Annotated in this window: 47 protein-coding genes and 2 pseudogenes (2 of these 49 only partly in view); 21 read left to right on the plus strand and 28 right to left on the minus strand. The window is 70.1% G+C overall.

What is annotated here, in order from left to right:
* The 3 genes from OO52_RS52720 to OO52_RS17390 all read left to right on the plus strand — a co-directional run.
* Positions 1–319, plus strand: the end of a protein-coding gene (locus tag OO52_RS52720; RefSeq protein ID WP_234339842.1) for a hypothetical protein. It extends 1,025 nt beyond the left edge of the window; 319 of the gene's 1,344 nt are visible here — the last part of the coding sequence; its start codon lies off the left edge, out of view; the stop codon is at positions 317–319.
* Positions 320–791: 472 nt separating this feature from the next.
* A complete protein-coding gene (locus OO52_RS17385) occupies positions 792–1,598 on the plus strand; it encodes a DciA family protein (protein ID WP_030643920.1) in 807 nt (268 codons plus the stop codon).
* Between the two features lie 236 nt (positions 1,599–1,834).
* Positions 1,835–2,581 (plus strand): DUF5131 family protein, encoded by a 747-nt coding sequence (locus OO52_RS17390; protein WP_030643922.1) that lies wholly within the window; start codon positions 1,835–1,837, stop codon positions 2,579–2,581.
* 6 nt (positions 2,582–2,587) lie between these two features.
* On the opposite strand, the gene tcmP is transcribed toward OO52_RS17390, so the two are convergent.
* A complete protein-coding gene (gene tcmP, locus OO52_RS47335) occupies positions 2,588–3,811 on the minus strand; it encodes a three-Cys-motif partner protein TcmP (RefSeq protein ID WP_199819999.1) in 1,224 nt (407 codons plus the stop codon).
* Positions 3,812–4,137: 326 nt separating this feature from the next.
* On the opposite strand from tcmP, the gene OO52_RS17400 reads away from it, so the two are divergent.
* Entirely contained in the window at positions 4,138–4,374 is a 237-nt protein-coding gene (locus OO52_RS17400) for a hypothetical protein (RefSeq protein ID WP_030643926.1), read from the plus strand.
* A 214-nt stretch (positions 4,375–4,588) separates the two neighbouring features.
* Here OO52_RS17400 and OO52_RS51510 read toward each other — a convergent pair whose 3' ends face one another.
* Positions 4,589–5,023, minus strand: a complete 435-nt coding sequence (locus tag OO52_RS51510; protein ID WP_167347909.1) for a hypothetical protein — start codon at positions 5,021–5,023, stop codon at positions 4,589–4,591.
* Between OO52_RS51510 and tap the strand changes: the two genes are divergently transcribed.
* The 3 genes and pseudogenes from tap to tpg (OO52_RS17420) all read left to right on the plus strand — a co-directional run bounded on the left by tap (position 4,941) and on the right by tpg (OO52_RS17420) (position 7,799).
* Positions 4,941–6,893, plus strand: coding sequence for a telomere-associated protein Tap (gene tap, locus OO52_RS17410; RefSeq protein ID WP_420711445.1), 1,953 nt, complete (start codon positions 4,941–4,943; stop codon positions 6,891–6,893). The genes OO52_RS51510 and tap overlap by 83 nt on opposite strands.
* 29 nt (positions 6,894–6,922) lie before the next feature.
* Entirely contained in the window at positions 6,923–7,246 is a 324-nt protein-coding gene (locus OO52_RS17415) for a hypothetical protein (protein WP_234339843.1), read from the plus strand.
* Positions 7,243–7,799 (plus strand): annotated as a pseudogene (tpg, locus tag OO52_RS17420) (telomere-protecting terminal protein Tpg). The gene OO52_RS17415 and the pseudogene tpg (OO52_RS17420) overlap by 4 nt, the downstream one beginning before the upstream one ends.
* Positions 7,800–7,875: 76 nt before the next feature.
* Here the strand turns inward: tpg (OO52_RS17420) and OO52_RS47345 are convergent.
* Entirely contained in the window at positions 7,876–9,162 is a 1,287-nt protein-coding gene (locus tag OO52_RS47345) for an AlbA family DNA-binding domain-containing protein (RefSeq protein WP_158712509.1), read from the minus strand.
* Between the two features lie 571 nt (positions 9,163–9,733).
* Here OO52_RS47345 and OO52_RS54215 point away from each other — a divergent pair.
* Both OO52_RS54215 and OO52_RS17435 read left to right on the plus strand, forming a co-directional pair.
* Positions 9,734–10,876: pseudogene (locus OO52_RS54215) on the plus strand (hypothetical protein).
* Between the two features lie 422 nt (positions 10,877–11,298).
* Positions 11,299–12,252, plus strand: a complete 954-nt coding sequence (locus tag OO52_RS17435) for an IS481 family transposase (protein WP_030643932.1) — start codon at positions 11,299–11,301, stop codon at positions 12,250–12,252.
* On the opposite strand, the gene OO52_RS54220 is transcribed toward OO52_RS17435, so the two are convergent.
* Together OO52_RS54220 and OO52_RS54225 are read right to left on the minus strand one after the other, a co-directional pair.
* Complete coding sequence (locus OO52_RS54220) at positions 12,249–12,443, minus strand: DUF6233 domain-containing protein (protein ID WP_420711447.1); 195 nt, start codon at positions 12,441–12,443, stop codon at positions 12,249–12,251. The genes OO52_RS17435 and OO52_RS54220 overlap by 4 nt on opposite strands.
* Positions 12,444–12,725: a hypothetical protein gene (locus OO52_RS54225; RefSeq protein WP_324608313.1), complete on the minus strand. Its 282-nt coding sequence runs from the start codon at positions 12,723–12,725 to the stop codon at positions 12,444–12,446.
* An 87-nt stretch (positions 12,726–12,812) separates the two neighbouring features.
* Between OO52_RS54225 and tpg (OO52_RS17445) the strand changes: the two genes are divergently transcribed.
* Positions 12,813–13,400: a telomere-protecting terminal protein Tpg gene (tpg, locus tag OO52_RS17445; RefSeq protein WP_030643934.1), complete on the plus strand. Its 588-nt coding sequence runs from the start codon at positions 12,813–12,815 to the stop codon at positions 13,398–13,400.
* 109 nt (positions 13,401–13,509) lie between these two features.
* Here tpg (OO52_RS17445) and OO52_RS17450 read toward each other — a convergent pair whose 3' ends face one another.
* Entirely contained in the window at positions 13,510–13,929 is a 420-nt protein-coding gene (locus OO52_RS17450) for a hypothetical protein (protein ID WP_030643936.1), read from the minus strand.
* A gap of 69 nt (positions 13,930–13,998) precedes the next feature.
* Between OO52_RS17450 and OO52_RS52735 the strand changes: the two genes are divergently transcribed.
* The 3 genes from OO52_RS52735 (at position 13,999) to OO52_RS17465 (ending at position 15,405) form a co-directional block, all read left to right on the plus strand.
* Positions 13,999–14,652, plus strand: a complete 654-nt coding sequence (locus OO52_RS52735; protein WP_037628980.1) for a hypothetical protein — start codon at positions 13,999–14,001, stop codon at positions 14,650–14,652.
* A gap of 247 nt (positions 14,653–14,899) precedes the next feature.
* Complete coding sequence (locus OO52_RS17460) at positions 14,900–15,133, plus strand: hypothetical protein (protein WP_030643940.1); 234 nt, start codon at positions 14,900–14,902, stop codon at positions 15,131–15,133.
* Positions 15,133–15,405, plus strand: a complete 273-nt coding sequence (locus OO52_RS17465; RefSeq protein ID WP_030643942.1) for a hypothetical protein — start codon at positions 15,133–15,135, stop codon at positions 15,403–15,405. The genes OO52_RS17460 and OO52_RS17465 overlap by 1 nt, the downstream gene beginning before the upstream one ends.
* 409 nt (positions 15,406–15,814) lie before the next feature.
* Here the strand turns inward: OO52_RS17465 and OO52_RS50825 are convergent, their stop codons facing one another.
* A complete protein-coding gene (locus OO52_RS50825; protein ID WP_158712510.1) occupies positions 15,815–15,973 on the minus strand; it encodes a hypothetical protein in 159 nt (52 codons plus the stop codon).
* 22 nt (positions 15,974–15,995) lie between these two features.
* Between OO52_RS50825 and OO52_RS17470 the strand changes: the two genes are divergently transcribed.
* Positions 15,996–16,199: a hypothetical protein gene (locus tag OO52_RS17470; RefSeq protein ID WP_234339846.1), complete on the plus strand. Its 204-nt coding sequence runs from the start codon at positions 15,996–15,998 to the stop codon at positions 16,197–16,199.
* Positions 16,200–16,583: 384 nt separating this feature from the next.
* On the opposite strand, the gene OO52_RS17475 is transcribed toward OO52_RS17470, so the two are convergent.
* The 6 genes from OO52_RS17475 to OO52_RS17500 all read right to left on the minus strand — a co-directional run bounded on the left by OO52_RS17475 (position 16,584) and on the right by OO52_RS17500 (position 21,165).
* The gene (locus tag OO52_RS17475; protein WP_014677414.1) at positions 16,584–16,904 is read right to left on the minus strand and encodes a helix-turn-helix domain-containing protein; all 321 of its coding nucleotides are present in this window, start codon (positions 16,902–16,904) and stop codon (positions 16,584–16,586) included.
* Complete coding sequence (locus OO52_RS17480; protein WP_030643948.1) at positions 16,901–17,386, minus strand: MarR family transcriptional regulator; 486 nt, start codon at positions 17,384–17,386, stop codon at positions 16,901–16,903. Before OO52_RS17480 ends, OO52_RS17475 begins: the two co-directional genes overlap by 4 nt.
* 829 nt (positions 17,387–18,215) lie before the next feature.
* Positions 18,216–18,641 carry a hypothetical protein gene (locus OO52_RS17485; RefSeq protein WP_030643950.1) on the minus strand — a complete coding sequence of 142 codons (426 nt, stop codon included), beginning with the start codon at positions 18,639–18,641 and terminating at the stop codon, positions 18,216–18,218.
* A 124-nt stretch (positions 18,642–18,765) separates the two neighbouring features.
* Positions 18,766–19,233, minus strand: coding sequence for a transposase family protein (locus tag OO52_RS17490; RefSeq protein ID WP_234339847.1), 468 nt, complete (start codon positions 19,231–19,233; stop codon positions 18,766–18,768).
* Between the two features lie 544 nt (positions 19,234–19,777).
* A complete protein-coding gene (locus OO52_RS17495; RefSeq protein WP_030643953.1) occupies positions 19,778–20,746 on the minus strand; it encodes an alpha/beta hydrolase in 969 nt (322 codons plus the stop codon).
* A 101-nt stretch (positions 20,747–20,847) separates the two neighbouring features.
* Positions 20,848–21,165, minus strand: a complete 318-nt coding sequence (locus tag OO52_RS17500; protein WP_030643955.1) for a putative quinol monooxygenase — start codon at positions 21,163–21,165, stop codon at positions 20,848–20,850.
* 149 nt (positions 21,166–21,314) lie between these two features.
* Between OO52_RS17500 and OO52_RS17505 the strand changes: the two genes are divergently transcribed.
* The 3 genes from OO52_RS17505 to OO52_RS52740 all read left to right on the plus strand — a co-directional run bounded on the left by OO52_RS17505 (position 21,315) and on the right by OO52_RS52740 (position 23,700).
* Positions 21,315–22,220, plus strand: a complete 906-nt coding sequence (locus tag OO52_RS17505) for an AraC family transcriptional regulator (RefSeq protein ID WP_030643957.1) — start codon at positions 21,315–21,317, stop codon at positions 22,218–22,220.
* A 158-nt stretch (positions 22,221–22,378) separates the two neighbouring features.
* On the plus strand, positions 22,379–23,137 hold the full coding sequence (locus tag OO52_RS17510) for an SDR family oxidoreductase (protein ID WP_030643960.1): 759 nt from the start codon (positions 22,379–22,381) through the stop codon (positions 23,135–23,137).
* A 119-nt stretch (positions 23,138–23,256) separates the two neighbouring features.
* Complete coding sequence (locus tag OO52_RS52740; RefSeq protein WP_234339848.1) at positions 23,257–23,700, plus strand: hypothetical protein; 444 nt, start codon at positions 23,257–23,259, stop codon at positions 23,698–23,700.
* A 454-nt stretch (positions 23,701–24,154) separates the two neighbouring features.
* Here the strand turns inward: OO52_RS52740 and OO52_RS52065 are convergent, their stop codons facing one another.
* Together OO52_RS52065 and OO52_RS50830 are read right to left on the minus strand one after the other, a co-directional pair.
* On the minus strand, positions 24,155–24,631 hold the full coding sequence (locus tag OO52_RS52065; RefSeq protein ID WP_051818361.1) for a hypothetical protein: 477 nt from the start codon (positions 24,629–24,631) through the stop codon (positions 24,155–24,157).
* Positions 24,632–26,046: 1,415 nt separating this feature from the next.
* Entirely contained in the window at positions 26,047–26,388 is a 342-nt protein-coding gene (locus OO52_RS50830; protein WP_158712511.1) for a hypothetical protein, read from the minus strand.
* Positions 26,389–26,593: 205 nt separating this feature from the next.
* On the opposite strand from OO52_RS50830, the gene OO52_RS46060 reads away from it, so the two are divergent.
* Together OO52_RS46060 and OO52_RS17535 are read left to right on the plus strand one after the other, a co-directional pair.
* On the plus strand, positions 26,594–27,343 hold the full coding sequence (locus OO52_RS46060; protein ID WP_030643963.1) for a phytanoyl-CoA dioxygenase family protein: 750 nt from the start codon (positions 26,594–26,596) through the stop codon (positions 27,341–27,343).
* Positions 27,344–27,817: 474 nt separating this feature from the next.
* Positions 27,818–28,876, plus strand: a complete 1,059-nt coding sequence (locus OO52_RS17535) for a helix-turn-helix transcriptional regulator (RefSeq protein WP_078877215.1) — start codon at positions 27,818–27,820, stop codon at positions 28,874–28,876.
* 63 nt (positions 28,877–28,939) lie between these two features.
* Here OO52_RS17535 and aspS read toward each other — a convergent pair whose 3' ends face one another.
* The 13 genes from aspS to OO52_RS17600 form a co-directional block, all read right to left on the minus strand.
* Positions 28,940–30,220 carry an aspartate--tRNA(Asn) ligase gene (aspS, locus tag OO52_RS17540; RefSeq protein ID WP_030643967.1) on the minus strand — a complete coding sequence of 427 codons (1,281 nt, stop codon included), beginning with the start codon at positions 30,218–30,220 and terminating at the stop codon, positions 28,940–28,942.
* A 270-nt stretch (positions 30,221–30,490) separates the two neighbouring features.
* Entirely contained in the window at positions 30,491–31,441 is a 951-nt protein-coding gene (gene speB, locus OO52_RS17545; protein WP_037628981.1) for an agmatinase, read from the minus strand.
* Between the two features lies 1 nt (position 31,442).
* On the minus strand, positions 31,443–32,735 hold the full coding sequence (locus OO52_RS17550; protein WP_051818367.1) for an MFS transporter: 1,293 nt from the start codon (positions 32,733–32,735) through the stop codon (positions 31,443–31,445).
* Positions 32,732–33,964 carry an ATP-grasp domain-containing protein gene (locus OO52_RS17555; protein ID WP_030643973.1) on the minus strand — a complete coding sequence of 411 codons (1,233 nt, stop codon included), beginning with the start codon at positions 33,962–33,964 and terminating at the stop codon, positions 32,732–32,734. Before OO52_RS17555 ends, OO52_RS17550 begins: the two co-directional genes overlap by 4 nt.
* Entirely contained in the window at positions 33,961–34,173 is a 213-nt protein-coding gene (locus OO52_RS50835; RefSeq protein ID WP_030643975.1) for an MbtH family protein, read from the minus strand. The genes OO52_RS17555 and OO52_RS50835 overlap by 4 nt, the downstream gene beginning before the upstream one ends.
* 55 nt (positions 34,174–34,228) lie before the next feature.
* A complete protein-coding gene (locus OO52_RS17565) occupies positions 34,229–35,269 on the minus strand; it encodes an ornithine cyclodeaminase family protein (protein WP_030643978.1) in 1,041 nt (346 codons plus the stop codon).
* A complete protein-coding gene (locus OO52_RS17570) occupies positions 35,266–36,207 on the minus strand; it encodes a pyridoxal-phosphate dependent enzyme (protein ID WP_324608314.1) in 942 nt (313 codons plus the stop codon). Before OO52_RS17570 ends, OO52_RS17565 begins: the two co-directional genes overlap by 4 nt.
* Positions 36,208–36,312: 105 nt before the next feature.
* Positions 36,313–37,254 (minus strand): ornithine carbamoyltransferase, encoded by a 942-nt coding sequence (locus tag OO52_RS17575; RefSeq protein ID WP_030643982.1) that lies wholly within the window; start codon positions 37,252–37,254, stop codon positions 36,313–36,315.
* A complete protein-coding gene (locus tag OO52_RS46065) occupies positions 37,251–37,814 on the minus strand; it encodes a 2OG-Fe(II) oxygenase (protein WP_158712512.1) in 564 nt (187 codons plus the stop codon). Before OO52_RS46065 ends, OO52_RS17575 begins: the two co-directional genes overlap by 4 nt.
* Positions 37,815–37,847: 33 nt before the next feature.
* A complete protein-coding gene (locus tag OO52_RS46070; RefSeq protein WP_051818372.1) occupies positions 37,848–39,686 on the minus strand; it encodes an aspartyl/asparaginyl beta-hydroxylase domain-containing protein in 1,839 nt (612 codons plus the stop codon).
* Complete coding sequence (locus OO52_RS17590) at positions 39,673–43,746, minus strand: non-ribosomal peptide synthetase (protein WP_030643988.1); 4,074 nt, start codon at positions 43,744–43,746, stop codon at positions 39,673–39,675. The genes OO52_RS46070 and OO52_RS17590 overlap by 14 nt, the downstream gene beginning before the upstream one ends.
* The gene (locus OO52_RS17595) at positions 43,743–48,197 is read right to left on the minus strand and encodes a type I polyketide synthase (protein WP_051818374.1); all 4,455 of its coding nucleotides are present in this window, start codon (positions 48,195–48,197) and stop codon (positions 43,743–43,745) included. Before OO52_RS17595 ends, OO52_RS17590 begins: the two co-directional genes overlap by 4 nt.
* A complete protein-coding gene (locus OO52_RS17600; protein ID WP_078877218.1) occupies positions 48,197–53,311 on the minus strand; it encodes a non-ribosomal peptide synthetase in 5,115 nt (1,704 codons plus the stop codon). Before OO52_RS17600 ends, OO52_RS17595 begins: the two co-directional genes overlap by 1 nt.
* Before the next feature lie 376 nt (positions 53,312–53,687).
* Here OO52_RS17600 and OO52_RS17605 point away from each other — a divergent pair, with 376 nt between their 5' ends.
* Together OO52_RS17605 and OO52_RS17610 are read left to right on the plus strand one after the other, a co-directional pair.
* Positions 53,688–54,617, plus strand: a complete 930-nt coding sequence (locus OO52_RS17605) for a hypothetical protein (RefSeq protein ID WP_158712513.1) — start codon at positions 53,688–53,690, stop codon at positions 54,615–54,617.
* Positions 54,618–54,919: 302 nt separating this feature from the next.
* A protein-coding gene (locus OO52_RS17610) for a non-ribosomal peptide synthetase (protein WP_030643996.1) crosses the window boundary here: on the plus strand, positions 54,920–57,671 show its 5' portion. Its footprint extends 2,258 nt past the window's final position; the window shows 2,752 of its 5,010 coding nt (coding positions 1–2,752); its start codon is at positions 54,920–54,922; the stop codon falls past the right edge of the window.

Raw genomic sequence — 57,671 nt, forward strand, 5'->3', positions numbered from 1 at the left:
TTTGGCTCCTGAGACGGCAGCGGTCCCGTCCATGCCAGGTGATCAGCACGGCTCCCACTCAACGCTGCCTCCAAGCGGCCTCCCTCATGAGCTCGTGATGCTGCAGCAGGCAGCGGACGGTGCTCATCTCCAGCTGCAACAGCTCGATGACATTGATGAACGGGCTCGACAGCGCCGGGTGTGGCTGGACGCTGCTGTGGTGGTCCAGGCCGCCGTGACCCAGTACGCAACGTCGAAAGGTCTCAACCGGCACGAAGTGGAAAATCGGCTGCGACAGGTCGTCCGGCATCCAAAGACACAGCCGGGCACGCCGCAGTAACCGCCTTCGGCATTTCCGACCGCACGGTCGGCTGCAGCTGTGGCGCGGGCTGAGCTGCAGCCGAACGATGCGACAGAGCTGTAGACAGGCTGATCGCTGACAAGGGGCAGGGCCCACGCCGCGCTGTAGCTGCGCGGTGCCATGAGATTGCGTCACCGTTGGATACGGAGGTGATGACGGCGGGCGGTGACCAGGGCGCGCGAGTTGGCGGGTTGCTGGTTCGCCATCGATCCACTGGGCGTTGGGCGCGTGTGGAAGAGGCCGGCCTGTGCAAGCTCTGCCGCGAGGAAGCTGCCGCGCTGGCCGCTGCCTCGGCACCCGCGGCCGCGCCCCGCCAGGCGGGCCCCGCGACGGCTGAGCCGCAGACCTGCTCGGGCCGGGACGGAGACGTGCCGTGCGTCCGTATGCCTCTGCCCAACCGCAGTGTCTGCGGTGTCCACCGTGTCCAGGAGCTGGCCGGGGAGGTCGCGTGATGATCCAGAACCCGCAGCCCAGTGGCGTCTACCTGGCCCGCGTCGCACTGCGCGCCGCCAAGGCGGCAGCGCAGAAGAACGGCGGCGGCCGTACGGCACAGCCCAAGCCGCGTACGACCCGGGTGGTCCGGCGTGACGGGCGCGAGCCGATGGGGCTCGGTGCCGCGATCGGCGCGCTGGTGACCGAGCGGGCCTGGGAGCTCCCGGCCTCCGGCGCGACGCTGCAGGACCGCTGGGCGGCCATCGCCCCCGAGCTCGCCGGGCACGTTGCCGCCGTGCCGTACGACGCCGACTCAGGCCAGCTCACCGTGTGCCCGGAGTCGACGGCCTGGGCGACGAAGGCGCGCCTGGAGCAGATCCGCATCGTCAACGCCGCCAACAAGTCAGCGGGCCGAACGGTCGTCCGCACCTTGCGAATCCTGACGCCCGGCTCCGTCCACGCGCCTGAGCCGGCCGATACCGCCCCGGAGTCCCCAGCAGCGCCCACGGGCCCGGCGAGGACCAGCAAGACGGCGTGCGAGGGCTACCGCCGCGCGCTCGCCGCGCACCAGGAGGCCGTGCCGCCACGCCGGGTGGATCAGGGCATCGCGGAAGCGGTGGAGCGGCAGACCGCCGCGATGCGGGAGCTGAGCCGCCGCGCGTTTCCCGAATCGGACGTCGTCCGGGACGACGCGCCAGCCCCGCTCGAGGTCATCCGCGCCCAGCGCCGCCGCGAAGTCGCCGCTACCCACGCGGCCGCGCTTCGCCGTGCCCATTCCGAGTGCGCTCAGCAGGCCGAAGCGCAGCCGCTGGGGCGTACAGCGTGAGGCCGTCGAGGCTGCCAAGAAGAGCGCGGGTGCTCCCGATGGCCAGGGTGGGCCATGGGACACGCGGTGCGCGCGGCCCGCCGACGGTCTTCCTGGGTGATGTCCGCAGGTCGGAGATAGCCGATGGACAGACGGTGTCGGGGTGGTTGGATGGCCAGGTGTCAACGCCCGCTCTGGTTCGTTGAACATGCCGTCCCGCGTCTGGTGGGAGCGGTTGGACGGCGGGGAGGTAACTGATGAGCGATCGAAGCGCAATTGAATGGACTGAGGCAACGTGGAATCCGACAACGGGATGTGACCGGGTTTCCTCCGGGTGCGACAACTGCTACGCGCTGACGTTGGCCAAGCGGTTAAAGGCGATGGGGGCGGCGAAGTATCAGAATGACGGGGATCCGCGGACGTCGGGGCCGGGGTTCGATCTGACGGTGCATCCCGATGCGCTGGATGTTCCGTATGGGTGGAAGAACCCGCGGACGGTGTTCGTGAACTCCATGTCGGATCTGTTCCATGCCCGCGTGCCGCTGGACTTCGTACGGCAGGTCTTCGAGGTCATGGCGGACACGCCGCAGCATACATACCAGGTGCTGACCAAGCGGGCCAGGCGCCTGCGGCAGGTCGCAGACCAACTGGTGTGGCCGGGGAACCTCTGGATGGGTGTCTCGGTGGAAACAGCGAAGGAACTTCACCGGGTTGATGATCTGCGGCAGGTGCCCGCCGCGGTCCGGTTCCTGTCCTGTGAGCCGCTGCTCGGTCCGCTGGAGGGGCTGAACCTGGACGGCATCCACTGGGTGATCGCCGGCGGTGAGTCCGGCCCGCGGCATCGGCCGATGGAAGAAGCCTGGGTGACACAGATCCGTGATCTGTGCCTCGAGGAGCGTGTCGCGTTCTTCTTCAAGCAGTGGGGCGGCCACACGCCTAAGGCCGGCGGCCGCACCCTGCAAGGCCGTACCTGGGATCAGATGCCTGCGTTTACCGGCGCCTGATGGACTTCACCGAGGGGGCTGCACGATGAGTTCGTGGGTTTTCCCTCCGATGCCCGTGCTGGCCGTCCGGCCGCTGCTGTGCAGCAGCTTGACGGCTTTGCGCGCGGCGGGTTCGGTGACCTGCCCGTAGTAGTCGCCGAACACGTCCAACGTGTGGTTGAGCAGTTTGAAGGCCCGTTTCTGCTGGTGCAGGATCCGTTCCATGTTGTCGGCCATGGCGGGCACGGCCGCGTCGATAACCTCCTGCGGGTCCGGGCGGACCACCGAGGTAGCGGAGAAAAGAGTGTTCGGGTCTTCCCGTTCCTCCTTGATCTCAAGTCCCTCCCACCATGCATCGCGAGCCCGGGCGACGGCGTCGCCGAAGAACCACAGGCCGTGTTCGCTGCGGGTGCCGAAGACCAGGTGGTACACCGCCTTCTGCCCGTTCTTTCTGGCGACCGGCACCGACTGCACGAACATGCCGGTCTTCTCCCTCAGCCGCTGGGCGTACTGAGCGGCCACGATCTCGTCCACGTCCGCTTCGACCGGCTCGTCCGGCCGGAAGTACTCACGCCACCACCGGCCGCCGCACGCCTCATCGAAGCGCTCGGAGGAGCGTTCCAGACCGCGGGCGGACCTGGCATTGCCTCCCAGGCGGCGTACCGCGTCCATGCTGAAGTTCATCAAGAACTCGGTCGGCTGCCAGAGCCGCGGAGTACTGCGCCGCTGGTTCAGCGTCTGAACGATCCGGTCGAATGGCAGCCCCAGGCCGCACGGATCAAGGAAAAGGAACAGCGGGAGCCCTTCGGCAACCCGCAGAACCTCGCCCAGAACTCCGTCCACGTCGCCGTGATGCACCCTCGCGTCCACGCCCAAGGGGCGGTAGTGGGCAGCGACCTGGTCCAGACGGGCAACGGAATCGGGTTTCTGCTCCACGAAGAAGCAGTTCCATAACAACGCGTTCTTCTCCAGGTGATGAGCAGCCACCTGCATCGCGATCTCCGCAGAGCCGGGGTCGCCGCTCTCGTACCGTCCCTCGCCCGCATAGCCGTCGAGGTACACGACCTGGCGACGACCACGCGAGCCGGTCATGCCGCCGAAGCGGGGAATGTACTGGCCCAGCAGCTTGTGCTTGAGGACGCTCGGCAGCGCCTGTGAGGCCCAATAATCCTTGTCCGTGCCCGTCGACATGGCCTTCCCCCCACCCCAGAATCCACTGTGATAATCGATATTGAGGTAAGCATCACGCACCGTAAAGAGGGCGGCAGCGCCGGGAACACAGGCCGCTGAGGGCTACCGCATGGCGCGCAGAAGGTCGCGCCGGGCGGTAAAGATCTCGCGCCACCGAGCGCAGGTGGCCTCGCCGTCAAGCTATTGCGGCGCCGCGAGGTGTTGACGGACGACCTGGCGGCTGTCGCGGCCCGGCAGACGCTCACCGAGAGCCAGGACGAGCGACTCCTCCATGTCCGGCTCGCACGCCCGAGGGGAGTGGCGGCCGTAGCGCTGCGCGCGCCCAAGCCTCCGTCTCGCGGGTCGAGGCGAGGGCTTCGCTACGCCGACACGTAGGATCCCTGCACGTGGCACACACCTTCGAAGAACTTGTGGAGAAACAACGCGCCGCCGACCAGGCACACGCGACCGTCCAGGCCCTACGCGACCAAGACGACCCGCCCGCGTACGAGACTGCATGGCAGGCGTGGCGCGACCTCGCCCAAGACGTACAAGCCGCAATCACCGAGCACGCGAAAGAGCAGAGCACGATGCGGGCTGGCGTAGAGCTTGACGTGAAGAAGGCGGTCCGGCACACCGAGTAGCCAGTTCATGCGGCGTCCCGGGCAAAGGTGACGGCGTGGCCCACGCTGCTGCGATCGCCTGGCACGCGGTGAAGGCGGGAGAGCCACGCACGGTCCTGTCGCTGGAACCCGAACTGTACGCGGGTACCGGCATCACTCCGCTGAACCCCACCCGAACCGCGCCGCCTCGGACGATCGGGGGGCCATTTCCCGCCGGGAAATGGCCCCCCGTTCGTCAGCGCCTGGCGTGCAGGTGCGCCTGTCGGGCGATGACCAGGCCGCGCCAGCGGCTGCGGGTGTGCTGTTCGCCGTCGAGCCACCGGGCTCCGGAAGCCTGCTCGAGGGGCAGGTCGGCCATGAAGTGGGCGATGTCGACGAAGTAGACGTGATCTTCGTCGGAAGTCTGTTCTCGTAGCCGGGTGAGGGTGGCGTGCAGTGCGGTGTGGTCATTGAGGACGGCCTGGTGGAAGGTGTCGGCCAGCTCGATCGCGGGTGTCAGCGAGGCGAGGCCCGCGATATCGAGTTCGCGCGTGTCCGGGCGCACCTTCACGCCGGCGGTGCGGACGTCGTCGGTCAGGACGGACCCGGTGCCCTCCACGTTCACCGGCCAGCCCGCCCCGACGACAGCGCGGACTCCGTCCACAGGCCCGGCCTCCGAGGCTGCAGCCATGGACGCAACCGAGAACACCCAGGCCCCTGCCCCTGTCGCCGCTGCTCCGGCCGCCGTGACCCGCCCGGCGCGCACCACCAGGACGTCGTCGACGTCGCGCCGTCCGGGTGCGAAGAAGGCGGCCCCGGCCGACACTCCGGCGGGCGGCACCGACCCGCGGTTCGAGAACGGGCCGCTGGCGGTCGTCGACGTCGATGCAGACGGGCAGATGCTGGCGTACTGCACCGGCGGCCTGGTCCTGGACGTGCCCGCCAAGTCCCTTCCGTCCCTGGTGGACTGGACGCTCAAGGAGGCGAAGCTCGGGGCGCCGAAGCTCTCCGGCCCCGGCAAGGACGCCGACCCGCTGCTCGTGCTCACCGAGGCCGCGCTGGAGCGCTACGGCCTTCCGGCCACGCTCACGGAGGAGGAGCGGCTCGCCGGGCGCATCCCGGAGGGCCACAAGGTCATTAAGCAGCTGACCCGCGCGCAGTGGCAGCTGACCAAGCGCGGCTTCGGCCCGTGGGCGAGGATCTACCGGCCCGCGCAGGGCTCGGAGCGGGCCTGCGTGCAGCTGTGCATTCCGTCGTGGAACGCGCTGGACACCCGGCACTGGGGCGCGGCCGGGCAGCTGGCACCGGCCGAACTCGCCCGGCTCCTGGGCGTGTACGCCTCGAGGGTGATGACGCCGCGCGGATCGACCGCCGTGACCGGCCTGGAGCTGATGACCGCGCTGCACCCGCCGACGCGGGCCTCCGAGCCGGAGCGACGGGTAAGCGGCACTCCGAGCACAACCCCGGCTCCCTGGGCAAGGACCCGGTCGACCCTGCGCCGTGCGAGGTCCCTGACGGGCATCCACCTGCCTCGGTTCCACGTGCGGGGACCTGCGGAGAAGCTGTTCGAGGAGGCGTACGACTGGGCGCGGCCGATGACCGACGCGGAGTTCACCCTGCGCCACTTGGTCGGCATCGACGTCAACATGGCTTTCGCCGCCGGAGCGAACGGCCTGAACGTCGGCCTCGGAGCCCCGACGCAGGTCACGAACCCGGTGTTCGACCCGAAGCTGCCCGGCAGCTGGCTGGTGGACCTGAGCCACGTGGACCTGTCGAAGGTGAAGGTCGGCAAGGAGTGGGTGGAGCTGGACGGCTCGCTGCTGCCCTCCCCGTTCACGCCGAAGGGCGAGCGCCCCGAGGGGCCGGCCTGGTACGCGACGCCCACCGTGGCGTACGCGGTGGAGCTCGGCTACGAGCTGCGCCCGCTGGAGGCGTGGGTGCGGCGGGAGAACGGCCGCTACCTGGACGGCTGGTACAACCGGCTCCGCGACGCCTACCTCGCCACGATGGCCGACCTCGGTGTGCACGCGGACATGGAGCCGGCCGACTTCCTCGCGGCGATGGACGGCTACAAGGACCGCGACCCGGACCTCGCGATCGTCGTCTCAGCGATCAAAGCGACCGTAAAGGGCGGTATCGGCAAGCTCCGCGAGCGGCCCCGGGGTGAAGGCTGGCGGCCCGGGCAGCCGTGGCGGGCGCTGACCCGTCCGACGTGGCGCCCGGACATCCGCGCGGCCGTCATCTCCCGCACCCGGATCAACCTCCACCGCAAGATCGTCAAGCACGCCGCATTCACCGGGCAGTACCCCATCGCGATCCTGTCCGACTGCGTCGTCTACGCGGCCAACGGCACCACCCCGCTGGACTTCCTGCCCTACCGGGACGGCAAGCCGCTGCCCGGCGGCTTCAAACTCGGCATCAACCCCGGCCTGGTCAAGCACGAAGGCACCCAGACGGTTCTGTGGGGGGAAGAGGTCCGCGAGCGGTTCAACGCCCCGGAACTCAACCTCGCCCGCTACATCAAGGACGGCACCGTCACCGACATCGACAACGGAGAGTAGGAGACGAGATGCGAGGCAGGGACGCAACCATGCAGGCCGACACACGCTCCTGGGCGGCCCGCTGGTCGTTCACCACGGCATCCGGCGTCACCACCGGAACCGCCCGCGCCACCTCCTTCCAGAAACTCGCCTCCACCGTCTCCAAGGCCGCCGAGCGGTCGCTGGCCAACCTGACCGAGGACGAAGGCGACGCCCTGGACGGCCGCTGGAACCGCTTCCTGGCCCGCCTGGAACTCCTCGCCGAACGCCAGGCCGCAGCGCCGGAAGCTGGCACAACACCGCCGACGGATGGGCCGACATCGAGATCACCCACATCACCGACCACCAGAGCAGCGGGGAGTAGGCCGCCGTGAGCCTGTTCGGGGACGGCCTCGACGCCGCAGTGCAAAAGGCATTCACTCGCCCGGCACCCAAGAGCGCGGTCGCTCAGATGCGCTACCTGGTCAGCAGCTCAAGGGCACCAAGCCGGTCGCCCAGATGCTGCGCATCTCCCAGCGCACCGTCGAACGCTACGTGAAGGACCAGATCGAAAAGCCCCGCCCGGACCTCGCCGCGCGCCTGGAGCGTGAGGTGAAAAAGCGGTGGCAGCCGCAGATCCCCGCCCGCGCCCGGCAGCAGGCGGCAACAACCGGCGGCATCGTCATCGACACCCGCGCCCGGCTCGGCTACACCGCGCCGATCGGCTCCACCGACGAGTCCCGGCTCCGGCACCTGACCGTGGCGCTGCCTCCGCAGTACGCCGCCCGTCTCTTCGACGCCCAGGAGGCCGGCGCCACCGAACAGCAGCTCCAGCAGATCGCTGCCGAAGCACTCAAGGAGGTCTACTTTCAGGACGGCGGCCGCCGCGCCGGCTCCCTGGAAGATGTCCGCTTCACGGACATCGAGTACCTCGAGTTCGAGCTGTAGCGACCGCGCCCCGAACAGCCCGCGAGCCCCGGTGTGGTCGAGCTGCCGAGGGGCCAGGCGTTTCGCATCCTCCGCGCTACGTCCTCGACCGGGCCGCGGTCCGGTACTGCTCGACCAGGTTCTCCATGCCGGTCAGGCCGGCGTCCAGGCCGAGCTGGCGGAGCCAGTCGTCCACCTGCTCCTGGCGGTCGGCAGTGTCGCGCAGGTCCAGGGCTGGGTTGGCGCGGAAAACGCCGCCGGCCGACGCCCCGGCGTCCGGGATCTCCTCCAAGCCGTCGGTGCGGAGGAGATCCTTGACCTGCCGATCCGCGACGAGATGGAGCTCGCGCGGCTGCGCTGCCAGAGCGGGGTCGATGTCGATGATGCGGGCGATCTCCGCGACGACCTTGGGGTCGACGGCGGTCTTCAGGATTCCTTCAAGCAGGTCCAACAGATTCGGTACCGGGTACCGGTACTCCTCGTTGACGGTGCCTGCGTACCGCCGAACCCGAGCGATAACGTCGATAGTGACCGTCGCCATCGCCGCCGTGGAAGAGCCGTAGACCTCGGGCAAGGCGACCGTCACGACGGCCTCCACAGGGTGCGGCACTGCGGACCTGCTGAGGGCTCGGTACACCAGCCGGGCCGTGCGCGACCTGTTGTACCCGTGCTGACGGAAGCCCGTGGACGAGACGTACGACGAATGCCCAAGGGTCACCAGCGCGGCAGGGAAGGCCGAGTTGTTCAACGCCTGGGCGAGAGCGGCGACGGACCTCTCCGACAGCGGGCGCCAGGCGCCAGCCTCTCCCATCGGGAGGTTGATGCCAGTACGGAGGATGAAGTCCGCAGTGAAGTTGCCCTCGGTGTCCCGCTCCAGGTGCGGGGACATAACGTTCTGCCCCATGGGCAGCACCCCAGCGAACGGCTCCTCACGGGCGAGCTTGAGAAGCCGATCGCGGTCAGCGGTGGAATTCTGGCCGCTCAGTCGTATCGGCGCCTTCAGGTCTATCAGCAGGGGTCGGGGCGCGGCGTTGGCGTCGACCCGGACTACCACCACACTGCGCCCGGTCCCGTCATCGAACGGAACGGGGATGAAGGTCGGCTCCCAGGGCGGGTCGAACTTCTCGCGGCACCCGCTGGCGATCTTGTCGATCGTGTCCTGGGCGTCGACACCGACGACGCGCTCGGTACCCGGCTCCACCTTGTCGCTGATGCCCACCAGGATCATGCCGCCATAGGTGTTGGCCATCGCCGCGATGGTCGTCACCAGGCTCTTGGAGTACTCGCGCTTGAACTCCAGCGTCAGGCTCTCCACCTGGTCCGGACGCGCGGCGAGGGCGCGGATGCGCTCGATCGTCAGGTCCGCCGCCGCCGCGGCGAACAAAGTGTTGTTCATCCCTCCATAATCCATCAACGACCCTATCCCCACGCCGAATTACTGCGTCGGTTCTGGGCTCCTGTACCGGCTCGAGAATTGGCATGCACACGCGCCGGTCCAACACCGCCCAGATCCAGGTACGCTTCGCCTGACGGTACTTCGACGCCTCAGCCGCGGCCGACCGGCTCGCGCAGAGCGTGGCGTCGTATGAGGAGAGCAGCAACGAGAAGGGCGTCGGGCAGGCCCCAATGCCGCCGATCGACACCCCGGAGCTCGCCCTGGTCCTCGTCGGGGTGCCGGACTCCCTGGCTCAGACTGGCATGGATCCGTACGCGGTCATCATTAGCTTGGCCGTCAACAGGACGGCTGCACCGGCTGCGACGGCAGCCGCGGCCCGGCCGGACACGACTGGGAAGCCGACTGCGACGTGTGGACCCGCGCCGTCAAGGCACCGGCTATACCGTCACCCGCCGCTAACCCGCCATCGGCGCCGCAAGTCGAACCCGTACGCTCATCACACGACGCGGTGTCCGACGGCCGGGCCCCAAGCGGGTCGCTGGTGGGTGATGATGTCGCTGTGAGTCTGGACTTGAATAACTACGAACTGCTCTGGCCCACCGGGCTGTTCGTGACCGAGGGCGAGCGCATCCTCCGCGTCACGGGCCGCGCCTGGGAAGAGCAGGCGACGTGGCTGCTGACGGAGGCCTTCGCCGGTACTACGGCTGTAGCGGACTTCGAGGAAAGGCCCGACCACAACGACGATCCCTTTGCATCCACCGGGGTCTGGGGTAGCAGCCACGCCGGCGCGCGAGTCGACTGGTTTACTGAACTCGTCAACCGGGCCTCCGAACTCCGGCACGCGGCTGCGCCCAGGCCATACTGGCCGCAGCGACGCGGCAGCGGCCTGTCCTCTGACGACCGTACGACGCGTGATGCCCGGCAGGACTTCGCCCGGCTCATCGGTGACTTCGCCAGGGACGGCTACCTCGTCGAGGTGTTCGGCGAGTACTGCGTCGATGACCACGACGACCTTCCCGACGCCCCGGAAGTCATTGAGCGCCGTCTGGGCATACCCGACCTGTGACCCCTGGCCCCAGAGACGTGGGATGAAGACACCTTCTACGGCCTCATCGAGGTGTTCCACGACCTGGTCAGCCGCCCCCGCAAGCGATGGTTCCACTCCTACAGCAACTGCGGCTGGCACCACTCGGAGTTCCACAATGGTCCCGCACGCATCCTCTACCGGTGGAAGGTCAACAGACTGCTGCGCGAGGCAAGCATCGACTATGAGGTGGCCGCGGAGGGCGAGGACCTCGGGCGCCTGGTCGCCGTCACCGACGACGCCCGCGGTCATCTAGTGCACCGCGCCCTCGATGACAGCCCGCCCGACATCTGCTCCGGCGTTCGCCATGCCATCGCCCTCTTCCGGGGCCGCGACGCATCAGCCGACAGCAAGAGGTCGGCGATCTTTAACCTTGCCCGGATTCTGGAGGAACGCCGGGCCCTGATCAAGGAGCACCTTAAAAAGGACGAAGGCGCCCTGTTCGAGATCGCTAACCGCTTTGACCTGCGTCACCGCCGGGCCGACCAGCAGAGCGACTACGACGAAGCATTCCTCGACTGGATCTTCTGGTGGTACCTGGGCACGGTCGAACTGACGAACCGGCTGATTGCATCCCGCGGCGCCGAAACCGAAAGCCGACCCACTCCCGGCATGTGATGCGCCGCAGCGATGACGGAAGGAGACCCGTGCAAGACGTTGAGGTGCACTGCACCAGGTGCGGAAGCGCCGACACCCTGATCGAGCCAGGACACAGCGAGGTGCAGCAGGGCCGATGTCTGCGATGCGACAAGCACTTCCAGGCAACGCCTTGCCCAATCTGCGGGAGCTACCGCATCGAGGGCACCTACGGAATATCCGGGATCCGTTTCACGACACTGCCCCAGACCGTTGAATGCAAGGACTGCCGCAACGAGATCCCCGCCCGCGACCCTGGGCCCGAGGGACCATCGGAGCGCTAGTTGTTCTGTCCGGGGAGGTTGGGGACGGGTGAGCCAGGTCTCGTCTGAGGAATCTTGAACAGGTGAGGGCCTTCCGGTTCGGTGTGGATTGCGACGTCTACACCAACCAGAAAGGCCCTCGTGGTCCACCGTAATGCACCCCTGACTGAGACCGGCCGTCTGCGTCTGGCCCTCTGCGTGGTCGAGGACCGTTGGCCCCTGCGCCGGGCCGCGGAACGCTTCCAGGTTTCACCCACCACGGCCCAGCGGTGGGCTGAGCGCTACCGGCAGTCCGGCGAGGCGGGCATGAGCGACCGCTGCAGCCGCCCGCGCACCAGCCCGCACCGGACCCCGACCCGCACCGAACGCCGGATTATCAAGGTCCGCGTCCTGCGCCGCTGGGGACCGGCCCGCATCGCACACCTGCTGCACCTGGTGCCCTCGACCGTGCACCGGGTACTGACCCGCTTCGGCCTGGCCCGCCTCACGCATCTGGACCGGGCCACCGGCCGGGTAATACGCCGCTACGAACGCGCCAAGCCGGGCGAGCTGGTCCACGTCGACATCAAGAAGCTCGGCAATATCCCCGACGGCGGCGGTCACAAGGTCCTCGGCCGGCAAGCGGGCCGAAAGACCCGCGCCAACGCCGGCTACAGCTACCTGCACACCGCCGTCGACGACCACTCCCGCCTCGCCTACAGCGAGATCCACACGGACGAGAAGAAAGAGACCGCCACCGGCTTCTGGACCCGGGCCCAGGCGTTCTTCGCCCAGGCCGGAGTCACCGTCGAGCGGGTGCTGACCGACAACGGCGCCTGCTACCGCTCACGCGACTGGCGCGAGCTGCTGGCAGCGGCCCAGATCGCCCACAAGCGGACCCGTCCCTACCGGCCCCAGACGAACGGCAAGGTCGAACGCTTCAACCGCACCCTGCTCGACGAGTGGGCCTACGCCCGCCCCTACCGCTCCGAACAGGAACGACGTGAAGCCTTCCCAGGCTGGCTGCACACCTACAATCACCACCGCGGACACACCGCGCTGAAGGGCCAGCCACCCGCAAGCCGCGTCCCCAACCTCCCAGGGCAATACAGCTAGTCCTCACCGCAGAAGCCGTGGTCGAACCCCGCGAGCACGCAGTCGAGTTCGGCCGCCGCACTGCACAGAGAGCACAACTGGGTGCCGGGGCGCTCCGCGGCGTCCAGCGCCTTGCCCAGGGCCAGCACCGGCGCCCCGGCGGGCGCTTCCTCGCAGTCGACGACATGGATGATGCTGCGACCGCGCTCCAGCTACTGCAGCACCCAGCCCGACGGCTGGCGCGGCCCGAGGATCTCGCGCTCCGCCGGCGATGCGGGCAGCCGGGTCGTGGGAACGTCGTCGTAGGAAACGCCAGGCACGGGCTCCACCCGGCCTTCAGGCCTGTTCTGCCAGGCCGGGACGGCCACCTTGTACAGCCAGGCTTCCGGAACTTGCTGGCGCTCCTGGAGACGGCCAGTGACCTCCTGGCCGCCAGGCAGGAGGACCCGCACGGGCACCGGGGCCTGGTCAGGGGGCGGAGGAGACGTCGACATGCCTCCACCGTACATACCGCCGCCAGCAGCACCCGCCATGAATGACCGCGGACTCTGTCCACAGGGGAGACGGCCGAGGCTGCGGCCATGACGATCAACGACTCGCAGCCGGCCCCGCGCCGCGGCAAGGTCCTGGAGGCCCTCGCACGGGCGGAGCGGAAGGTGTTCACCCGGCCCGCGCCGAAATCCGCGAAGGCTCAGGTGCAATTCCTTCTCACGCGGGCGAAGGGGTCGACGCAGGCCCTGGCGGAGCGCTTGGGTGTCTCGCGCCGCACGGTGGAGCGCTACCGCGCCGGGACGCTGACGACCCCGCAGAAGCGCCTCCGGGCCGCCCTGGTGGAGGAGACGGAATCCGAGTGGCAGCCGCAGGTCAGAGCACAGGCACGGCACCAGGCGGCCACCTCCAGCGGCATGATGGTGGATGTCACCGCGTACTTCGGATTCACCTGCACGGGCAGCTCGGACGACGGCCGCGAGCGCACCATCACCACGGCGATCTCGCCCCACTACGCGAAGCAGATCCTCGAACTCCAGGAGGCCGGTGCGACGGAGGAAGACCTGCATCCGATCGTCGCTGAGGCCATCACCGAGTCGTATTTCACGGAATGGGGCACCCGTGCCGCTGGCCTGCGCGCGGATTTCACGCACGTATCACAAATAGAGTTCCGGTTCTGACCCGGTCGAATTCGGGACCTGCTAGAAACGTATCCGTGAGCCGATGCACGATAGCTGTCACCAAGGCAGGCGTGTTGTCACCAGGACAGGCGGACCGGAGCACGCCGAGCTAGACGCTCTTGTTGTTGATGGCGCTGTTCCCTTCAAGGCCCTGCAGCCGTGACGTGACCCCTCCCAAAATTCTCTGTACCCAGACTTCGCTGATGAACAAGAGCCGCTCCTCGCCTGCATACACGCTGACGTAGGCATCGTTGAGCCAGGGCGTCGCTGCGAACTGGGTGAGCTGCGCAGTCAGTGTGGTCTCGTGAACGAGCTGCTCGAGGAGCGGATGGAAGCCGGCATAGGGAGGGATCTCCCACGGCTCGGAGGCGTGCTCGTATCCACTGCCGCGGTACGCATCCGATCCCACGAACTCCTCGTACGCCCACTCATCGACGGCGTAGCGGGCTGGCGCGGTGCAGTGCGCGGGAGAGCACCATGCGGGGTGGTCCATGGGGCGACCAGTGAAGACTTCTGACTGCTCATGCATGTACCTATTCTCCGCGAACCCCGCGCCCGCGAAGGGCCCACCGCTGGTCCCCCAACGCCCCCGCCGGGCATGGACGTCGACACCATCGTGGCGGCCCTCGAGGACGCCCGCTTCTTGGCCCGGCAGGACTCCCGGCACGAGGACTTGGCCGACGACGCCGGCGGCCGGGCGGAGCTCGCGGAGTGGGAGCGCCTTGCCCAGCTACTCGCCGCTGCGGCACCGGGCACCGTCTACGACCCGGACGTCGACGACGTCGTCCAGGCCGAGCTCGCCGCCGACGCCGCGGCCGCCGCTGCCCGGGAAGCCGAGCTACGCGAAGCCGCCCGGATCGCGGCCCGCGCCGATGAACTCCAGGCGTTGCGCAAGCTCGGCACCCTGGAGCAGACCGAACCGCGCGACGGCGACGAAGCCGTCCGCGACGAGCTCACCCGGCGAGCCGACGGGTACGTCCAGACCGACGTCGACGCCTGGCTCGCCCACGCCCTGGCCGCGCACCGCGGGCACTACCGCGACCCCGTCGCCCGCGAGACCGCCGCCGGCCTTCTCCCGCCGCCGGTCCTCGCGCACGCCGCGCTGCTCGCCGGACTCGCCCGCCTGGTCCCCGGCGCCGACGTCGACGAGCTGGCGTTCGCGGCCCGGCTCGCCACCACCGAGCCCGAAGCCGCCGGAGCCCTCGCCGCGCTCCTTGCCCGCGCCACCCCGCCCGCTGATCACCAAGGGTGACTGTCACGCTGCCACGCCCGTATGTCACGCGGCCTCGTTCCGGCTGTCACGCTGCGGTGTCACGCTGCCAGTCGGGCCCGGAATCGCGGGGCCGACCCCCGGATCAGCCTCACACCAAACAGCGTGACACCGCGCCGGGTGTGGATACGGAGCGCAACCGATGCCCAATTCAGCCGGAGCGGTCCCCGGCCCCATGGCCCGGCGATACCGTGGTGAGCAACGCCAGTTCTGCCCCCTGGAGCCCTTGATGAGCGAACAGCCGGCCCCCGCCGACACCGCCGCCCGGCAGCTGGAGCCCGCGGCCGCGGACGCGATCCGCGCGTACGCGGCCAAGACCCGCGCGGACGCCGACCGGTTCGCCGCCGTCCTGGAGGACATCGCCACCAACGGGCTGCCCGACCCCGAGCAGTGCACCCCCTGGGAGGAACTGCGCGAGGCCCACCTCGCCCGCCTCGCCCGGCAGCGCCCGGCCGTCGCCTGATGCCCGCACCGCACGGCCCGCGCCGCGCTCGGATCGCGTTCTCTGACTCTGCCGCCAAGCAGCTGGACGCCATCACCAGCGAAGCCGAGCTGCACGCCCTGGATCGCGCCCTGGTTGTCATCTCCGTCGACCCCGAGGCTGGCGAACCGCTCCCCGGCGACAGCAGCGGGCCGCGGCTGCGCCACTACGTCGACGACGTCGAACGCGTCCGTCTCGTGTACTGGGTGACCGCGTTGAAGACTGTGGTGGTCGTGGCCTTCATTGAGGTGTAGCAGCCCCCGCTGCTCCTGGTGCTGCTCGTGCTGCTTGGGTGCTGCACGGTAGCTCCGGATGCAACGCAGCATTCGCACGGTCCGGTCAGCACACGGAGCTGCCCGTGCAGCAAGGCCGGCCTCGGGGTAGCAGCGGGCGCTGCTACTGCTCGCTGCACCGGGCCGCGGGTTGTTCTGGAGGACCAGAACAACCCGGTTCACCTGGGGCTATCGGTTGCTCGGCTCGGCGGCGGCTGTTGCTGCATGGGCCGCCCGCTGTTTGTTCTGCTGCTCTAGAACAACCCGGTTTGCCAGTGCTACCGGCTTGATCGCGGGCGGGAACGAAGAAGGCGCTGCATCGGGGTGCAGTGCCTTGGTGTCTTCGCGGGCCAGAAGGCCGCTGGAGGGCCGGTGAGCCCTCGGTGGGTGTTCAGCCGGTGGCGGCCAGGTTGGCTGTCTGGGCGGCGAACCGGGCCCGTCGCTGCTCGGTGAAGCGTTCTGGTTCGGCGGCTCGGATCTCCGGGACCGGCATGACGGAGAAGGAGACCGCGCCGCCGGCGAGCAGCCCCCGTGCCGCCTGAGCACGCACCGCGCCGCTCCAGGTCGTCCTGGTGGAGCCCGCGCTGAGCCAGCTGGGGAAGCTGACAGCGGCCGAGACGCATCGCCTGGAGTGCGTGATCGTCGCGATCAGCGTTAACCCAGAGCTGGGAACCCTGGTGCCGGGGAGCCTGCTGCGCGACTACACGGACGACCTCGACGGGGTCCGGGTGATCTATTACGTCACTGCTCTACAGACCATCACGATCGTCGCGTAGGTCGAGGCATAGCGGCTCTCGCCCTCCTGATCACCCGCGCAGCGTCCCGGACCAACCGGTGATGAGGACGCTGCTGCGCGCAGCTTGGTGCGGCACGATGATGGTCGCGGTCCCTCTGATGATGGCGCCGCGCGGTGCTCAGCTGCGCCTTGCAGGAGTAGCAGGGTGATCGCAGAAGTCCCGGAGAGCGTTGACACTCAGGTGCAGGCGGCCAGAGGCTGGCTGGCTCCCGAGCATGGCCGTCCGAACCAGCCGGTTCCTCCTCGCGCTGACCCGGCGATCTCTTGATGTACGCAGGGGCTGCATCAGAGCCGCCATCGCGGAAAGCCACGAAGCACAACGACCCGACTCGGGAGTCGGGTCGCTTAGCTTATAGCTAACAGCTCAGCTGCCGACTGCGTGAAGGTGCCGGCCGCCGACATCGCCTATCTTGTTCGGGCTCAGCCGGTACACCTTCACGGTGCCGATGCTGCCTCGCTCCTCCAGCCAGCCCTCCTCGACCAGTTCACGTCTGGTCCGGGAAAAGACCGGCGGCTTCATGCCAGCGATCTCGGCCAGCTGCGTCGCGCGGGTCATGACCGTGCCGTCAGGGTTCTGTTCGGACGACGCATACAGCATGACCACGATCCGTTGGTTCGGCGTCAGGACGCCGCCCGTCATCCTGAGCAGCCGCTGCACGTCGTCGCCGCTGTTGATCCTGGTCATGCCTCGTCGCCCTTCTTGGTCTTCCGCCGGTGGTCTCGTGGCTGTCGCACCGTCGTCTCCGGCGGGTTCCAGTCCTTCACAGCCTCGCGGTGTGCGAAACCGCTGCCGATGAACGCCAGATACGGCGTGCACCGGTAGAACGTCGTGCGGCCGAGACCACCTGCTTCAACAAGCAGCCGGGCTGCCTTCAGCACCTTCACAGTACGGGTAAGCGTGTCCGGGCTCATCCCGAGTTCCCTCGCGATGTCGGCGCCCGTCATCATGACCGCGCCTTGGCTCTGCTCGGTGGCGAACCAGTACCAGACCAACACGCGGAACTCTCGGTCGGTCAGGCCGGAGGTCGCCGAGGCTAGTTCGCGTCCCCTGCGGATGCCCACGTTGATGTGCGGCCCGTCGAACGCATAAGGAGCCTGGGGCACCTCTTCCAGCTCGCCGGTGAGCCGGTCAAGGTACGTGAGCACCTTTCGGGCTGGCTGCCCCATGCGATCCCCTCCGAGACGTGACCAGAACGGCAACTGATCCGACGGACGTGCAGGATCACTTACCACATAGAACATTACCGGATTGCTAAGTGATGCCGCTGTGAAGACGGTTCGATGAGCGTGTCGCTCATTAGCTCATAGCTAAGCAACACGACTCTGCAGTCGGGACAACCCGATCCCTGAGTCGCATCATCCCGACTCCCCAGTCGGGAAACCCGCCTCCCCAATCGGGTATGCCGATCCCCAAGTCGCATCACATCCCACGTTTCCGCAGGTCAAACGCCTCCGGGGGCTACGCGCTCTTACTGCAAGGGAAGGAAGTCTGACCCTCGCAAGCTCCGTACGGGCTACCCTGCGGGCCGTCGGCTCCGCCGCCGGTCCTCGGGCGTAAGTTCAGCCGGCCATCTGTCAGGTACAGGCCTCAGTCACCAAGGAGTCAGCAACATGTAAGCGTGGCTGATCGGAGTGAGTGGCTGATGAGGCATACGCGGACGTAATCGGGCGCCGCATCCATCGTCGTGGCGTGCTGTCTGTGGCTGATGCTGAAGGGGGTGTACGAGTTTCAAGGTCACTGAACTGATTGGCAGGCCGATGGACAGCCTGCTGATCGACATCATCGAGTGGACGAGGTGCGAAAGCGATGCTGGCGTTGTGCCGTCCACTGGGCTCAGCCACTGTGTACCGGTGGCAGCGGTGATGTACGCACCTTGCCTTGGCAACCCGGCCTACCTGGGCTGGGCCGGTACTCGGGTCCCCCATTGCGCGGATGGTTACCGGATTCAGACCGTGCTCGCGGACTACCTCCTGGATCAGGTTGAGGACAGCTGTCCTACTCACGCAGCGCCAGCTGGGTCGTGGGCGCCCCCCGGACGAGCTGAGACCGGGTGGGCGGGCGGTCCGGGTGGTGAACGGCCTCGAGAGTGACGACGTCGTTCATGCTGGTGAAGTAGAGGTCACGCTTGCCCTCGTCGATGGCCTGCCGGCAGTTTGTGCCGATCCGTCGGCCCTGTGTCGGCAGCGTCGGCCGCTGCCGGGCCACGTGGGGATCGGGCACCGGGAAGTAGGCGCCGAGCCGCTGTGCGGCCGTGCGCAGGCCCAGGCAGTGCGGGCGTATGACGCGGGCCGCATAGCCGCGGTCGGTGAAGGCCCTGTCGTCCTGGAGGGCGGTCATGATGTGCAGGACTTCACCGGTCATCTTGACCAGCAGTTCTCTCCCACCGAGACGTAGCCAGGCGTCCGTCTGGAGGGCGAGCACCTCCTCGGCGGGCCTGGTGGCCTGTGCGGGATCAGGTCCTGGCGGGTCAGCGACGTAGTACGCGCGCCGGAGTGTCCGCCGGTGCCCAGGGGGAGGCTCGCGGCAGTGATCAGGGTGAGCGCGGTCACCGACGTCCGGAGCGCGGTCGGCGCCTCAACCGGCTTACCGTGGTGGCGACCACGGCCGTGAACACGGAGAGTGCCGCGAGGGTCGAGCGCAGTCGTTCCGTGCGCTGACCATGCCTGCGGGTCAGGCCGGATATCTGCTCCACGAAGGTCCGGCGCCGACACAAGGTCGTCCGGCACCGGAACCGCCGGACGCGAAGCTGCAGCACGACCCTCTGCCCGGCGCTGGGCACGTCGGCAGAAAACCGCAGGTAGGAACTGTGAACGTGGGTCGACCAGGTCCCGCATTCCGGGCAGGCGGCGCCAATCGTGGTGCACTTCGCGTCAACACGCACCATCGCGATGCTCACGTCCACCGACAGCACCGCGACGTTCGCGATCGACGGGAACAACAGCTCCTTCAGTCGGAGCACGACCTCTTCCAACAGCCCGGCACTTTCAGCCCAACTGCCCTGACCATGGCTCATTTTTGGGCGACTTCGAGCGCTGGCCGGCGACGCTCAGCCGTCACTCACCGTGGCCAACGGAAGCTGTGCCAGAACCGCAACTCGTGAACAAAGCCAGCGGTGACAGGGACGACGATCCGTTCGACGACATCGACGAGCAGGGTGCCTGTGGACAGATTCCGCGCACCGACGGTGAGCGAACTCGCCAGGTCGGCGCTCGTGTTGCCCCTTGTCCAGTTCCGCTACCTGCGGCATTCCGCCCATTTGGGCAGGGGAGAAATCTCCGTCCCGCCACGCTGTGCGACGCCCGGGGAAAGCCGCTGCCGCCCGGGGTGCGCCGCTGGGAGACTGCGGGGATGACAACGCAGCGGCTGCCGTTCCCGGTCCCGGACGAACGCGCCCACCTCTTCGCCGACAAGGTCAGGATGACTCCGGTTTCCGCGTTGGCGACCCGGATCGCTGCGCTTCGTCCGGTGCCGGAGCTTGTGCCCGTGACGATCGCGACCTTCCTGGTGTTCTTCCTGGGATGCGGTCGTGCGTGGGTTGTGTCACTGCGCGGGCTGCGCTATGCAGCGGAGTTCGGGGGCAGGATTCGGGCGAGCCAGTCTGTGCGTGCCCGGCGGGCTGTGGCCGAGATGTGGGCTTGCGGGTACAGGGCGTCGAATCCGTGGAAGCCGCCTGCCCAGACATGGAGTTCGGCCTGGCCGCCGGCCGCCCAGATGCGGGTGGCGTAGTCGGTGTCCTCGTCGCGGAAGACTTCGGCGGAGCCGGTGTCGATGTAGGTGGTCGGCAGGTCCGCGAGGTCGTCGGCCAGGGCGGGTGAGACGTATGCGGGTACCTCGTCGTTGGTGAGGTCGCCGAGGAGGCAGCGCCATCCGAATCCGTTCATCTCGCGGGTCCAGACGCCGGGCCCGTTCGAGTACTGGAGGCTGGAGGTGGTGGTATTGCGGTGGTCGAGCATGGGGCCGATCAGGACTTGGGCGACGATCGTCGGGGTGCCGAGGTCGCGGGCCAGCAGGGTGACGCCGGCGGCGAGGCCGCCGCCCGCGCTGGCGCCTGCGACGATGATCCGGGCGGGGTCGATGCCCAGTTCGGCGGCGTGGTCGGCGATCCAGAGCAGTCCCTGGTAGCAGTCGTCGACCGGGATGGTGCCGGTGGACTCGGGCGCGAGCCGGTAGTCGACGGAGACGACGACGGCGCCGAGTTCGTCGAGCCACTCCAGCGGGATGTCGATCTGTGAGAAGCGGTCGCCCATGACCATCCCGCCGCCGTGCATCCAGTAGACGCAGGGTGCGGCAGCGGTGCGATCGCTGTTCGCGGGGCTGAAGACGGACAACGGGATCGGGGTGCCGTCCGGACTCGCAACGGTGACCTCGCGCCGGTCGATAGCGCGACCTTCGAGGAGGGGTTCGACGGGCATCGAGGAGAAGGGGCGTACCTGCGCCAGCACTTCAGGGCTGAGCTGGGACATGAGGGGCATGTCGGCCAGCAGTTCACGCAGTTCGGGGTCCAGATCGGGTCGTGCCGTGGTCATGATCGTTGCCTCTCGTGGGTGGTGGCGGGACGGTCGGGCGAGGACGGGGGCCACCTCGGTGGGCACCGAGGCGACAGAGGAGGTGTGGGGTGTTCGGCGGGTCAGAGGGCGGATTTGCCGCGGACCGGAACGTAGTCGGTGTACACGGAGTCCTTGGCGAGCAGCGGGTCGATCTGCGCCACGATGGCCTGTGCGGTCTTGCCGGCGAAGACGCGGTGGTGGTCCTCCTCGCTGGTCCAGCCTTCGGTGACGTGGACGACGTCGGGGTCGGACGCGGAGCGGGAGACGAGGTAGACGAGGCAGTAGTCGCTCGCGCCGGGGCTGCCCTCGTCCAGTCCGGTCAGCAGCAGGTCGACGAGCTGGTCGCCCATACCGGGCCTGGCGGTCAGGGCGGCGCTGAAGCCGTAGTCGGCAATCATGGATTCTTTCTCTTCCTCGTCTGTGATGGAGTGCGGTGATTCCATTCAACCGAGGTGGCCTGTGGAAACGTTAGACCGATACTCGCTCGCACTTGCACGATCCTCGTGGTCATGGGAGCCACAGCGCGGAATAGTGCTGCAATGGACGCATGCACCTCGAAGAACTCCGCACCCTGCTGGCCCGCCATGCGCGGCCCGACTGGACTACCTCCATCGACGGCGTCCTCATCTCCACAGTCGACCGCCCTGATCCGCCGGCGCCTTCGATGTCCGGCACGCTCCTGGCGGTCATCGCCCAGGGCGCCAAACGCCTCGCCCTGGGCAAGAGGGTGTTCGAGTACGGACCCGGGCAGTACCTGATCGCATCCGTCGATCTGCCTGTCACAGGACAGTTCACCCAGGCCGCCCCCAAGCAGCCGGCACTGGGGTTCGGTCTCGTCCTGGAACCGTCCGCCGTTGCCGAGCTGCTGCTTGAGGCCGGGCCCGGAGACGCCCCCCGGAGCAGCGGGGGCGCGCCGCCGGGGATCGCCGTCAGTGACGCTCCGGCCGTGCTGCTGGACGCGGTGGTCCGGCTGTTGCGCCTGCTCGACGAGCCCCGCGACCGGGCCGTACTGGCCCCGCTGGTCAAGCGCGAGATCCTGTGGCGTCTGATCACCGGCGAGCAGGGTGCGACGGTTCGCCAGCTCGGCCTGGCCGACAGCAGCCTCAGCCACATCTCGCGGGCCGTGCGCTGGATCCGCGAGCACTACGCGCAGCCCTTCCGGGTCGAGGACGTGGCGCGACAGTCCGGCATGGGCATCTCCGCCTTCTACCGCAACTTCCAAGCGGTAACCGCGATGAGCCCCATCCAGTTCCAGAAGCAGATCCGGCTCCAGGAGGCCCGGCTGCTGCTCGCCACCCACCGCGGAGACGTCACCGGAGTCGGCCACCGCGTCGGCTACGACAACCCGTCACAGTTCAGCCGGGAGTACCGCCGCCAATTCGGCGCGCCCCCCAGCCAGGACGCCGTCCGCCTGCGTCAGGCCGTGCGTGCGCCAGCAGGTCTCCTGCCCTGAGCTGGATGGGATTACTGGAGGATCATGCAAGGAGTAGGGAGGATAGTTCTACTGCCTCCGCAGGTCAGAGCGATTCAATGGGATCACCGGTTCTCCCGGGGAGCAGGAAAATGCCTGCCCACCCGTACGGATCCCACCACATCGCAAAGGGGCACAACATGAAGACAGTTCTGATCACTGGTACCTCATCCGGGTACGGGCGGGAGACCGCCCTCTACTTCCACTCGCAGGGGTGGAACGTCATCGCCACGATGCGGACACCGCGTCCAGGCGTCCTTCCCGAGTCGGACCGGCTCCGCATCATCGAGCTCGACGTGACCAGGCCCGACACCATCGCTACCGCGTTGGAGACTGCGGGGCCCGTCGATGTCCTGGTCAATAACGCGGGAGTCCCGTCGATCGGCGTGTTCGAGGGCACCCCCATGGCCCGGGTACGAGAAGTCTTCGAGACCAACGCGTTCGGCGTGATGGCGGTGACACAAGCAGTGCTGCCCCAATTCCGCGAGCGCGGCTCCGGCGTGGTGGTCAACGTGACATCCAGCGTGGTGCTGGGCCACATGCCGCTCACAGCCGTCTACAAAGCGAGCAAGATGGCCATCGAAGGGTTCACCGCATCCCTCGCGCTCGAACTCGCGCCCTTCGGCGTCCAGGCGAAGACGGTCCAGCCGGGCGCCTGCCTGACGACGAACTTCGCAGCCAATGCGGCCAAGGCGACGGACGGGGCACCGCTGGACGAGTTGGTTCCGGCGCCCTACGTGTCATGGGCGAAGAAGGCCATGGCGGACTTCACGGCACAGGACCTGTTCACCAAGGAGAGCGACGTCGCCGAAACCATCTGGCGAGCCGTGCACGACACGACCGGCCAGCTACGATTCCCCGCCGGCCCCGACGCGGTCTCGCTCTCCCAGGCGAAGTGATCAGCCAGCAGGCAAGGTCACGCCGCACTGATACCAAGAGCTGACCCCGCGCCCCCGCACCAGGTGTGTTGTCCGGGAAGGTTGGTGACGCGGCTGGCTGGTGGTTGGCCGCTCGCCGCATGCGCGCCCACCACGCCCGCGCCGCAAAGGCCCTGGACGCACGAGCTGAGCCGGGCGGGGAGGAGTTTTGGGGTTGGGCCGGGCGCACCCTGGGCGCCCCGGCCCGCACCACCACCGGGCAAGCAGCGTGGCTGCGGCTGGTGTCGGCTCCGGAAGACAAGGCGTCGGGGAAGCTGTGGGACGGCGCCCTGGACGCGCAGCACGCCTTCGGCGACCTCGACGGGCACCGGCCCGCACTGCTGGGGGTGCATGACGCTTTCGACGACGGCACTGCCTACCGGGCGGAGCTGTCGGCCCGCGTCGATGAGCCGGTCCTGTCCGACGACCCGATCCTGCGCCAGGACCTGGACTTGTCCGACTCCTGGTGGGAAGCGCTCGCTGGGACGCTGGAGAAGCTCTCGGCTACCAGACCGACCGTGTTGCCGTGCGTGAGCAGTACATGAACCGCGCCATCCCCGAGTTCCTCGGGATCCCGGCCCCGGCCGTGACCTGCTGGACCGCAGCCCACGCCGACCTGCACTGGGCGAACCTCACCGCATCACCCTTGCGGCTGCTCGACTGGGAAGGATGGGGACAAGCCCCCCGGGGCTCCGATTGCGCCGCCCTCTACGCCTCCACACTCCTCCAGCCGAACGTCGCCGCCCGCGTCCTCGCCGTCTTCCCCATCCTGGGCAGCCCGGCTGGCCTTGCCGCCGAAGCGACCGTGTGCGCCCAGCTGCTCCAGACCGTGGCCCGCGGCGACAACCTCACAGGCCGCCGCGGCAGGTGCTCCGCCTTGCCCTCCAGGACCACGCCACAGCGCTCCCTGACAGGCAGACAGCCAATGCGTCATCTGATGAAGTCGCGGATGGGCACACAGGGAGCCACGCGGCCGCGCCGTGCTCGGCGAGCCCATGATCAGGTCTGGCTCTGGAGGGGCGGAAGCTCCCGCAGGGCGGCGGGCAGCTCGTCGATGCCGCGCTGCAGATACCAGGCGAGCGCCCAGCGCAGGACGACGCCGCGGCGCAAGCGCCACTGGTCGCAGAGCTGGGAGAGAACGTCGTCGCAGAAGTCCTCCCTCAGCTGCGCCAGTACCTCGTCCTCGGGGTAGGTTGCGTATCCAATGCCGCACTTGTCTGGGTCGCCGAGGTCGAGCGCGTCGGCGAGGATCGCCGCGGCCGCCGCGCTGGTGCCGCCGCCGTTGTATCCCCAGCCGAAGCCGCCGGTCTCCGGCTCGGCAAGCTCACGCAGGACCGTAACCCCGTACTGCCGCTCGGTGGGGCCGAACTCGGGCTTCTCGATGAGGATCCGGGCGGGCTTCCACTCCTCCCCATCGTCCCTGTCGGTCTCCGGGCCGTACTGGATGCCGTGGTACGTGCGGTCCTCGTAAGCCATGCCGTTCCCTCCCGTTGATCTCCCGTGGCGAGATCAGCCTGCCGTACCTCACCGACCGGCAACACAGCGCGATTGGCCAGCCGGCACAGAGCGCCACAGACACATGGTCGGCGGCCGGTGCTGGAGGGGAACGACCCGAACGTGCTGGTCATAGCGATGCTCAAGGCCCGCGCCGGGGAAGAGCGATGTGACCCGGAACGCGACCCAAGAGGGACCCAGGGCACGACCCGCGATCGGTGCGGCCGCGGGCCCGGATCGTCGCCATGACAGCTCTGGGCCCCGCGTCACCGTCGGCGTGGACGTCCGTTCCAACGAAGGGGGCCCGGCCGGGACACGCCGCGAGCCGTTCCACTTGGTCGTCGGGGCAGCCGATCGACCGCCCCGGCACACGGAACGGTCCCAAACGACGCGGATCTGCCGCGCATCGCCGCCCACCTCGCCGTCACGGCCGATGAGGTCAGCCGCCGTCTCGGTGTCACCCCGACCGCGCGCACCGCGCTGAGCGAGCTGCGGGCGGCGGTGGTCGCGGCGCTGCTGGAGATGGAGCCGGCCGCGAGCGCGGAGGACGTCGCCGCGCGGCTGGGGTACCCGCTGTGCCCGGCGCACACCGCTCTCATAGCCGTGCGAGCCCCAGCCCGTGAGCGGGTGTCAGACGCCCGGACCGTGGGGAGCCGTCCCTTGTGTTCTGACCCCGGCTTCGCGGAGGCCCCCCAGCCTACCGCCGACAAGTCATGGACCGGACATGAAGATCACGACCTAGGGCTGGAGTATTAGCAACTTGCTCTGGATCCCTAGGCTTGCCTGACGGATCATCAGGTAAGTCAGCGTTGAATCAGCATTGGACCGGGACAGTCTTCCGTGCATGCTCCTGGTCGACGGCTCCGCGGCAGCTTGATTTGCGCAGATCGCGCAGGTGAGAAGCCTGCTCGCCATGGCGCACGATGTTCTGGCAAGTCTTCGTTTGAAAGGCATGCCGATGTACAGTGAACGACGCCCCTGACCTGCAGACAGCCGGCGGGGAGCCGTCTTCTAGGAGTCTAAAGTGCTGCGAACTTTGATCAAGTCCAAGATCTAGCATCTGGACGTTTGTGCAGGTCAGTGGCATGGGTGGGTGCCCTCTGGTCAGCAAGAGGTCAGCATGCGTCGCAGCGCGGCCCGCTGGGGGCTCGGTTCCGCCGCTTCGGCGGTTGTCTGGGGCAGGCAGTCGATCTCGTTGCGGGCATACAGCTCTATACCGGCGTTGCCTCGGTTGGTGAGGTAAAGCTGGACGAGTCCGTCCACCCAGGGAGCGTCCGGACCGCACGGTCTGGACCCGGCCTTCCTTGATGCCCTCGACGGCTGGCGGGGTACGGAAATGGCTGTGGCCGACGGCCAGGGCGGCGAGCCATTCCCAGGTGTCTCGGTGCGCGATCAGCTCAGCCGATGCCGGTGCCCCGGTAGGCGGCGTCGATGGTGTTCTTGAGTGCGAGGTCCTGGTTGCCGGCCCCGGACTGCTGCTGGTGCTCGGTGTTCTCCATGATTCCCCCCTGTGAGGCGGCATCGGCAGCAGCGGACGGATCAGCTGCGGCAGGGATGGTGGAACCGTAGCCAGGCTCCTGCGCCTCCACATCAAGGTGCGTCTGCGCGCCGTCGGTGTCCTTCTCGTCTGCTTCCTCAGCCGGTGCGAGGGAGCGAAAGAGGTCGGTTGGGTTCAGCAGCTGCCGGAGCTCGCATCGCTTCTCGTTCAGGTCACGACCGACGTGCTCGAAGCATGTCATGGCGAGAGCCGTCTCACATGACCGGACGGCCCAGCCCATTGGCCTGCCTCCGCCATGGCGGCATACCGCCTGCCCAGTGCCTGGATGCGGCCCTCGCCCCAGCCGATCATTGGACGTATCACAGCAAGGTTCCTGCTCCTTCGCCCATATCCATCGGGAGCCTTTCCGGAGGACGGCGGGAAACTAGAACCCACGGAGGTAGGCCATGACCGATCCGGATTCCACCGACTGGCGCAAGGAGGCCATTCCCGGTCTGTCAGTGGTGCATGCGGGCACCGAACGAGAGGCAGCGGCACGCCAGTTCGCGGACCAGGGCATTGTCCGGCTGACCGACATCTTCGACGAGACCGGCCTGCGCCGCATTCAGGAGGAAGTCGCGGAGCACATCCGGACAGAAGTGCCGCGACTCGACCGTGACGTGTACCGGGACCCGGACGGAACGACCGTACGTGTGGTGAACAACCTGCAGCGCTACCGGCCGTACTTCGCCAGGCTGTTGTCCGACGACGCACTGCTGGACCTCGTCGAGTCCATCACCGGTTGGACCCCGCTTCCTTTCTATGCCGAGTACTTCGCCAAGGTACCGGGAGGCGCTGTCGCCAACCCGCACCAGGAACGGGCCTTCGAGTACGTCGACCCGCCGCAGTACATCCATCTCTGGATCGCTCTGGAAGACATCACACCGGATCAGGGGCCGTTGCGCTTTTGGCTCGGATCGCACAAGCAGGGTGTACTTCCCCACACCGAACGCGATTTCAGCGGCATGCAGTACATCCCGGACGACGTACTGGAGCAGCACGGCTTCCCAGTGCGTGCCGGGGTCGGCTCGGCAGGTGACACCTTCGTCCTGGACTCCGGAACGATCCACGCCAGCTCCCTCAACACGGGGAGTCGGCCCCGGCCTTCGCTGGTCCTCGCCTACCGGGGCGCGGGCACCGAACTTCGCACGGCCTGATCACCACTCAGTGCCCGGTACGACACGACAGCCACTCCAGGATGCCCGCCGCCCAGCGTACGGCGGGCATCCTGCCGTTCCGGGGGCGTCGGCCCGGAGTCACTCGCGGACCCCTAGCCGTTAAGACGGTGTGGTAAGTTGAAAAGTCGAACGGTCAATTCAACATGTTCACAACTCTCGGGGGAGACAGGCATGGCGACCGCACTGCCCGTTACTGTGTCCCGCCCTGCAAACCGTTTTCACGGTCTCTTCACCACTCGCGTCCATGTTGACCTCATGCGAGTCATCAGCGCGAGTTGTCGCGGTCTCGCTGCCCTTCGGTAGACACTTCTCTCCCGCATCCGCACAGCGTCAGTTCCTGGTCCCCTCGGCTGTCGTCGAAACCCTGACGATGGTCTGCTCAAATACGCACGGACCTGTCTCGTGAACCGACGAAGATCCCGTGCGCGTGCTTACCAGTCGGGTGCCAGCTCCATGAATTGGGTCAATGAAATGAAAAATTTCGATCAGCGGGTGGATATCTTGGCGGGGTTCCTCCATAGGACCGCAGACCAGCGCTCGTCCTGGGACGCGCCCGACATTTCTGACGAAACAGGTTCCGATATCCGCGAGGTGGAAGCTGCTGTCGCGCGGTTGGCGGAGCTACAGCTCCTTTTACCCGATCCCGGACATGCCAGCGGCTACAGCACCACGAATCCCAAAGCCATCCTCCACCGGCTGGTCTCGCTGGAACAGCAGTTGACGGACGAATGGCACCAGCAGGCGCTGCATCGGCAGGAGAAAATGCAGACCCTCCTGCGCCACTTTCCCGTGCACGGGCTGGAGAACTCCGGCACGCACGTGGAGCTGCTGACCGCCGTGGACAAGGTCAACACCTTCATAGAGGGGTGCATCGACACGATCGAGCACAGCCAGCTGGCCATGCACCCAGGAGGGCTGCCGTCGCTGAGCCTGGTGGACGACATGCTGCTGCGCGATCAGGAGGTACTGGACCGCGGCGCGCGTATCATGGCCCTCTACAGTCGGCATCTGCTCCAGGTCGAGTACGTGCGGGACTACCTCACAGAAGCGGTCCACCAGGGTGCCGAGGTACGTCTCGCCGAGTATCTGCCGATCAGGCTGCTCATCCTTGACGACGGCCTGTCCATCCTGCCCATCGACCCGCAGGACTCCTCCCAGGGGGCCATCGCCATCCACAGCTCCGAGGTGACCGGTGCTCTCAAAGGCATTTTCTCCTTCCACTGGACGGCCGCCGAGACGTTCACCGGGCAGCGTCCGGACGAGGGTCCTGCCGACCGTTACCTACTGACCTCGCAGGAGCGCGCGATCGCCCGCATGCTCGCCATCGGAGTCAAGGACGAGGCCATCGCGCGCCAACTAGGCATCTCACCGCGCACCCTGAGCAGGGTCATCGCGATGTTTCTGGAGAAGCTGGGGGTGCAGACCCGGTTCCAGGCGGCCATCCAACTGGTGCGCGCCGGTCTGATCGACGTGCCCACAGCTCTGCCGGCTGCCGGGACCGAGGTCGGCTGACGAAACGTCACTCCGCCTGCGGTGGTGGCCGCACGGGCCACCACCGGGGACGCGGCGCTCCCCTCAGGGAGTCAGCCGGTGCAGGTCACGCGGGAAGAGCGTGGCCCGACGCACGTTGTCCGCCTCGGTCAGCCGGGCGGTCCAACGTTCCAGGCCGAGCGCGAAGCCGCCGTGCGGGGGCATGCCGTGCGCGAACACCGACAGGTAGCTCTCGTACGACTCCGTGCTCTCGCCGCGCGCCGCGAGTGCGGCGATGTAGTCCTCGTAGCGGTGCAGCCGCTGACCGCCGGTGACCAGTTCGAGCCCGCGGAAGAGCAGGTCGAAGCTGTTGGAGTACTCCTCGCGGCCGGGTTCCGGATGGGTGTAGAAGGGCCGCTTGCGCATGGGGTAGCCCGTGACGAAGAGGAACTCGCTGCCGTGTTCGCGCAGCGCCCACTCGCTCAGCCACCGTTCGTGCGCGGGTGCCAGGTCCGGCTCGTCGCTCTCCACCATGCGCATCGCGTCGGCGAAGTGCAGCTGCGGGATCTCCGCCGGGACCACGGGAAGTTTCACCCCGAGCAGTTCCACCGCGTGCTCCGCCTTGTCCGCCACCGCGGCGGTCATGCCCGCGACCGCTGCGCGGACCACGGCCATGACGTCACGGTGGTCGGTGATGAACCCGAGTTCCGCGTCCAGGCTGGTGTACTGGGCCAGATGCCGCGCGGTGTCGTGCGGCTCGGCGCGGAACACCGGGCCCGTCTCGTAGACCCGCTCGAAGATGCCCACGGCTGTCTGCTTGAAGAACTGCGGCGACTGGGCCAGGAATGCCGGCCGGCCGAACCAGTCCAGTGCGAAGACGCTGGCGCCCGACTCCGTGGCGGAGGAGACCACCTTCGGCGTGTGGATCTCGGTGAAGTCCAGGGCGTCCAGGGCCGCCCGGAAACCGGCCACCGAGGCCGCCGAGATCTCGTGCGGAGCGCGCAGCGAGGGATGGCGCAGGGTGACCGGGGCGTGGTCCAGGACCACCGGCAGTCCGGCCGTCACCGTCGGCCGGTACACGTCGATCGGTGAGGGCTCGGCCCGGCTGGAGAGCTCCTCGATCTGCGGGGACGTCAGTTCGAAGCCACCCGGGGCCTGACTGTTGGCGGTAACGGTGCCTCGGATGCCGAGCACGGTCTCCTCGGGGATGTCGCTTCCCGAGGAACCGCTCACCACGACCTGCGCCAGCCCTGAGCGGTCGCGCAGAATCAGGAAGGTGACGTTCTTCAGAGCGCGCCGGCGATGAAGCCAGCCGCGGATTTCCACGGTCGTGCCCTCGTGCTGCGGCAACTCGGCCGCGAGGACGCGCGCAGTAGGGTGGATCATCGTAGTCCTCCATGGACCTCGACTGATCCCTTGGGAGTGCGGGCGAGAAGGGAAACTCGCGGTACCACCGCACTTTCGCCAGTGCCCGTTTCAGGGCGATGGCCTCGTTCGGGCCCGGTGACGGGGGCCGGTCGGCGGGGCATTTCCTCCCCGCGCTCGGGAGTGTCTTCCGTCCGGGGGAGCGAGACCGTCTTCTCAGCTACCGACAGCTCTCTCAACTCGCCCGCTCCTGAACGTACTTGTCTCCGTCAACGCTTTGGTTTCAGGGTATCAGGACGCAACTTCGGGGGAGACCGTTCGCCTGCGGGCCAGAAGCGACAACATCTCAAAGCCGAGATTTCCGGCGAGGACGGCGGTGACGGCGGCCGGGTCGTATTCGGCGATGAGTTCCACGACGTCGAACCCCACATAGTCCAGAGGGCCCAGTGCCCGCAGCAAGGCGATGGCCTCTCGGGAGGTGATTCCGCCGGGCTCCGGGCAACCCGTTCCGGGAGCGAAGGCGGGATCGATGACATCGAGGTCGAACGTGACGTAGACGGGCCTGTCGCCGGCGCGTTCACGTGCGGTCGCGGCGGCGGACGCGAGGTCGGCGGCCACCTGATCCGTGGTCAGGTAGGCGGCGCCCAACTCCGTCACGGCCTGGTACCCGTCCGGGCTGTCGATCGAGCCGCGCAGGCCGAGCAGCGTCGAGTGCTCGGGGCTGACCAGTTCCTCCTCGACCGCGCGGCGGAACCAGGTGCCGTGGCTGTATCGCTCACCGAAGTAGTTGTCCCCGGAGTCCGTGTGGGCGTCGAAGTCGATGACGGCCACCGGGCCGTGCCGGCGCATGCCCCGCAGGTGCCCGAGGGTGCACGAGTGGTCGCCGCCGAACAGGAGAGGCACGGCACCCGCCGCGACGACCCGCGCCACCGCCCGTTCGATCGCGGCGAGGCTGCGCTGCGTGTTCCCGGGAACCACGGGCACGTCTCCGTGGTCGACGCAGGTCAGCACGGAGAAGGGATCGATCTGCTGAGCCGGGTTGTATCCGCCGACCGTCGACGAGCCGGTGCGCACCGCGCGGGGACCGAACCGCTGGCCGGACCGGAACGTGACGGTCCCGTCGAACGGCACGCCCAGCACCGCCACGTCGACGTTCGTCAGGTCGGTGCGGTGGGGCAGCCGGGCGTACGTGGGGACTCCGGCGAACGCCGCCAGAGGTACGTCTGTTTCGTGGAGGGTCATGTCAACTCCGTTGGTCATCAGGACTCTTCGTCGGGGAAGAAGCGGTGTCGTTCGGACAGTCGTACGTGGGGGTCGGCTTGCGGATGCGAGGGCGGCGGCCGGAGCTGCCCTGGTAGAAGGCGGCCGCGGCGACGGGAAGCGTGCACAGCGCCAGCGCCGTGCGGATCGAGGTGGCGCCCTCGACGAGACCCGCGGTCACGGTGCCGAGCGGCACACAGCCCCACACGAGCATGCGGGCCACCATGTTGACCCGGCTCTGGAACTCGTCGGGGATCAGGGGCTGACGCAGGGCGGCGCCATTGACCATCGTGAACGTGTAACAGGCGTACCAGGGCAGGTAGAGAGCCAGGCCCACGAGGTACCGCGAACTCGCGGCCAGGGCGAGCATCAGGCCCGCGGCGAGCACCGGCGGCGCCACAGTCAGTAGGCGCTCGGGCAGGTTGCGCAGCCCGATGGCCAGCAGGCTTCCGGCCACCGCGCCCGCGGCGCCCGCCGTGTAGAGGAGCCCGATCCGTGAGCTGTCCTCGGGTACGCCGAGCGCACGCACGGCGAAGACCACCACGAGCCCGGACAGCGCTCCGCCGCTGAAGGCGTTGCCCATGCCGACCGTGACCAACGTCCGCAGGCGGCGCTGCCGCCACAGGAAGCGCACGCCGGCCTGGATGTCGTGCGACACCCGCCCCGCGCCGGGGTCCGTGGCGGCACCGGTGCGGCGCGGTGGTGCGAGCGGGTTCCGGATCCGGGCGATCAGCAGGGCCGATGTCAGGAAGCTGAGGGTGTCGACCACGAGCGCGCGCTCCGGCCCCACCGCGGCGATGAGCAAAGCGCCGCCGGCCGCGCCGACGACGGACACGGTCTGGTTGGTCGCCCAGACCAGCCGCGTCGCCTGCACCGCTCCGTCGCGCCCGGCCAGAGCGGGCAATGCCCCGAAGGAGCCCGCGTCGAACCAGACGCCTGCTGTGGAGACGATCGCCATGGCGGCGTACACGACGGGCGCGGCGACGAGGCCGAACGCTCCGCACAGGGGTATCACCGCCATGCCCGCCGCCGCGAGCAGATCGCAGCGGACCATCAGCCGACGCCGGTCCGCCCGGTCGCCGACGGCCCCGGCAAAAGCACCGCACACGAGGTACGGCACTACCTCCAGGACGCCGAGCGCGGCCACAGCGAGAGTCGAACCCGTCTCCCGGAACACCAGGACGGGCAGAGTGACCGTACTGACCGTGGTCCCCAGGACGGACACCGAGCGGGCGCTCCAGAACAGGAGGAAGTCACGGTCCCGGAAGACGGTCACGGGCCCACCGGGATCACGTCGGCTCCGGAAGCGAACTCCTCGCGCAGCCGCAGGATGCGGGCCTCGACCTCCGCCTCGTCCGCACCCTCGACCAGGGCGCGGCCGGCCCTGATGGTCGACCGCGTCCGCCGGTCGGGCATCACATCACCGATGTCGAGGGCCAGTTGCACGGCGGCGACCCCGGGGTACCGGCGCAGGTCCTCGACCGCGGGCAGCCGGGTCACCCGTCCCGGGGGGACCAGCAGTTGGGTCCAGCCCACCGCCGGGGTGGCAGGGTGCCAGTGCTCGGGAGGGGAGAAGGGGATCCCGCAGGCGGTCTCGACGACGGCCCGGTTCAGGTCCACCCCGAAGTGGTGCCGCAGGACGTCGACGATCAGTCCGCCGCCGCCCCGTGCGGCGCACTCCGAGAAAACCAGGCCCTCGGCGGTCTCGAAGGCCTCGAGGTGGAAGACGCCGTCGCGGTGGCCGAGGGCGGACAGGGCGGTCCCGGCCAGCCGGCGGCACCGTGCGTAGTACTCCTGGTGGCGCTCCGGTGCCAGCAGCACCGAGCCGACCGCCGCGCCGTGCCGGATCTCCAGCACATTGCTGAGGTACCGGCTGACGGCGAGCAGCCTGAGCCGTCCGTCCTGCACCACTCCGTCGATGTGCACTTCCCCGCCGTCGACGTACCGTTCGAGCAACCAGGTCTGGGACAGTCCCGGCATGTGACGCAGGACCTGCCCAAGGTGTTCGGCGTCCTGCACACGGACCACCTGCTGGGCCGCGCGAGAGGCCACGGGTTTGAGCACGGCCGGGAAACCGACCCGGGCGAGTTCGCCGGCCGGGGGAAGGGCTCCGGGGCGGATCAGGACGTGCTCGGTGACCGCGAGGCCGGCCTCGCGCACCGCGCGCTTCTGCAGGGACTTGTCCGTGGCCTTCAGCACGGTGTCCAGGGCAGGCCCTCGGGCGCTGAGGAGTTCCGCCAGGACTGATGCGCCGACCAGCGCGTTCTCCGCGTCCGTGAACACGACGTCGTACGGCCCGGCGAGGTCCTCGCGGTGCAGTGCGGCGATGATCTCCTGAAGGTCCGACTGGTCGGGGACGGCCACCCAGGGGAAGACGGGTGCGTCACCAGCGCGCTGCCGCAGCGTGAACTCGTCCAGCACACCCACGAGTTCGACGCCGTGCCGTTCGGCGTGCGCGAGGAACGGCGTGGCGTCGTCGAGCACGAGGGCTCTGATGGGGCTCACGAGGCATTCGCCGCTCGAGCCGCTGCCTCGCGGACGCTGCGCGGGGTGATGTCGGTCCAGACCCGTTCGATGTGGTTCAGGCAGTCCTGGCGGGTGCCGATGGTGCCCTCCCGGTACCAGCCGTCGGGAGGAGGGCTGCCGGCTGCCCAGATCGAGTACTGCTCCTCGTCGTTGACGACCACGTGGAAGACGGTCTCTTCGGTGCTCATGGTTCACCTCGGTTGTTGGTTCGATGGCGTGGCGGGTCGGGTGCAGCGGGGGAGTTCAGCGGGGGAGCCGGATGCCGAGGCCGTCGCGCCAGGCGAGGGCGTACACCTCGGCGGCCAGGGCGACGTCGAGGATGCCCATGCCGAAGGGGTTGCTGAGGACGATCTGGCCGGGATCGCGGCGTCCCGGGCGCAGCCCGAGCAGGACGTCGGACAGCGTCGCGTCCACCCGCCGGCCGAGCGGGCGCGTGGGGTCGTACACCTCTCCGGCGGGGCCGCGCAGCTCTCCCGTGCGGTAGAGGCGGCCGAGCAGCCGCCTGTCGTCCTCGCTGATCAGTTTCCAGTCATCGATGACCACGAGGTCGGCCTCGGCGACGACGTCGGACAGCACGTCGTCGAGGGAGACGTGGGCGATGAGGGCGCCGGGCTCGATCCACTTCATCGGGATGTAGCCCTCGGTTGTCGTCGTGGCCGTCACCACGACGTCCGCTCCGCGCACCGCCGATTCGGCGCTCTCGGCCACCGTGATGTCGATGCCATCCGCGCCCAGCGTTCTCGAGGCTTCCGCGCTCCTGCCCGGGCTGAGGTCATACAGCGCGAATCGCGCGGTGGGCAGGTCGCGTGCGAGCAGCCGGACGTGAGCCAGGCCGAGAGCGCCGCCGCCGATGACGGCGACCGTCCGGGGCGCGGCCACGCCCAGCAGCCGCACGCTCAGCACGGTGTACGCGGCGGTGCGCAGGGCGCTGAGGTGGCCGGCGTCCATGAGTGCGAGCGGATGCGCGGTCTCCCTGTCGAAGAGGAAGGTGAGACCCTGAGCGCGCTCCCGGCCGTGCAGTGGGTTGCCGAGGCTACTGTTGATGACCTTGAGCCCGATCGCCGGGGACTCACCCCATAGCGCCCCGGGCAGAGAGAGGCTTCGGGCGAAGTGGCCGTGCTCGGTCTCCCATGGCAGATAGGCCTCCGCCGGGAGCGTGGTGCGACCCTGTGCATGCAGGAGGAGGGCCTCGCGCACCACAGCCACCGCATCGAGGCGGGACGCGTAGGCGACCACTTCCTCGCGGGTGAGGTACAGCAGTTCGGACGTTGTCCCTGCGGTCATGGCGTGATGCCCTCCAGTTCGTAGCGAAGGCCGCGGCCCCGCGCGTTCACCGTGGCCGCGACGACGTCGGAGTACACCCCGTGGTGCCGCAGCCAGTCGTCGTCGTAGAAGGTGGACCGGTAGTTCTCGCCGCCGTCGGGACTCAGCCCGACTGCCCTGCCTAGGGCACCGCGTCCGGCGCCCAGCGCGTGGACGTACGCGGCGAGGAGGGCCCCCGTGGAGCCCCCGAGGCTCAGACCAGTGTCCTGGGCGAACATCCGGCAGTGTGCGAAGGCCTGCACGTCCCGGACGCGTAGGGCGTGCCCGTCGCTGCCCTCGTGCAGGAACGAGGTGCGGCGCCCGGCGCCGATGCCGGTGAGTAGGTGGGAGTGGACGGCCACCCGGTCGGACAGGGCCGCCGAGCCGACCACGTCCACGGGAAGCGTGCGCACAGCGGGCAGGGCACGCCGCAGCCCCGTGCCCAGTCCGGCGAGAGTGCCCCCTGTGCTCACCGCGGCCAGCACCGTGTCCATGCCACCGGACGTCTGCTCCAGCAGTTCGGGCGCGGTCACATCCTGGTGGACGCCCGGGTTGGCCGGATTGCGGTACTGGTCCGGCCAGCGCAGCTCGGGGTCCGCCTCACGCAGCTCGGCGACCTTGCGCAGTCTGGTCAGCAGATAGCCACCGGACCGGTCCCGCTCCCGCACGGTCACCAGCCGGGCTCCTTCCGCGAGGAGCAGGGCGCGGCTCTGGTCCGGCAGCTTCGGGTCGACCACGGCCGTGAATGTGCAGCCGATCTCGCCGAGCAGCCGGGCCAGGGCAAGCCCCAGATTGCCCGAGGTCGACTCGATCACCTCGGTGCCGGGGACCAGCGGCCGCCGGGTGTGCATGTCGGCCAGCAGGCCCACGGCCGTGCGGTACTTCACGGAGCCGGTCGGGTTGTGCATCTCCAGCTTCAGCCGGACCCCCCCCGGAGGCTCCCGCCAGGTGTACCCGCACCGGCACCAGGGGCGTGTTGGTTCTGGCCCTGCTCAGCGGCAGGGCCACGGAGGCCCTGGTGAGCGTCATGCCGGTGTCCCGGCGAGGCACCAGCGGAGCACGGACATGGCACCGAACAGCTTGTGCCCGGCCTGCTCGAAGGCAATGCTGCGCGGCCCGTCGAGGACGTCGGCCGTGACCTCCTCGCCCCGGTGCGCCGGGAGGTCGTGCATGAAGCGGGCCCCGGGGTGTCTAGCCATGAGGGCGGCGTCCACCTGGAAAGGCCGGAACTTCCGCCGCCAGTCGGGGTCCTCCTTCACCGAGCCGGTGGTCTGCCAACGGGTCGTGTAGACGATATCGATGCCGTTGGGCGTCTCCCGGGGATCGTGGCTCTCCTCGACCACGGAACCGTGGGAGCGCGCGGTGTCCGCCGCGCGTTCCAGTACGCTCGGTTCCAGTCCGTACCCCTCGGGGGTGCGCAGGTGCAGCCGGGTGCGTCGTACGCGTGCCAGGGCCAGGGCGAGCGCGGCCGCGGTGTTGTTGCCCTCGCCCGCGTAGAGCACCCGCGTGCCCTCCAGCCTGCCCAGGTGGGTGAGGATGGTGGACAGGTCGGTGACCGCTTGCGTCGGGTGCTCGTCCGCGGTCATCGCGTTGATCACCGACATCCGGCGCTGGCCGGCGATGTTCCTCAGTTCCCCGGGATCGCCGGCGGTGCGGGCGACGAACCCGTCGAGCATCCGGGACAGGACCCGGCCGGTGTCGCCGATCGTCTCTCCGGTGTTCTCCTGCAGATCGTTCGGTCCGTACGCGATGATCTGCGCTCCGAGCCGCAGAGCGCCGGAAGAGAACGCGGTCCGGGTGCGGGTGGAGGTGCGCCGGAAGTAGACGCCGACCGTGGTGCCGCGCAGGGGGGCCTGCGTGTCCGGTGCACCGCGCGCGTAGTCACGGGACTGTCCGACCAGGACTTGCAGGTCGTCGTCGGAGAGATCCGCGATGGACAGCAGATGTCGGCGACCGGACCGGCTCATCGCCACTCTCCGGGAGTCTTGAACTTGACCGCCAGCGTCAGCCGGGGCTCGTAGCAGTCGCGCAGCGGGATGCCCACCCGGTGGTCGATGGCGCCCTCGAACACCAGCAGCCGGCCCGGCCGGGGTGTCACGGCGAGCACGGCGTCCGCGTCGTCGTCGTAGAAGGTGATCTCCCCTCCCCATTCACGGCGCCAGGTGGCGTTGACGAACAGCAGGGCGGTGACGTCGTCGCGGTCGGAGGCGCAGTCCCGGTGCGGGTAGCCCATGTCCCCGTAGACCACGAGGTTGCAGTGGGCCCGGTAGAGCTGCAGCTCGCGGTCGGGGAACAGGGTGGTGACCCGGGTGGTGGCGAGGTCCGCGACGTCGGTGTCGAGTTCGCCGTCGGGTACGTCGACGTTGAAGGTGCGCGCGTGTGCCGTCTCGGGTCCGTCGGCCTCGTCGCGGCGGTAGGAGGCCTGCTCGAATCGGGCCCCGAGTTCCTTGATCCGGTGCGGTGCGAGGACGTCGTCGAACAGGTACAAGCGACGCCCGGAGACGGTGAGTTCACGGGTTGGTGTCATCGGGACGGGCCCTTTCACTGGATGCGGATGGGTTCAGAAACGGTCGAAGACGCCCGGTCGGCACGCGGGGGCCAGCACAGCGCGGACGGCCTCCAGGGCGTCTCGTTCGGCCTCCGTGACCTCGGGATGCCAGACGTCGAGCAGCAGGATTTCCCGGGGATGCGCACCGTGGTTCCACGCCTCGTGCCGGTAGGCGTCGGAGAAGGCCAGGCACCGGCCCTCCTCCCACCGACGTGTCTGTCCGTCCACCCTGATACCGGAGTCGCTGGGGACGCGCAGCGGCAGATGAACGGTCAGCTTGTAGGTGTTGTCGTCGTGGTGGGCGGCCAACTCGGTGCCGGGAAGGAGTTGAGAGAACATCACGTCACCGGAGAGACCGGGGCCGATGTCCCCCAGCGCCGCCGCCGTCGCGGGGCACCGGTCGGCGATCACGGCCTGGACCTCGCTTTGCGTGTACAGGGTCAGACTGCGCCAGTCGGCACGGCCCCGGTCGGCGAACTTCGCCGACATGTAGGCGCCGTCGACGTAGTTGTCGAGGCCGCCGGCCGGCTCCGCACGGAGCGCGTCGAGTTCCCCCCGAATCTCGCGCCAGGCGGACTCCAGCCTCGCGGCGAGTCCGGCCAGCCCCGGCAGCCGATGCGTGTCCACCCAGGGTGTGGCGGGCAGCCCAGGCAGATGGAACAGCGCGGGGCGCTGCTCCGGGTCCGTGAGGATGCGCGGTCGGCGCCCGACGGCCATGTCGATGCCCGCCGTGACGCGCTCCATGGCTGCCGCGCCCCAGCGCTCCACCATCTTCTCGCCCACGCCGGTCAGTTCGTCTCCGAGAGCCACCCGGACCATGCGCCGCCGCCGGCGGTCTCCCGCGGACTGGCCGAGCACCGGAACCCGGCCCGCCGCCTCGCCGAGCAGCAGGCTGCCGCGCAGCCGGGGCACGCATTCCTCCAGTCCGGTGCCGCGGCCCGCGACCAGGCTGAACCCGGTCGGTCGCCGCACGAGTTCCAGCACCCGGGCCTGCTCGATCGGGGGCAGTTCCCTCAGGCGCGCCTTGAGACGGGGCTGGTCGAAGAAGTCGTCGGGGCGAACGACCGGGAAGCCCTCCTCCTCGACCTGACCGAGGTCGAGGAGCTGGCCCCCGCCCTCGGTGCTGATGCCGTATGCCGCGACCCAGTCGACGGGCAGCGACTCGAAGAGGTCCGGGACGTCGGAGAACCGCACGGGACGCACGATGGGGTTGAGGTAGGCGTCGGCGTCCACGGTCGCCTGGACCGTGTCGGTGTCCCCGCCTCCCTGGGCGGTGGCGCCGTAGCGGGTGCGGGAGAGGGCGAGTCCCAGGGCCCTGACGATGTCCAGCCCGGACTCGTCCACGGCACCTCCCGCGAGGATCCGGACGAGTTCGCGCTCCAGCATCCGGTCGTGTTCCCCGAGGGCGTTGTACAGCCACAGGAAGAGCAGTCCGTCCGGGGCCAGGCGCTCGGTGAGCCAGCGGAGTCCGGCTCGCTGATCGGGCAGATGGTGTAGTACGCCCGAGCAGACGATCAGGTCGTAGGCGTGGGGCAGCTCCAGGTCGGGGAGGGCGCCTTCGACGAACTCGATGTTCGAGGCGCCGTGACGCTGCGCAAGCCCTCGTGCGACCTTGAGGGAGTGGGCGGAGGGGTCCACAGCGGTGAAGCGGGCCTGCGGATACTGCAGCGCCAGGGCCACGAGGCGGTGCCCGGTGCCGCAGCCGGCGTCCAGCACCTGCCATTCGCGCAGGCTCTCGTCCTTGAGCAGCAGCCCGATCCCGTTCGCGATGTCGGGGATCAGATCCGCGTCCGGATCGGGGGAGGGGTAGGGAAAACGCCGGTACAGCTCCAGCGTGTCAACCGGTTGCAAGGTTCGGCTCCACTTCTGGGGTGGTCCTGCTGGACGGTGCGGCGGTCGACAACCGGGCGAGAAGCCCGGCGGCCGCCGTCCGCACGGCGGGTGGGCGGACCATGCCGTGGTGATCGGAGTCGACTGTGTGCACGGTCCATTCGGCGCTCGTGACGGTGCCCCAGTCGGATGGGGTCACCGCGCCGGTGCGCAGGCTCTTCTCGGCGAGCACTGCGTGCAGTGGGGCGCGTATCGGGCCGGGCACCCAGTCGCGCAGCAGCGTGGTCTGGGCGCGGATCAGGCTCAGTTCTCGGACGAAGGCCGCGGTGTCCTGCTCGGCTCGGCTCGGTTCGGCGAGCGATCGCGCGAGGTGCAGGAGCCCCGTGTGTTCGGGCGTGAGCGGCCCGGACAGCCCGGCCAGCCGGTCCTTGACGGAGAGTGCCGTGCTTTCCCCGTGGACGGCCCGCACGGCCAGGGCCGCCAGGTCCGGGTCCGTGAGCGGATTGGCGGTGCTCAGCCCGCAGTCCCACGCCTCGGTGAAGACCACGTCGACGCCCCGCCGCTCGAGTTCGGCGGTCAGGGCCAGCGCGAGGAGCCCGCCCAGCGACCAACCGTAGACGGCGAGCCGACGGGCGGACGTGGTGCGCAGGAGTTCGTCCGCGTAGCGTCCCACGAGGGCGTGCACGTCCCGCGCGTCCTCGTCGGCGCCGGCCGCCGACGGGGAGCGGATTCCCCAGACGGGGTGGCTGTCGGGGATCAGCCGGAGCAGGGGTTCGTAGGCGAAGAGGGTGCCGCCCAAGGGGTGCAGGACGACGAGGGGCAGGCCGTCGCCGCCTTCCGCCAGAGGGACGACGAGCGCGGTGTCCTCGTCCTGTCGGCCCGGCGCGGGCGACTGGCCCGTCGACGGTGGCGGACCGGCCGGGGGCAGGGCCGCGGTCATCCGTGCCAGGGTCCGGGTGCGGAAGACGGTCTGCAACGACAGTCCAGCGCCCATGTGCTCCCGCACCTCCCGGATGAGCCGGGTGGCCAGCAGCGAATGCCCGCCCAGGGCGAAGAAGTCGTCGTCGGGGCGGACGTCGGTGACCCCGAGCAGCCGCTGCCAGATCGCGGCGAGAGCCGGGTGCACGGGTTCGCGCGGATCGGCGTCGACGGCCCCGTCCGGCGGGGCCGCGGCGGTGCGGCGTACCGATTCCGCCAGGGCGGCGTGGTCCAGTTTGCCGTTGGGGGTGCGGGGCAGCGCGTCGACCACGCGCAGTACGGCGGGGATCATCGCCGCCGGCAGCTGCCCGGCCGCGTGGGCCCGGACCGCGGCGAGGTCTGTTCCAGCGCCGTCGGTGACCAGGAACCCGGCGAGTACCGGGCTGCCGTTCTCGGCCGTGACCAGCGCCGCCGCCGCTTCCACGACCCCGGGTGCGGTCCGCAGACTGTCGGCCACCTCGCCCAGTTCGATGCGGTGCCCACGCAGTTTGACCTGTTCGTCGCGGCGCCCGAGGAAGGCCAGGGTGCCGTTCGCCAGGTATCTGGCCCGGTCGCCGGTGGCATACCGCACGTCGCCGCGAGGGCCCGGCCGGAAGCGCTCGGCTGTCGCGGCGGGTCGGCCCCGGTATCCCAGGGCCGACTGGATGCCGGACAGATGGAGTTCGCCGGGGAACCCCGCCGGGACGGGCCGGAGTCGTTCGTCCAGCACCTCGGCGGTGACCCCGCGCAGGGGCCGTCCGATGACGGGCTCGGGGTGGTCGTCGATCCGGCAGCCCGTGGCGTTCACGGTGAACTCGGTGGGGCCGTAGACGTTGTAGGCGCGGACAGGGCTGTCCTTCAGCCGTCTCCACAGCTGCGGGGGGACCGGTTCGCCGCCCAGGACGACGGTGAGCACGGGCTCGGCCGGCCGGTCGAGCAGTCCGGCCTCCACCAGGGATGCCACATGGGTGGGGGTGCCGTCGACGGCGTGGATGCGGTGGTCGGCCAGATACCGCACCAGGGCGTGGGGATCGGTGCGGAGGCTGTCGGGGATCAGATGGACGGGGTGTCCGTCGGCGAGGAGGGAGAGATTCTGCAGCGAGGCGTCGAAGTAGGGCGGGGCGTTGACGGCGACCGGCGCGGCGTCCGGCAGCGTGTGGAACGCCAGTTCCCGCATGGCGTCGGCCAGGGCCGCGAGGCTGCGGTGGCGTACCGCGACCGGTTTGGGAGGGCCGCTAGTTCCCGACGTGAAGATGACGTACGCGATGTCATCACCACCGGGGCCGGCGGGCGTACCCGTGACCCGGTCGGCAGCGGGCGACAGCACATCGCCCTGTATCCGCCGGACACCCGCCAGGGCGGGGTGGCCCTCGGTCCCCGGGTCGACGAGCACCGTACGGATGCCGGCCGCGTCCAGCATGGCCGTGAGGCGTTCGGCGGGCGATGCCGGGTCCAGGGGGACGAAGACCGCGTCGGCTGCCCATATGCCGAAGGCGGCCGAGGCCTGGGCGACGGAGCGCTCCATGCACACGCCGACGGGCTGCTGCCGGCCGACGCCCGCCTTGCCCAGCAGCGCCGCCAGAGCGTCGGTGTGCTCCCGCAGTTCCCGGAACGAGTAGGACGAGGTCCCGCCGTCGGTGGGGCAGGTGAGGGCCGGGCGGTCCGGATGCCTGCGCGCGGCCTCGCGCAGCGCCTCTGGCAGCGGTCGCGCCTCCGCGCCGGGCCCGGTCACCGTTGCGGGCTCCCGCCGCGGGCCGGCCGGGTCGCGGTCGCCGGCGGTGCGGGTCAGCGGAGGATCGGTGAGGGGAAGATCGAGGTACTGGTCGAGCTCCGCCAGCACGGCGGCGAGTGCCTCGCCCAGTCCGCGTGCGGTGTGGGCGTCGTACAGCTCGGTGGAGTATTCGAGGAAACCGGGGGAACCCGGGGACGACGACACATGGAAGGTGAGATCGAACTTCGAAGTGCCCGTATCGAGGGCCAGCGGTTCGACGCGCAGACCGGCGAGGTCCAGTGTCCCGGCGTCATGATGGAGTTCGACGGCCACCTGGAACAGCGGCGCGTGCACCGGTCCAGGTCTGCCGACCGCGGCGACGATCTCGTCGAACTCCGCCTCGGTGTGTGTCATGGCGGCGAGGACGGTTTCGTGGACCACGCGGGCCAGAGCGGCGACGGTGTCGGACGGGCGGGGCCGCAGGCGCAGCGGCACAGTTTTCATCCGGAAGCCGACGCTGTCCTCGTCCCCGGTCTCCGAGCGGGCGTCCACGGTGGTGCCCACCACGATGTCCTCGACACCGCCGAACCGGCCCAGGACGACTCCCACCGCGGTCAGCAGCACGTCGAAGGGCGACACCCCGATGGTCTGCGCCGACTTCCGCACCCGTGCGTACCAGTCGGCGTCGAGCGGCAGGGGCGTCCGCGCCCCGCTCTGCCGGGAGTGGGGCGGGCGGACACGGTCCACTGGCAGCCCCGGTGTCCGGGGGATGTCGTGCAGCGCGTTCCTCCAGTACGCGAGGTCGGCCGCGCGCCGCGCGCTGTCGCCCTCCCCTGTGGGCGGGGTCTGAGCCGCCCGAGGAAGGGGAAGCAGGTCCGGGGTGGCGTAGAGCTGGGCCAGCTCGCCGAAGAGGACCCGCAGTGACGCGCCATCGCACACCAGGTGGTGCAGGACCACCGTGAAGACCCAGCCCTCGTCGTCCCACCGGATCAGCCGCGCCCGGAGCAGCGGTCCTTCTTCCAGATCGAAGGGCTCCCGGGCGGTTTCCCGCGCCGCCTCGAGGGCGAGTCGCCTCGCGTGTGCCGGTCCGTGCGAGCGGAGGTCCACCTCGTCGAACGGTACGGGCGAGTCGGCCGGCAGGGTGACGGCGTACGGCCCCGGGGGCAGCGCCGCGACCACGGTACGCAGCGCGGCGTGACGGTCCCACAGCCGGTCCAGAGCCTGCCGCAGTCTGCTCGGATCCAGCGGGCCGCGCAGGTCGAAGCCCTCCGCCACGTTGTAGACGGGCACGCCCTCGGCCAGTCGGTCGGCCGTCCACAGCCGTCGCAGGGACGCGGGCAGCGGGGGCAGCGTCTCGGCGAGCCGCCCGAGTTGTGCGGCGTCCAACCGGTCGATCCGGTTCCTGAGGCTCATCGTGGTTCGCCTTTCCCACCGGCCGTAGCGGTTTCGATTTCGTCGAGGAGGGTGAAGATGTCGGTTCCCGAGGAGCCGTCGACCGTGGCCGGACCCGCCTCGCCCGCGCCGGCCGGGGCGTACGCGGGCCGCCCGTCGGCCCGTCCCTCCTCGAGCAGCCGGGCCATGCCGTTGACGGTGCGGTTCCTGATGAGGTCGGCCACCGGGACGTCGACGCCGAAGTGCCGGCGCAGGCGTGTACGGATGCGCATCGCCGTCAACGAGGTGCCCCCCATCGCGAAGAGGTCCTCGTCGCCCGCCAGGTCGGGTGTGCCGAGCAGTTCTTGCCAGATCTCCCGCACCAGCGCGGAGGCATCCCGGGGTGCCAGCCGCTCGTCGGGGGCCTCCAGCGTGTCCTGTGCCGCCGCGGGCGGTGCGGTCGGGCAGGCGGACGGCCGCAGGACCCAGGCCGCGAACCTCTCCTGGAAGTCGCCGCGGCTGACCGACACGGCCGGCAGCCCGCAGCGCACGGCCTGCAGGAGTGCCGCGAACGCCTCTTCCCCGCTCAGCGCGTACTGCTCGAGCGAGCTGCGGGCACCGGCCTCCCGCGGGTCCTCGGGGAGACGCCATCCGTCCCAGCCGACGGACAGCCAGCCCCGGCCGCCGTCACCGTCGCCGCGCCGCGCGAACGCGTCGAGGTAGGCGTTCACCGGCGCGTACAGGCCGAGTCCGGGTCCGCCGAGCACTCCGGCGTTCGACGACATCAGCACCCGGAAATCGAGGTCCCGGTCGCCCAGCACCCTGTCCAGCACCCGGGTGCCGTCGAGCTTGGCCGCCGCCTGCTCGGCGAAGCCGCGTGAGAATCCGCGGGCCCTGAGTTCGTCCAGAGCGGCGAAGCCCGAGGGCGCGTTCAAGTCGGCCGCCGCATGGATGACTCCGGTCACGGGTCCGTGCCGGGACTCGGCAGCGGCCAAGGCGGTGGCGAACGCGGGCTCGTCGGTGACGTCCACGGTGAGCAGTTCCACGGTGCCGCCGAGTGCTTCGATGCGGCGGACCGCGGCGATCCGTCGACCGGTCTCGTCGTCGAGGTCGCCGGTGTCCCAGAGCGAACGGTCGGGGAGCCTCCCGCGTTGAGCGAGCAGCAGGGTGGCCCGGCTCTCCCGCGCCAGGCATTCGGCCAGCCACCGGCCGTAGCGTCCGAGCCCGCCCGTGATCAGGTAGACCCCGCCGGGGCGCAGTACGGCCAGCGACCGGGAGTGCGAGGGCTCCTGTCGCCGTTCCATGAACGGCGTCCACAGATGCCTTCCGCGTACCGCGTACTGTCCGTGGAGTTCCGGGTGCGACAGGGCGGCCACCACGGCCGTCCCGGGAGCGTCAGCCGCGGTCACATCGACGCAGCACACCGTCAGCTCGGGGCGTTCGTGGGCTGCGACCGCGACTGCCGCCGGGAGCATCGCCGAAGAGGGATCGATCGTCTCGGTGCCGAGCACGTCGAACATCCGCTCGCCCACGGCGTACAGACGGGCCCGGGCCTCGCCCGTCCCCGCGGCCAGTTCCAGGAAGTCGAGCGCCGTGCCCCCGGCCAGCGGCCGCAGGTCGACGACGGCCGGCGGCGGACCGCCCGGTGCCGCCCGCCGGATCTCCCGGAGGGCGTCCGAGGCCCGGGTGACCGCGCGCGACTCGATGCCCGCGTCGGCGGCGGCGGCGGCGTAGGGCCGTGCCGTTCCGGCGTCCGGTGCCAGCAGGACGACGAGCGCGCCGTCCTGCCGCCGCTGGGCCGGAGCGGACTCCAGCCGGCGCCAGGACCGGCTCCACAGCGCGGGCGCCGTCGCGGTGGTGGCGGCGGTCGGCCCGGGCCGGGCGGGGGCTGGGGACTCCGGTGCGTACGTCGACCTGGCCGGCAGCGCGATCGGGAGCGCGAGGCGTCGTACCCTGCCACCGGGCGCGGCCGTCCAGTCGACCGGGACGCCCCGCTCCCACAGCGTGCCCAGACAGTGGGCGAGGACCACCGTCTCACTGCGCGGATCCCTGCCGGACGGCATGGCCGCGGTCACGGTCCAGCGATCCGCGCTCCGGGGGATGCCCCGGGCGATGGCCTCGAGGCCGCGGCCCGGACCCAGGTCGACCAGTACGGCGCCGTCCCGGGCAGCTGTCCGCAGGCAGTCGTCGAACCGCACGACCTGCCGCAACTGCTGGGCCCAGTAGGCGGGGTCCTGCGCCTCCTCGTCGGTGAGACGGGTGCCGGTCACGTTGGACAGGAGCGGCACCCGCGGCGGGCGGGGTGCCGTCTCGGCGATCGCCTGCGCGTACTCGGCGAGGAAGGGATCGAGCAAGGGGGAGTGCACGGCCCCGGGCACGGCGATGCGGCGGTGATCGACGCCCCGCTCGGCGAGCCGCTCCTCGAACCGGCGCAGGGGTTCCAGCGGCCCGGACACCACACAGTCCTCGTCGCCGTTGCGCACAGCGACCAGCACTCCGGGCGGGGCTTCGCGTTCCACCCACGCGGGTGCGGCCGCCACGTGCAGGGATCCGCCCGCCGGCATGCGCTCGAAGATCCGGCCACGCAGGGCTGCGACGCGCAACGCGTCCTCGGGCTCGAAGACCCCGGCCACCGCCGCTGCGGGCAGTTCGCCGAGGCTGTAGCCCAGGACCGAGTCCGGGGACACGCCGAATGAGCCGAGGGTCTGGGCCATGGCCAGCGACACCGCGACGGTGGCCGGGAAACCGTGGGCCGGCCGGGCGAGGTACTCCTGCTCCGCACCCCACAGCAGCGCGCGCAGCGCGTGGCCCGTCACCCGGCGGACCAGCGGATCGAGTGCGTCAAGCGCGGCACGGAAGGCCGGCAGCGTCGTGTCAAGGTCACGGGCCATGCCCGCGCGGTGGGCCCCGCCCCCCGGGAACATGAAGACGGTGGAGGGATCCCCGGCGCTCGGACGCGGCTCGTGGGGGACGCGCAGGGCGCGCACGGCGTCGACGGTGTCGGTGGCCACGACGACGCGGCGACTGGAGTACGCGGTACGGCCCTCGCGCAGCGTGGCTGCCGCCGCCGCGCCGCTCTCCGTGCCGTCCAGGGTGTCGGCCAGGGCACGCGCGTAGTGGCTCAGCGAGCCGCCGTCGGGCGCGGAGAGCGGCAGGATCAGCGGGCCCGTGCCGGCCGTGGCGGTACGGGCGGGCGCCTGCTCGATGATGACGTGCGCGTTCGTGCCGCCGAGGCCCAGGGAGTGCACGGCCGCGCGCCGCGGACGGTCCTGCGCGGGCCACGGCCGCGTCTGCCGGTGCAGCACGAACGGGCTGTCCGCCAGGCTGAGTTCGGGGTTGGGGCGGGTGAAGGAGGGAAGACCGGGCAGGATGCCGTGCTCGACCGCGAGGCACGCCTTGATGAACCCAGCCACGCCCGCGGCGGCGTCGAGGTGCCCGATGTTCGCCTTCACCGAACCGAGCGAGCAGTAGCCCCGGTCAGCGGTTCGGGTCCGCCAGGCCCGGGTGAGCGCCTTGACCTCGATGGGGTCCCCCAGCGGGGTGCCCGTGCCGTGTCCTTCGAGATAGCCGATCGTGCGTGGGTCGACGCCCGCCACCTCCAAGGCCGCCCGGGCGACGGCCGCCTGACCGCGCAGCCCGGGAGCGGTGAACCCGCTCTTGTCGCCGCCGTCGTTGTTGACCGCTGAGCCGCGGACGACCGCGTGGATGTGGTCTCCGTCCGCGAGGGCCGACGCCAGCGGCTTGAGCACGACGGCGCCGACGCCGTCACCGCTGAAGATGCCGGAGGCCTCCTCGTCGTACGGACGGCAGCGGCCGTCGCGCGAATAGATACCGCCCGCCTCGTGGACGTGACCGCGCCGAAGCGGGTGCCTGACCGCCGAGCCACCGGCCACCGCCGCCTCGCACTCTCCGGCCAGCAGACTCTGCACGGCGAGGTGAACGGCCACCAGAGAGGTCGAGCAGGCGGTGCGCACGGACAGGGCCGGGCCCCGCAGATCGAGTGTGTGCGCGACTCTCGTGGCCAGGAAGTCCTGGCTGTTGCCGAGGTCAAGGGCCAGCTGCTCGAGCCCGTCCCCGCTGTTCCCGCCGACCAGCGGCAGGTAGGTGCCTTCGCTGGCTCCCGCGAAGACGCCCACGTGGCGCGGGCCGGGGCCCGCGAGCAGGCCCGCGGCTTCCAGGGCCTGCCAGGCGCACTCCAGGAACAGGCGGTGCTGGGGATCCGTGCCGCGCGCCGCCTCGGGCGACATGCGGAAGAAATCGGCGGGGAAGTCGTACGGGCCGTCGACAGGTGCCGACACGGGTACGAACCGCGGGTCTGTGACAGTGGGTTCAGGGACACCGCCCGCGATCAGTTCCTCGCGGGAGTGACGCCGGCCCGCTTCGGTACCGGCGCACAGGGCCGCCCAGAAAGCCGGTATGTCGGCAGCTCCCGGAAACCTCCCGGCCATCGCGACGACCGCGACGGCGAGATCGTCCTGTCCATGCTCCTCCACTAGCGCACCCTTCTACGTCGTTTGCCGAGCTGGACCAGGCCGCGGCGGCGTGCGCCCGGTGCTGGTGGGGACGGTGGCTCCTCGGCCGGCCGTGGACCGGCGAGTAGACGCGCCTGGGCGCGCACGGTGGGGTATTCGAAGAGATCGGCGATGGCCAGGCTCACGTCGAACCGTTCGGCCAGCCCCGCGCGCAACCGCGTCACCAGAAGGGAATTGCCCCCGACGTCGAAGAAACTGCGGTCCGGGTCGAGATCACGGACGCCGAGGAGCGACTCCCACACACTCGCCACCTCCTGTTCGGCCTCTCGCTCGGCGGCGGAGAGCGGTACGCGGGGCGTACCGGAACCGGGTCCGCTCACGGCCGGCTCCCGTCCGGGCAGGGTGGCCGCGGCGGCACGGTCCGCCTTGCCGTTCGGCAGCCGGGGCAGGGCGTCGACCAGCAGGTAGCGGGTGGGCAGCATGGCGGACGGCAGCCGTCCGGCCAGTGCTTTCCGCAGCTCTCCCGTGGTCACGGCCGCTCCTGCGGCCATCTCCAGACGGGCCACGAGCCGCGCATGAGGCTGGCCCGGTGCCTCCACCACGACCACCGCGTCCGCCACGCCTGGCTGGGCGAGCAGGGCGGCTTCGATCTCGGCCAGTTCGATCCGGTGGCCATGGAGCTTGATCTGGTGGTCGGTCCGGCCGAGGAATTCCAGCAGCCCGTCGGTCCGCCAGCGCGCCCGGTCCCCGGTCAGGAAGAGGCGGCCGCCGGGCCGGGCTCCGAACGGATCCGGTACGAACCGCCCTGCCGTTCGGCCCGGGTGACCGAGGTATCCGTGGGCCACCCCGGGGCCTCCGACGGCGAGTTCGCCGGCGGTACCGGGGGGCACCGGCCGGCCGGCGCCGTCGAGGACCCGCAGCGAGGCGGAGGCGGCGGGCCGGCCGATGGGCAGCCGGTCCTGCCCCGCCGGCGTTCGCGCGGGGACCGGGTACCAGCTGGCGTCGATGGACGTCTCCGTCGGGCCGTACATGTTCACCAGCCGCGCCTGTGGGAAAGCGGCACGGAACTCCTCGGCCAGCTGCGGCGGGAGTTCCTCGCCGCCGCAGAACACCCGTCGCAGCGAGGACGTCCCACGCAGGGCTGGCTCCGCCAGCAGGGCTTTGAGCAGCGCGGGAACGCATTGGAACGCTGTGATCCGCTCGGCCGCGATCAGCTCGGCGAGGGCGGACACATCACGTACCGGGGCGCCTGCCCGCTCGGGGAAGACGGCCGTGGCACCCGCACCCACGGGGCCGAGCAGTTCCCAGGCGGCGACGTCGAAGCCGGGCGAGGTCTGCACCAGGACCCGGTCGTCGGCGCCGAGCGGGAACTGCTTCTGCATCCAGGCGGCATGCCGCGCGACGCCTCGTCGGGGCACTGGCACCGCCCTCGGGGTGCCGGTCGATCCGGAGGTGAGGATGAGATAGGCGGCCCTGGCTCCGTCGCGGTCCAGGTCCGGGGCCGGTCCCGGCTGCTGCGCGGACGGCGTCGACACATCGACGAGATCCGCCACGGTCACCGTATGGTGCCACCCGAAGGCGTCGGGAGACGCGGCGACGACGAGGTCGGCCCGGACACCGCGTGCCGCCTGGGCGGTGCGGGCCGGTGGCCAGGCGGGGTCCAGGGCGAGCACGGTCGCCGCGCTTTCCAGTGCGGCGAGCCACAGCACCAGCAGATCCGGGCCCTGCGGCAGGTTCAGGCCCACGATGTGACCGGGGCGTACCCCGTGCCGGGCGAGGCCCTGTCGGCAGCGGGTCACCCGGTCCGCGAGGTCACCGTAGGTGAGGCTCTGCCCGCCGACGCGGACGGCCACCCGCTCCGGGGCACGCCGGGTCCAGTACCGGAAGCGGTCCGAAAGGCCGGGGTCCTCGTCCTCGAAGTCGCCCTCGCCCCAGGCCAGAACGGTCGCGCGGGCGGCCGGCGACAGCAGGCTGAGCTCGTCTACGCGCCGTCCGGGCGCGCCGGTGATCTCGTGCAGGGCGCACAGGAACTGCTCGGTCAGCCCTGCGGTGCGCTCGGCGGGGCAGATCCCGGCATGGGCGTGGAGCGCGACCCTCGCCCCGGACGAACCGTGGGCCGTGACCACCAGATCGAGGTCCGTGACCGCCCGGGGGAGCGCGGCGGAGTGCTGCCGTACGACGAGCCCCTGCGCCTCGTAGGTCTCTTCCCGCTCCAGGGACAGCATGGTCCGGGCCGGCCGGCCCACACCATGGAGCCGACGCATGGTGGCCGCGTGTTCGGCGTAGGGACGGCCCCGGTCCTCGACGGCCGCTGCGACCGCCTGGCCGGTGGCGGAGAGCAGTTGGGAGACCGTGTCGTCGGTGGGCAGCCGCAGGCTCACGGGGACGGTGTTGATCAGACAGCCGATCCGGGGCCCGCCACCGGTTCTCAGATCGACCGGGGTGGCCACGCTGAACTCCCGTTCGCCGGCCTGTCGGCCGAGCACCAGCGACCAGGCGGCGAGCAGCACGGCGTAGGGCGTGACGCCCTCGCGGACGGCCGTGGTGTGCACCGACTGCCACAGGGAGTCCGGCAGTTCCTCGGTATGGAGCAGGGCGGGGGCAGCGTCGGCCGGTTCGGGCAGGCCGAAGCGGGCGGGCGGGGGCAGCCGGCGTGCGGGGCCCCGCACGCCGGGCAGCGTCGGCGCGTCCGTCGGGGGGCCGGACGACGGGGCCCGGCCGTACGCGGGGGAGCGGGGAGCGTCCTGTGTCAGCCGACGGAGCAGTTCCGCGGCCAGCACATGTGCGGACTCGCCGTCGAAGACGGTGTGGTGAACGCAGATCAGAGCCTCGTGGGCGGTGGCGCTCCACTCCAGCAGGCGGACCCTGAGGAGCGGGCCGGTCTCCAGGTCGAAGGGTTCGGCGCAGAGCCGTTCGTGCTCCCGGACGACGACGGACTCGCGATCGGCCGGTCCGAGCCCCGGTAGGGAGGCGTCGCTCCATGCGAAGTCGGCCGTGGTGCCGGCTTCCGGCCGGGGGCCGCCGGCCGTCGGCACGAACCGGGTGCGCAGGGCCGACTGGGAGCGGACGACCTCCTCGAACGCTGCCCGCACCTGCCCCGGACGCAGTGGCCCGTGCAGGGCGAGACGCAGGGGAACGTTGTGCACGGTGCTGTCCGGCTGCCGGGTCTGCTCGATCCACAGGGCGAGTTGTTCGGGCGTCAGACCGCGGTTGCCGTCGGCGCTCCCACCGAGGGGGGCCGGGTCCTGGTCCGTGACGCACAGGGCGGCGAGCGCCCTCGGGGTGCGGGCCCGGAACGCGTCCCCCACTCGTACCATCAGGCCGAGTTCGGCGTGCAGCGCCTGGGTGGCGCGCACCACGGCGAGGGAGTGCATGCCCAGGGCGAAGACGTCGTCGTCCGGCCCGAGCGAGGGCAGGGCGAGCAGCCGACCGAGGAGCGCGCTCACGCGGCCGATCAGGTCGGCGTCGGGGGCGGGTTCGGGAGTGGGGGCGGCTTCTGGTATGGGGGCGCCATCAGGTGCAGGTGTGGACTCGGGTGTGGGGCCGGGCTTGGCTGTGGGGCCGGACTCGGGTACCGGCGTGGGGTCGGCCCCGGGCACCTGGAGCCGACTTGCGTCGACCTTGCCGTTCGGCGTGCGGGGCAGTTGCCCCAGGGGGATGATGCGGCCCGGCAGGTGCGTCGGCGGCAGTCGGTCGGCGAGCCATGCGGCCGCCGTGGACGCGGTGACACCGTCCTGCGTGGCGATCCAGGCGACGAGTGTGTCGCCCAGCTCGCCGACCTGTCGTACCTCGCAGTGCGCGTCCCGCACGCCGGGCAGCTCACGCAGCAAGGACGCCGTCGCGGCCGTCTCGACTCGGTGACCGCGTATTTTGCGCTGCCCGTCGGTGCGGCCCAGGACGACGATCAGGCCGTCCTCGTCGGCCACGGCCCGGTCTCCGGTCCGATACGCCCTGCGCCCCGGGACGCCGGAGGCGGGGTCGGGGACAAAGCCGGCCGCGGTGCGGCCGGGATCGTCGAGGTACCCCCACGCGGTGGGAACGCCGCCGACCAGGAGTTCGCCGGGCTGTCCGGCCGGGACGGGGCGCAACGCGTCGTCCACGACACTCAGCCGTGCGCCCGCGAGACCGCGGCCCACGGGGAGAGGGCCGCTGCCCGCCAAGGCGTCGGTCGGCAGCTCGTGCATGGCGACGCCGACGCACGTCTCGGTGGGGCCGTAGTGGTTGAACACCCGGCACAGCGGGCGACGGGCGGCCAGCTCGCGCTGGAGTTCCGCGGTGAACTGCTCACCCCCCACGATGAGATGGCGGCGCGGAAGCCCGTGACGGCCTGTACTCAGGGCCAGTTGGGCCCTGAGCTGGCTCGGTGTGGTCTTCACCAGATCGAGCCGGTGCCGGTCCACATAGGCGGTGAACGCCACGGGGTCGCGGACGACGTCCTCCGCCACCAGATGCAGTTCGGCTCCGCACAACAGTGCCGGAAAGACGGCGGTGTACGACAGGTCCGCTGCCAACGTGGTCACCGCTGCCAGCTTCCGGCCCCGCAACTGTGCCGGTCCACCGAGGAACGCCACGAAGTCCCGGACGTAGCGGGCGTGTGCGTCGACCGGGACGGCCACGTGCTTGGGCGCCCCGGTGGTGCCGGAGGTCGCGAGCACGTACGCGATGTCGCCGTCGGTGTCGAGGACGGTCGTCGGCGCTGCTCCGGGCAGGGTCCCGGCTTCCGGTTGTGCCACAGACAGGACCCTCGCGCGCTCCGGTCCCGTCGGCCCGAAGACGGCTTCCGCCCCCGCCGCACAGATCAGTGCGGGAACGTCGAGCGAATTGATCCGCCGAGTTGCCAGAGTCTTCGGGAGACCGGGTTCCAGAGGGAAAAAAGGAATTCCCGCCCTGAGGCAGGCAAGGAATGCGACGATGGTTTCCGCCCGGCGCTCGGCAAGGACGGCGACCACACGTCCGGGCTGGATCTCGGAAACGAGACGGCGGGCCAGTTCGGCGGAGGATAGCAGAACTTCTTCGGCCGTCCAGACATCGGCCGAAGCGACGATCGCCTGCCGCTTGCCGCGCAGTTGGAGCGCCTCGACAACGGCACGCACGAAGGGGCCGCGAGGACCGGCGTACTCATTGGGGATACTCATCAACTCACCTGTTTCGCAAGGCACTTGCTCGACTCAAGAGATGCCTGACGGCGAGGTCGCCGACGATGGATCATGCTTTCGCCCGTCTCCGGCGCAGTCCAGGGATCGGCGTTGCGAGTGGGCGTCATGGCGAGTGACGGCCGCCGCTGCCGCGATTCTCGGATGCCGAGACGTTCGGGCCGTGCGAGAGCAATACGCATGGAATATGTGCGATTATTCGTCACCGAAGTGTGCCGTACCGAGCCTTCACGGCGTGCTACGTCTTCCGCGTACCGCGCGCACAGTGGACGCACCGCCGACCCCAGGACCGGTCGGTCATTACCCTCTCTCAGGTTCTCTCTCTCGGACTGCCCTCCCCAGGAATGGAAAGACGACGATGCGTCTCGTAGCGGCTGTGCTCGGAAGCGGCCCGGCCGTGTGGAGTTCGGCCGCAGCCCTGGAACAGAGCGGGCTCTTCGACGTCCACAGCACAGTGGATCTCGACGACCACCCGCCACTGGGCCGATCCGAGCTGATTCGGCACCGGGTGCGCCGGATCCTCGAGGCGGACCGGCTCCATCTGGTGCTGCTCTGCGCACCGCACGCGGAGCGCATGATGTTGGGTCGCGCGGCCCTTGAGGCCGGCAAGTCGGTTCTCCTCGACGAGCCACCGCCCCTGTCCGTCGCCGAGTTCGAGGCGCTCACCGCGCTGGCCAGGCGGGGGACGGGCCGGCTCGGCATGCTTCCGGCACCCGGGGTCCTCCTGGAGGAGGGCCCCATCACCGCTCCTTGGTCCCGGAGGGCGACCGGTACGCTCCACGTCTCTCAGTTCAGGCCCGCCGAGGCATACCGTGCGTCCTTCTGGCCTTTCGGCGCCGCCGCCCGAGCGCCCGGTACCGCGGTGCAGCCCGCGAACGCCGGCTCCGTCCGGGCACTGGCCCCGTACCTCGATCTGGCCTGCAGGCTCCTCGGCGCGCCCGTAGCCGCCCTGACCAAGGGGATCGAGCAGGGCAGGATCACCGGGGTGCTGCACTTCGCCTCCGGTGCCCAGCTGGCCCTGGCCGCGACGTCCGACTCCCCCGTGCACCGCGCCGACCTCTCGCTGCTCGACGTACACCGTCGGCTGGTCCTCGACGGCACGCGCCTTCACTACAGCGACGACCGGCATTCCCAGTCGCTCACCCTGTCGTCGGGGCCCGCGCTGCTGCAGGCCGGGCTGGAGGACATGGCCCGGTCCATCACACACGGCTGCGAGCCGGTGCACTGCGCCGTGACATTCGGCCATGGGCTGAGCCGCGCACTGGAGCTTCTCCGTCTCACCCCCTGAGACGACCGGCGGCTCTGGCTTGCTCCCGTCATGGCAGGCCCCCGGCGCACGAGGGCTCTGGACTGGCTGATCATGGCGAACCGATCATTGCCGTACCGAACGCGGCCCGTCCGGGGCCGGCGACCGGAGCGGAGGGAGGGGCAGCCGTGGAGATCATTCTCATCTCCGGTTGGTGGTAACCGGCCCCGCGGTCCGAGGCCGCAGGCGATCGCACAGGGCGAGAACCCGCGCCGCGTCCAGGGATCGCTCATCACCCGTCACCGAACCAGGAGGGTCCGTTGAGGACATCCGCTCTGCCAGGGATGACCGGTCACGACCGCACACGGCGGCAACTGCTGCACACGCCGGTGCTCGACCAGGCGGCGCTGACGCCGACGGCCCCTGCCGTCCGGCAGTGGGACGACCGCCTGACCTACGGCGAGTTGACGGACCGCGCCGCCGGTCTCGCCGAGCAACTGCGCCGACTGGGCGCCGGGCCCGAGATCCGTGTGGGCGTCTGCGGACACCGCACGCCGGCTCTGCTCACGGCCGTCCTCGCCGTCCTGTTGAGCGGGGGCGCGTACGTGCCCCTCGACCCCGCTCACCCGCGGAGACGCCTCGCCGAGGTGGTGGCGGACGCGGACATCACCGTCGCACTCGTGGACGAGGCCGGCGACGCCCGACTCGACGGGCTGGTATCGCACCGTGTACGGCTCGACGGACCCGGCGGTCCGGCTGCGGCTCGCCCCTCGGGGGACGGGGGCGCGCACCCCGTGTCCGCGGCGCCGCGGGAGACCAACGCCGCCTATGTGCTCTACACCTCCGGCTCGACGGGACGGCCCAAAGGCGTCGTGGTCACCCACCGCAACGCCGCCGGCTTCGTCGCAATGGCAGGCGGCCGGTTCGGCGACGGTCCTGCCGGACGGGCGGTGGCCTTCTCGTCCTTCGGATTCGACGTGTCCGTCCTGGACGTGTTCGTGCCCCTCGCACGGGGCGGCTGCGTCCAGCTCGTACCGGACCGTGATCGGACGGATCCCGGCCGTCTCCAGGCGTTCCTCGAGGCCCATGAGGTGACATGGGGCGCCATCGCACCGCCTCTGCTGCCCCTGCTGGAGCCCGACCGGCTCCCCGCCCTGGCCGACGTCATCACCGCGGGCGAACCCCCGGATCCGGAACAGGTGGCCCGCTGGACCCGGCGGCACGGCCGCCGTTTCCACAACTGGTACGGGCCGACCGAGACGACCGTCTGTGTCACCGGCGCCGAACTGAGCGGCGAGTGGCACAGCCCGCTCCCCATCGGCATGCCGCTGCCGGGAACCACCACGCACGTCCTCGGCGAGGACCTCAGACCGAGCCCGCCGGGCGTCCCCGGCGAACTGTGCATCGGCGGCCCGCAGGTGACCCGGGGTTATCTGGGCCGCCCCGGGCTCACGGCCGAGCGTTTCGTCCCGGACCCCTTCGGTTCCCGGCCGGGCGAGCGCCTGTACCGCACCGGCGACCGCGTGCTGCTCGACGAACGGGGACAGCTCCTGTACCTCGGCCGCGGCGACCGCCAGGTCAAGATCCGCGGCCAGCGTGTCGAACTGGGCGAGGTCGAGAGTGTGGTGCGTGCCCACCCGCAGGTCGGGCAGGTCGTCGCGGACGTCCGAGACGACAACCTCACGGTGTACGTGACTCCCCTGGACGCTCCGGGTTTCGAGGAGACCGTGCGGCACTGCGCGGGCCGACTGCCTTCGTACATGATCCCCACCCGGGTGGTCCTGCTCGCCACCCTGCCGTTGACGGCCGCCGGGAAGACGGACATGGCCGCGCTGCGCCGCATCGAACGCATACGGTCCTCGGGCGGGCGCCCGCCTTACACCCCCGACGAGCGTGCCGTCGCCGGTGTCTGGGCCGGGTTGTTCGGGGACCCCGAGCCGGCCCTCGACGACGACTTCCTCGAGCAGGGCGGCACCTCCCTGCTGGCCATGCGACTGGTGTCCACGCTCCGCCACGAGCTGGGGCGCGACGTGTCGGTGGCGGACGTCTTCACCGCCCGCACCCTGGAACGTCTCGCCGCCCGGGTCGCCACCTGCCCACCCCTCGCCCATCGTGCGCTGCCCTCGGGAAGCCATCCAGGACTCACGTCCCTGCAACGGCGCATGTGGTTCGTGGAGCGACTCGCCGGCGGCGCACCGGTCCACACCATCTCCCTCGCCTACCGGTGCACGGGCCCGGCGGACCTCGACGCGCTGCGCCGTGCGCTGCGCGCCGTCGTGGAACGGCATGAAGTCCTGCGTTGGCGCGTCCAGGACGACGACGGGATCCCCTACGCCACGGTTTTGTCGCCGCCCGAAGCCGAACAGCTGCTGCCCGAACCCGGGGAGAGCACCGGTGAGGACGTGCTCGCGGCCGTCCTGGAGCAGGAGGCTGGGACACCCTTCGACCTGGCTGCGGGGCCCCTGTGGAGGTCCCGACTGCTACGCCTGGGCCCCGAGGACCATGTGCTGGCCCTCAGCTTCCACCACGCGGTTTTCGACGGCTGGTCCCAGGAGGTCCTGCTGGACGAACTGGGGGCCCACTACGCCGCCGAACGTCAGGTTCCCGGAGCCCGCCGCCCGGCGGTGGGCACGACCACGTTCGCCGACTACGCCGCCTGGCTGCGCGAGCGCAGGGCCGAGCGCTCCGCCGCGGACACCGCGTGGTGGCGGGAGCATCTGGCCGGGGCTTCCACCGTGCTCGACCTGCCGCGCGACCATGTGCGTCCGCCGGTACAGACGTTCCGGGGCGCCCAGGCCCACTCCGACGCCGGTGAGAAGACCGCCCGCCGGGTACAGGAGCTGGCCGAGCGCCTCGGCACCACGCCCGGTGCGGTGCTCCTCGCCGCCTTCGGCCTCCTGCTGCGCAGGCTCACCGGGGAGCGCGACCTAGTGATCGGCGCGCCCTTCGCCGACCGGCGGCACACCGCTTTCGAGTCGCTCGTGGGCCCCTGCGTGGAGATTCTGCCGCTGCGGCTCGTGGTCGACGACGAGGCCGACTTCACAGAACACGTCCGGCGCGCCCACGCCGAACTCGCCGCCGCGCGCGACCACATGG

The organism is Streptomyces flaveolus (genome assembly GCF_000716535.1).
GTDB classification, from domain to species: domain Bacteria; phylum Actinomycetota; class Actinomycetes; order Streptomycetales; family Streptomycetaceae; genus Streptomyces; species Streptomyces flaveolus_A.

Coding starts and splice junctions, on each gene's coding strand:
- OO52_RS50830 (WP_158712511.1), bottom strand. CDS start 26,388: ATGACATGCTTCGAGCACGTCGGTCGTGACCTGAACGAGAAGCGATGC.
- OO52_RS17460 (WP_030643940.1), top strand. CDS start 14,900: ATGAGCGAACAGCCGGCCCCCGCCGACACCGCCGCCCGGCAGCTGGAG.
- OO52_RS17600 (WP_078877218.1), bottom strand. CDS start 53,311: ATGAGTATCCCCAATGAGTACGCCGGTCCTCGCGGCCCCTTCGTGCGT.
- OO52_RS17415 (WP_234339843.1), top strand. CDS start 6,923: ATGCAGGCCGACACACGCTCCTGGGCGGCCCGCTGGTCGTTCACCACG.
- OO52_RS17565 (WP_030643978.1), bottom strand. CDS start 35,269: ATGACCGCAGGGACAACGTCCGAACTGCTGTACCTCACCCGCGAGGAA.
- OO52_RS17450 (WP_030643936.1), bottom strand. CDS start 13,929: ATGCATGAGCAGTCAGAAGTCTTCACTGGTCGCCCCATGGACCACCCC.
- OO52_RS51510 (WP_167347909.1), bottom strand. CDS start 5,023: ATGGCTGCAGCCTCGGAGGCCGGGCCTGTGGACGGAGTCCGCGCTGTC.
- OO52_RS17505 (WP_030643957.1), top strand. CDS start 21,315: ATGCACCTCGAAGAACTCCGCACCCTGCTGGCCCGCCATGCGCGGCCC.
- aspS (WP_030643967.1), bottom strand. CDS start 30,220: ATGATCCACCCTACTGCGCGCGTCCTCGCGGCCGAGTTGCCGCAGCAC.
- OO52_RS17605 (WP_158712513.1), top strand. CDS start 53,688: ATGCGTCTCGTAGCGGCTGTGCTCGGAAGCGGCCCGGCCGTGTGGAGT.
- OO52_RS17575 (WP_030643982.1), bottom strand. CDS start 37,254: ATGAGCCGGTCCGGTCGCCGACATCTGCTGTCCATCGCGGATCTCTCC.
- OO52_RS17480 (WP_030643948.1), bottom strand. CDS start 17,386: ATGGGGCAGCCAGCCCGAAAGGTGCTCACGTACCTTGACCGGCTCACC.
- OO52_RS17465 (WP_030643942.1), top strand. CDS start 15,133: ATGCCCGCACCGCACGGCCCGCGCCGCGCTCGGATCGCGTTCTCTGAC.
- speB (WP_037628981.1), bottom strand. CDS start 31,441: ATGACCCTCCACGAAACAGACGTACCTCTGGCGGCGTTCGCCGGAGTC.
- OO52_RS17510 (WP_030643960.1), top strand. CDS start 22,379: ATGAAGACAGTTCTGATCACTGGTACCTCATCCGGGTACGGGCGGGAG.
- OO52_RS50835 (WP_030643975.1), bottom strand. CDS start 34,173: ATGAGCACCGAAGAGACCGTCTTCCACGTGGTCGTCAACGACGAGGAG.
- OO52_RS46065 (WP_158712512.1), bottom strand. CDS start 37,814: ATGACACCAACCCGTGAACTCACCGTCTCCGGGCGTCGCTTGTACCTG.
- OO52_RS52740 (WP_234339848.1), top strand. CDS start 23,257: ATGCGCGCCCACCACGCCCGCGCCGCAAAGGCCCTGGACGCACGAGCT.
- OO52_RS52735 (WP_037628980.1), top strand. CDS start 13,999: ATGGACGTCGACACCATCGTGGCGGCCCTCGAGGACGCCCGCTTCTTG.
- OO52_RS17490 (WP_234339847.1), bottom strand. CDS start 19,233: ATGAGCCATGGTCAGGGCAGTTGGGCTGAAAGTGCCGGGCTGTTGGAA.
- OO52_RS17500 (WP_030643955.1), bottom strand. CDS start 21,165: ATGATTGCCGACTACGGCTTCAGCGCCGCCCTGACCGCCAGGCCCGGT.
- OO52_RS52065 (WP_051818361.1), bottom strand. CDS start 24,631: ATGGCTTACGAGGACCGCACGTACCACGGCATCCAGTACGGCCCGGAG.
- OO52_RS46060 (WP_030643963.1), top strand. CDS start 26,594: ATGACCGATCCGGATTCCACCGACTGGCGCAAGGAGGCCATTCCCGGT.
- OO52_RS17535 (WP_078877215.1), top strand. CDS start 27,818: ATGAATTGGGTCAATGAAATGAAAAATTTCGATCAGCGGGTGGATATC.
- tpg (WP_030643934.1), top strand. CDS start 12,813: ATGACGATCAACGACTCGCAGCCGGCCCCGCGCCGCGGCAAGGTCCTG.
- OO52_RS17590 (WP_030643988.1), bottom strand. CDS start 43,746: ATGAGCCTCAGGAACCGGATCGACCGGTTGGACGCCGCACAACTCGGG.
- OO52_RS17495 (WP_030643953.1), bottom strand. CDS start 20,746: ATGACCACGGCACGACCCGATCTGGACCCCGAACTGCGTGAACTGCTG.
- OO52_RS17475 (WP_014677414.1), bottom strand. CDS start 16,904: ATGACCAGGATCAACAGCGGCGACGACGTGCAGCGGCTGCTCAGGATG.
- OO52_RS17385 (WP_030643920.1), top strand. CDS start 792: ATGATCCAGAACCCGCAGCCCAGTGGCGTCTACCTGGCCCGCGTCGCA.
- OO52_RS54225 (WP_324608313.1), bottom strand. CDS start 12,725: ATGTCGACGTCTCCTCCGCCCCCTGACCAGGCCCCGGTGCCCGTGCGG.
- OO52_RS17390 (WP_030643922.1), top strand. CDS start 1,835: ATGAGCGATCGAAGCGCAATTGAATGGACTGAGGCAACGTGGAATCCG.